At 34.4% G+C, this 57,671-nt stretch carries 59 protein-coding genes, 1 pseudogene and 3 riboswitches (1 of these 63 running past the window's edge); of the genes and pseudogenes, 23 read left to right on the top strand and 37 right to left on the bottom strand.

What is annotated here, in order from left to right; all coding sequences use genetic code 11:
• Positions 1-154: 154 nt before the first annotated feature.
• Positions 155-2,263 carry a polyphosphate kinase gene (locus M1D73_RS20575; protein ID WP_000421678.1) on the bottom strand — a complete coding sequence of 703 codons (2,109 nt, stop codon included), beginning with the start codon at positions 2,261-2,263 and terminating at the stop codon, positions 155-157.
• A gap of 109 nt (positions 2,264-2,372) precedes the next feature.
• On the bottom strand, positions 2,373-3,947 hold the full coding sequence (locus M1D73_RS20580; protein WP_002198132.1) for a Ppx/GppA family phosphatase: 1,575 nt from the start codon (positions 3,945-3,947) through the stop codon (positions 2,373-2,375).
• 141 nt (positions 3,948-4,088) lie between these two features.
• On the opposite strand from M1D73_RS20580, the gene M1D73_RS20585 reads away from it, so the two are divergent.
• Positions 4,089-4,547, top strand: a complete 459-nt coding sequence (locus tag M1D73_RS20585) for a YkyB family protein (RefSeq protein ID WP_000804864.1) — start codon at positions 4,089-4,091, stop codon at positions 4,545-4,547.
• A gap of 31 nt (positions 4,548-4,578) precedes the next feature.
• On the opposite strand, the gene M1D73_RS20590 is transcribed toward M1D73_RS20585, so the two are convergent.
• Entirely contained in the window at positions 4,579-5,241 is a 663-nt protein-coding gene (locus M1D73_RS20590) for a YkyA family protein (protein ID WP_000922498.1), read from the bottom strand.
• 614 nt (positions 5,242-5,855) lie between these two features.
• The gene (locus tag M1D73_RS20595) at positions 5,856-6,509 is read right to left on the bottom strand and encodes a diguanylate cyclase domain-containing protein (RefSeq protein WP_063220780.1); all 654 of its coding nucleotides are present in this window, start codon (positions 6,507-6,509) and stop codon (positions 5,856-5,858) included.
• A 163-nt stretch (positions 6,510-6,672) separates the two neighbouring features.
• Between M1D73_RS20595 and M1D73_RS20600 the strand changes: the two genes are divergently transcribed.
• Positions 6,673-6,906 (top strand): SPP1 phage holin family protein, encoded by a 234-nt coding sequence (locus tag M1D73_RS20600; RefSeq protein WP_000939448.1) that lies wholly within the window; start codon positions 6,673-6,675, stop codon positions 6,904-6,906.
• Positions 6,907-6,937: 31 nt separating this feature from the next.
• Here M1D73_RS20600 and M1D73_RS20605 read toward each other — a convergent pair whose 3' ends face one another.
• Entirely contained in the window at positions 6,938-7,438 is a 501-nt protein-coding gene (locus M1D73_RS20605; protein WP_000708120.1) for a hypothetical protein, read from the bottom strand.
• Positions 7,439-7,849: 411 nt separating this feature from the next.
• Here M1D73_RS20605 and M1D73_RS20610 point away from each other — a divergent pair, with 411 nt between their 5' ends.
• The 3 genes from M1D73_RS20610 (at position 7,850) to metE (ending at position 12,840) form a co-directional block, all read left to right on the top strand.
• Positions 7,850-9,391, top strand: coding sequence for an MDR family MFS transporter (locus tag M1D73_RS20610; protein WP_000449912.1), 1,542 nt, complete (start codon positions 7,850-7,852; stop codon positions 9,389-9,391).
• Between the two features lie 89 nt (positions 9,392-9,480).
• Positions 9,481-10,038 carry a PadR family transcriptional regulator gene (locus tag M1D73_RS20615; protein ID WP_000062067.1) on the top strand — a complete coding sequence of 186 codons (558 nt, stop codon included), beginning with the start codon at positions 9,481-9,483 and terminating at the stop codon, positions 10,036-10,038.
• A 197-nt stretch (positions 10,039-10,235) separates the two neighbouring features.
• Positions 10,236-10,423, top strand: a riboswitch (cobalamin riboswitch).
• Positions 10,424-10,551: 128 nt separating this feature from the next.
• Positions 10,552-12,840 (top strand): 5-methyltetrahydropteroyltriglutamate--homocysteine S-methyltransferase, encoded by a 2,289-nt coding sequence (gene metE / locus M1D73_RS20620; RefSeq protein ID WP_001007608.1) that lies wholly within the window; start codon positions 10,552-10,554, stop codon positions 12,838-12,840.
• 38 nt (positions 12,841-12,878) lie between these two features.
• Here metE and comJ read toward each other — a convergent pair whose 3' ends face one another.
• Both comJ and nucA read right to left on the bottom strand, forming a co-directional pair.
• Complete coding sequence (gene comJ, locus M1D73_RS20625; RefSeq protein ID WP_000424030.1) at positions 12,879-13,268, bottom strand: competence protein ComJ; 390 nt, start codon at positions 13,266-13,268, stop codon at positions 12,879-12,881.
• A 36-nt stretch (positions 13,269-13,304) separates the two neighbouring features.
• On the bottom strand, positions 13,305-13,739 hold the full coding sequence (nucA, locus tag M1D73_RS20630; RefSeq protein ID WP_000811494.1) for a DNA-entry nuclease: 435 nt from the start codon (positions 13,737-13,739) through the stop codon (positions 13,305-13,307).
• 226 nt (positions 13,740-13,965) lie between these two features.
• Here nucA and M1D73_RS20635 point away from each other — a divergent pair, with 226 nt between their 5' ends.
• Positions 13,966-14,715, top strand: coding sequence for a DUF3967 domain-containing protein (locus tag M1D73_RS20635; RefSeq protein WP_000388471.1), 750 nt, complete (start codon positions 13,966-13,968; stop codon positions 14,713-14,715).
• Between the two features lie 38 nt (positions 14,716-14,753).
• On the opposite strand, the gene kinB is transcribed toward M1D73_RS20635, so the two are convergent.
• A complete protein-coding gene (gene kinB, locus M1D73_RS20640; protein ID WP_000420370.1) occupies positions 14,754-16,028 on the bottom strand; it encodes a sporulation sensor histidine kinase KinB in 1,275 nt (424 codons plus the stop codon).
• A 310-nt stretch (positions 16,029-16,338) separates the two neighbouring features.
• Here kinB and M1D73_RS20645 point away from each other — a divergent pair, with 310 nt between their 5' ends.
• Complete coding sequence (locus M1D73_RS20645) at positions 16,339-16,539, top strand: hypothetical protein (RefSeq protein WP_000929280.1); 201 nt, start codon at positions 16,339-16,341, stop codon at positions 16,537-16,539.
• Between the two features lie 122 nt (positions 16,540-16,661).
• Entirely contained in the window at positions 16,662-17,825 is a 1,164-nt protein-coding gene (locus M1D73_RS20650) for an aminotransferase A (protein ID WP_000434578.1), read from the top strand.
• A gap of 13 nt (positions 17,826-17,838) precedes the next feature.
• Here M1D73_RS20650 and malR read toward each other — a convergent pair whose 3' ends face one another.
• From malR to M1D73_RS20670, 4 genes are all read right to left on the bottom strand, one after another.
• Entirely contained in the window at positions 17,839-18,861 is a 1,023-nt protein-coding gene (malR, locus tag M1D73_RS20655) for a maltose operon transcriptional repressor MalR (RefSeq protein WP_000219053.1), read from the bottom strand.
• A gap of 269 nt (positions 18,862-19,130) precedes the next feature.
• Positions 19,131-19,973 carry a maltosaccharide ABC transporter permease MalD gene (malD, locus tag M1D73_RS20660; protein WP_001022608.1) on the bottom strand — a complete coding sequence of 281 codons (843 nt, stop codon included), beginning with the start codon at positions 19,971-19,973 and terminating at the stop codon, positions 19,131-19,133.
• Entirely contained in the window at positions 19,974-21,275 is a 1,302-nt protein-coding gene (gene malC, locus M1D73_RS20665; RefSeq protein ID WP_001194993.1) for a maltosaccharide ABC transporter permease MalC, read from the bottom strand.
• Positions 21,276-21,351: 76 nt separating this feature from the next.
• Positions 21,352-22,611 carry an extracellular solute-binding protein gene (locus M1D73_RS20670; RefSeq protein ID WP_000709923.1) on the bottom strand — a complete coding sequence of 420 codons (1,260 nt, stop codon included), beginning with the start codon at positions 22,609-22,611 and terminating at the stop codon, positions 21,352-21,354.
• Positions 22,612-22,934: 323 nt separating this feature from the next.
• Between M1D73_RS20670 and M1D73_RS20675 the strand changes: the two genes are divergently transcribed.
• Positions 22,935-24,695, top strand: coding sequence for an alpha-glycosidase (locus M1D73_RS20675; RefSeq protein ID WP_078386113.1), 1,761 nt, complete (start codon positions 22,935-22,937; stop codon positions 24,693-24,695).
• Positions 24,696-24,735: 40 nt separating this feature from the next.
• Here M1D73_RS20675 and malL read toward each other — a convergent pair whose 3' ends face one another.
• A complete protein-coding gene (gene malL / locus M1D73_RS20680; protein ID WP_078386112.1) occupies positions 24,736-26,412 on the bottom strand; it encodes an oligo-1,6-glucosidase in 1,677 nt (558 codons plus the stop codon).
• 261 nt (positions 26,413-26,673) lie between these two features.
• On the opposite strand from malL, the gene M1D73_RS20685 reads away from it, so the two are divergent.
• On the top strand, positions 26,674-27,774 hold the full coding sequence (locus M1D73_RS20685) for an ABC transporter ATP-binding protein (protein WP_000818931.1): 1,101 nt from the start codon (positions 26,674-26,676) through the stop codon (positions 27,772-27,774).
• Between the two features lie 64 nt (positions 27,775-27,838).
• On the opposite strand, the gene M1D73_RS20690 is transcribed toward M1D73_RS20685, so the two are convergent.
• The 3 genes from M1D73_RS20690 to M1D73_RS20700 form a co-directional block, all read right to left on the bottom strand.
• Positions 27,839-28,348 carry an SDR family NAD(P)-dependent oxidoreductase gene (locus M1D73_RS20690; RefSeq protein WP_000218413.1) on the bottom strand — a complete coding sequence of 170 codons (510 nt, stop codon included), beginning with the start codon at positions 28,346-28,348 and terminating at the stop codon, positions 27,839-27,841.
• 71 nt (positions 28,349-28,419) lie between these two features.
• Complete coding sequence (locus M1D73_RS20695; RefSeq protein WP_000145638.1) at positions 28,420-28,509, bottom strand: hypothetical protein; 90 nt, start codon at positions 28,507-28,509, stop codon at positions 28,420-28,422.
• Positions 28,510-28,724: 215 nt separating this feature from the next.
• The gene (locus tag M1D73_RS20700; RefSeq protein ID WP_000769080.1) at positions 28,725-29,180 is read right to left on the bottom strand and encodes an RDD family protein; all 456 of its coding nucleotides are present in this window, start codon (positions 29,178-29,180) and stop codon (positions 28,725-28,727) included.
• A gap of 131 nt (positions 29,181-29,311) precedes the next feature.
• On the opposite strand from M1D73_RS20700, the gene M1D73_RS20705 reads away from it, so the two are divergent.
• Positions 29,312-29,743, top strand: a complete 432-nt coding sequence (locus tag M1D73_RS20705; protein ID WP_000758789.1) for a DUF3997 domain-containing protein — start codon at positions 29,312-29,314, stop codon at positions 29,741-29,743.
• Between the two features lie 29 nt (positions 29,744-29,772).
• Here the strand turns inward: M1D73_RS20705 and M1D73_RS20710 are convergent, their stop codons facing one another.
• Both M1D73_RS20710 and M1D73_RS20715 read right to left on the bottom strand, forming a co-directional pair.
• The gene (locus M1D73_RS20710; protein WP_000973899.1) at positions 29,773-30,534 is read right to left on the bottom strand and encodes a hypothetical protein; all 762 of its coding nucleotides are present in this window, start codon (positions 30,532-30,534) and stop codon (positions 29,773-29,775) included.
• Between the two features lie 37 nt (positions 30,535-30,571).
• Positions 30,572-31,300 (bottom strand): DUF4184 family protein, encoded by a 729-nt coding sequence (locus M1D73_RS20715; protein ID WP_001116851.1) that lies wholly within the window; start codon positions 31,298-31,300, stop codon positions 30,572-30,574.
• A 215-nt stretch (positions 31,301-31,515) separates the two neighbouring features.
• On the opposite strand from M1D73_RS20715, the gene M1D73_RS20720 reads away from it, so the two are divergent.
• A complete protein-coding gene (locus M1D73_RS20720; RefSeq protein WP_000568006.1) occupies positions 31,516-32,268 on the top strand; it encodes an AAA family ATPase in 753 nt (250 codons plus the stop codon).
• A gap of 29 nt (positions 32,269-32,297) precedes the next feature.
• Here M1D73_RS20720 and M1D73_RS20725 read toward each other — a convergent pair whose 3' ends face one another.
• The 3 genes from M1D73_RS20725 to M1D73_RS20735 form a co-directional block, all read right to left on the bottom strand.
• Entirely contained in the window at positions 32,298-33,473 is a 1,176-nt protein-coding gene (locus M1D73_RS20725; protein WP_000552078.1) for an acetyl-CoA C-acetyltransferase, read from the bottom strand.
• Positions 33,474-33,612: 139 nt separating this feature from the next.
• Positions 33,613-34,062, bottom strand: a complete 450-nt coding sequence (locus M1D73_RS20730; protein WP_121868063.1) for an NUDIX hydrolase — start codon at positions 34,060-34,062, stop codon at positions 33,613-33,615.
• Positions 34,063-34,169: 107 nt separating this feature from the next.
• Positions 34,170-34,463: a DUF3928 family protein gene (locus tag M1D73_RS20735; RefSeq protein WP_000288330.1), complete on the bottom strand. Its 294-nt coding sequence runs from the start codon at positions 34,461-34,463 to the stop codon at positions 34,170-34,172.
• A gap of 175 nt (positions 34,464-34,638) precedes the next feature.
• Here M1D73_RS20735 and M1D73_RS20740 point away from each other — a divergent pair, with 175 nt between their 5' ends.
• On the top strand, positions 34,639-35,256 hold the full coding sequence (locus M1D73_RS20740) for an ImmA/IrrE family metallo-endopeptidase (protein WP_000371608.1): 618 nt from the start codon (positions 34,639-34,641) through the stop codon (positions 35,254-35,256).
• Between the two features lie 15 nt (positions 35,257-35,271).
• On the opposite strand, the pseudogene M1D73_RS20745 reads toward M1D73_RS20740, so the two are convergent.
• From M1D73_RS20745 to M1D73_RS20760, 4 genes and pseudogenes are all read right to left on the bottom strand, one after another.
• Positions 35,272-35,415, bottom strand: a pseudogene (locus M1D73_RS20745) (DNA-binding protein); the annotation flags it as partial.
• A 12-nt stretch (positions 35,416-35,427) separates the two neighbouring features.
• A complete protein-coding gene (locus M1D73_RS20750; protein WP_048655576.1) occupies positions 35,428-36,189 on the bottom strand; it encodes a DUF1129 domain-containing protein in 762 nt (253 codons plus the stop codon).
• A gap of 13 nt (positions 36,190-36,202) precedes the next feature.
• Complete coding sequence (locus tag M1D73_RS20755) at positions 36,203-36,970, bottom strand: DUF1129 domain-containing protein (RefSeq protein WP_000952886.1); 768 nt, start codon at positions 36,968-36,970, stop codon at positions 36,203-36,205.
• Positions 36,970-37,302 (bottom strand): PadR family transcriptional regulator, encoded by a 333-nt coding sequence (locus tag M1D73_RS20760; protein ID WP_000107982.1) that lies wholly within the window; start codon positions 37,300-37,302, stop codon positions 36,970-36,972. Before M1D73_RS20760 ends, M1D73_RS20755 begins: the two co-directional genes overlap by 1 nt.
• A 164-nt stretch (positions 37,303-37,466) precedes the next feature.
• Between M1D73_RS20760 and M1D73_RS20765 the strand changes: the two genes are divergently transcribed.
• The gene (locus tag M1D73_RS20765; RefSeq protein WP_000258428.1) at positions 37,467-38,243 is read left to right on the top strand and encodes a 3-hydroxybutyrate dehydrogenase; all 777 of its coding nucleotides are present in this window, start codon (positions 37,467-37,469) and stop codon (positions 38,241-38,243) included.
• 29 nt (positions 38,244-38,272) lie between these two features.
• Here the strand turns inward: M1D73_RS20765 and M1D73_RS20770 are convergent, their stop codons facing one another.
• From M1D73_RS20770 to M1D73_RS20785, 4 genes are all read right to left on the bottom strand, one after another.
• Positions 38,273-38,434, bottom strand: coding sequence for a YvrJ family protein (locus M1D73_RS20770; protein WP_000393336.1), 162 nt, complete (start codon positions 38,432-38,434; stop codon positions 38,273-38,275).
• A 67-nt stretch (positions 38,435-38,501) separates the two neighbouring features.
• On the bottom strand, positions 38,502-39,563 hold the full coding sequence (gene mtnA, locus M1D73_RS20775; protein WP_000104604.1) for an S-methyl-5-thioribose-1-phosphate isomerase: 1,062 nt from the start codon (positions 39,561-39,563) through the stop codon (positions 38,502-38,504).
• Positions 39,560-40,741 carry an S-methyl-5-thioribose kinase gene (gene mtnK, locus M1D73_RS20780; RefSeq protein ID WP_000542684.1) on the bottom strand — a complete coding sequence of 394 codons (1,182 nt, stop codon included), beginning with the start codon at positions 40,739-40,741 and terminating at the stop codon, positions 39,560-39,562. Before mtnK ends, mtnA begins: the two co-directional genes overlap by 4 nt.
• 90 nt (positions 40,742-40,831) lie before the next feature.
• Positions 40,832-40,973: riboswitch (SAM riboswitch) on the bottom strand.
• Between the two features lie 71 nt (positions 40,974-41,044).
• On the bottom strand, positions 41,045-41,908 hold the full coding sequence (locus M1D73_RS20785; protein WP_002204714.1) for a carbon-nitrogen family hydrolase: 864 nt from the start codon (positions 41,906-41,908) through the stop codon (positions 41,045-41,047).
• 14 nt (positions 41,909-41,922) lie between these two features.
• Between M1D73_RS20785 and M1D73_RS20790 the strand changes: the two genes are divergently transcribed.
• The 6 genes from M1D73_RS20790 (at position 41,923) to M1D73_RS20815 (ending at position 46,923) form a co-directional block, all read left to right on the top strand.
• Complete coding sequence (locus tag M1D73_RS20790; RefSeq protein WP_000765518.1) at positions 41,923-43,101, top strand: pyridoxal phosphate-dependent aminotransferase; 1,179 nt, start codon at positions 41,923-41,925, stop codon at positions 43,099-43,101.
• A 64-nt stretch (positions 43,102-43,165) separates the two neighbouring features.
• A riboswitch (SAM riboswitch) is annotated at positions 43,166-43,271 on the top strand.
• Positions 43,272-43,335: 64 nt separating this feature from the next.
• Positions 43,336-44,580: a 2,3-diketo-5-methylthiopentyl-1-phosphate enolase gene (gene mtnW, locus M1D73_RS20795; RefSeq protein ID WP_000014181.1), complete on the top strand. Its 1,245-nt coding sequence runs from the start codon at positions 43,336-43,338 to the stop codon at positions 44,578-44,580.
• A complete protein-coding gene (locus M1D73_RS20800) occupies positions 44,577-45,236 on the top strand; it encodes a 2-hydroxy-3-keto-5-methylthiopentenyl-1-phosphate phosphatase (protein ID WP_000027461.1) in 660 nt (219 codons plus the stop codon). Before mtnW ends, M1D73_RS20800 begins: the two co-directional genes overlap by 4 nt.
• Complete coding sequence (locus M1D73_RS20805; protein WP_000811341.1) at positions 45,233-45,871, top strand: methylthioribulose 1-phosphate dehydratase; 639 nt, start codon at positions 45,233-45,235, stop codon at positions 45,869-45,871. Before M1D73_RS20800 ends, M1D73_RS20805 begins: the two co-directional genes overlap by 4 nt.
• Positions 45,849-46,361: a 1,2-dihydroxy-3-keto-5-methylthiopentene dioxygenase gene (locus M1D73_RS20810; RefSeq protein WP_000057314.1), complete on the top strand. Its 513-nt coding sequence runs from the start codon at positions 45,849-45,851 to the stop codon at positions 46,359-46,361. Before M1D73_RS20805 ends, M1D73_RS20810 begins: the two co-directional genes overlap by 23 nt.
• A gap of 286 nt (positions 46,362-46,647) precedes the next feature.
• The gene (locus M1D73_RS20815) at positions 46,648-46,923 is read left to right on the top strand and encodes a hypothetical protein (RefSeq protein ID WP_000054659.1); all 276 of its coding nucleotides are present in this window, start codon (positions 46,648-46,650) and stop codon (positions 46,921-46,923) included.
• Positions 46,924-46,974: 51 nt separating this feature from the next.
• Here M1D73_RS20815 and M1D73_RS20820 read toward each other — a convergent pair whose 3' ends face one another.
• The 4 genes from M1D73_RS20820 to M1D73_RS20835 form a co-directional block, all read right to left on the bottom strand.
• Positions 46,975-47,307, bottom strand: coding sequence for a DUF3909 family protein (locus M1D73_RS20820; RefSeq protein WP_000365619.1), 333 nt, complete (start codon positions 47,305-47,307; stop codon positions 46,975-46,977).
• Between the two features lie 5 nt (positions 47,308-47,312).
• Positions 47,313-48,191, bottom strand: a complete 879-nt coding sequence (locus tag M1D73_RS20825; protein WP_025687569.1) for an NAD(P)-dependent oxidoreductase — start codon at positions 48,189-48,191, stop codon at positions 47,313-47,315.
• A gap of 4 nt (positions 48,192-48,195) precedes the next feature.
• Positions 48,196-49,332, bottom strand: a complete 1,137-nt coding sequence (locus M1D73_RS20830; RefSeq protein ID WP_000592910.1) for a serine hydrolase — start codon at positions 49,330-49,332, stop codon at positions 48,196-48,198.
• A 90-nt stretch (positions 49,333-49,422) separates the two neighbouring features.
• On the bottom strand, positions 49,423-50,715 hold the full coding sequence (locus M1D73_RS20835) for a GGDEF domain-containing protein (RefSeq protein WP_001023185.1): 1,293 nt from the start codon (positions 50,713-50,715) through the stop codon (positions 49,423-49,425).
• Positions 50,716-51,042: 327 nt separating this feature from the next.
• On the opposite strand from M1D73_RS20835, the gene M1D73_RS20840 reads away from it, so the two are divergent.
• The 3 genes from M1D73_RS20840 (at position 51,043) to M1D73_RS20850 (ending at position 52,672) form a co-directional block, all read left to right on the top strand.
• Entirely contained in the window at positions 51,043-51,660 is a 618-nt protein-coding gene (locus M1D73_RS20840) for a nitroreductase family protein (RefSeq protein WP_000180387.1), read from the top strand.
• Positions 51,661-51,894: 234 nt separating this feature from the next.
• Positions 51,895-52,113, top strand: a complete 219-nt coding sequence (locus M1D73_RS20845) for a hypothetical protein (protein ID WP_000100485.1) — start codon at positions 51,895-51,897, stop codon at positions 52,111-52,113.
• Between the two features lie 196 nt (positions 52,114-52,309).
• Positions 52,310-52,672 carry a DUF3915 domain-containing protein gene (locus M1D73_RS20850; protein ID WP_000468041.1) on the top strand — a complete coding sequence of 121 codons (363 nt, stop codon included), beginning with the start codon at positions 52,310-52,312 and terminating at the stop codon, positions 52,670-52,672.
• 97 nt (positions 52,673-52,769) lie between these two features.
• Here M1D73_RS20850 and ptsP read toward each other — a convergent pair whose 3' ends face one another.
• The 4 genes from ptsP to glcT form a co-directional block, all read right to left on the bottom strand.
• Entirely contained in the window at positions 52,770-54,482 is a 1,713-nt protein-coding gene (gene ptsP, locus M1D73_RS20855; protein WP_000174207.1) for a phosphoenolpyruvate--protein phosphotransferase, read from the bottom strand.
• Positions 54,482-54,745, bottom strand: a complete 264-nt coding sequence (gene ptsH / locus M1D73_RS20860; RefSeq protein WP_000411080.1) for a phosphocarrier protein HPr — start codon at positions 54,743-54,745, stop codon at positions 54,482-54,484. Before ptsH ends, ptsP begins: the two co-directional genes overlap by 1 nt.
• Positions 54,746-54,880: 135 nt before the next feature.
• Positions 54,881-56,944: a PTS glucose transporter subunit IIABC gene (ptsG, locus tag M1D73_RS20865; protein ID WP_000473178.1), complete on the bottom strand. Its 2,064-nt coding sequence runs from the start codon at positions 56,942-56,944 to the stop codon at positions 54,881-54,883.
• 339 nt (positions 56,945-57,283) lie between these two features.
• Positions 57,284-57,671, bottom strand: the 3' portion of a protein-coding gene (gene glcT, locus M1D73_RS20870) for a glucose PTS transporter transcription antiterminator GlcT (RefSeq protein WP_000073860.1). It continues 461 nt past the right edge of the window; 388 of the gene's 849 nt are visible here — the last part of the coding sequence; the start codon falls outside the window, past its right edge; it ends in the stop codon at positions 57,284-57,286.

The raw sequence follows: 57,671 nt of genomic DNA on the forward strand, positions 1-57,671 counted from the left end.
TAACGATTCTTTCAAATATTATTCTCTCAACGAGCCATCTCATTACACGCTTATAATAAAACTATTGTTTCTACTCATCCTTCTATTTTTGGAGCATATGAGTAGAAAAAAGTAAAAACCTCTTATGGACATAAGAGGTTTTTACTTTTTTTCATTATTCAGCGTCTGTATTTTGATACGCCATCTTAAACAACTTCACTTGGCTATCAATTTCTTCTGTACTACCATTAATAACATAATAGTAATCACCATCTTTATTTTGTTCACGTGTTTTCACATTATCAGCTAATATAAGCTGTAAAATCGCCTTAATTCGTGCCTTCATTTCAATATCTAATATCGGGAAAGATATTTCCACTCGCTTCTCCATATTTCGCGTCATCAAATCAGCTGAAGATAAATATATTTTCTCCTCCCCATTATGATGGAAATAATAAATACGGCTATGTTCTAAATATCTTCCAACAACACTAACTACACGAATATTTTCACTTACATTTGGAATACCAGGTCGTAGGCAACATGTTCCTCGAACAATGAGCTCTACCTTTACTCCAGCTTGTGATGCTTCGTACATTTTTTTTATTAACGGTTTATCTGTTAATGAATTCATCTTAGCGATAATATATCCATTTCCATATTGCCTATGATAACGGATTTCTTCATCTATTAAATCCATAAATTGCTCTCTTATATCAAATGGAGCAACCGATAAATGATGAAAATGTGGCTTTGTTGTATAACCACTTAAATAATTAAAGAAATTGGTTGCATCGACCCCAAAATCTTTTCTTGATGTAATATATCCAAAATCAGTATATAACTTCGCTGTTGCATCATTATAGTTCCCAGTTCCGAGATGTACGAACCTTTCGATTTTTCCGTTTTTTCTCCTTACAACTAGCGTAATTTTACTATGTGTTTTCAAGTGACTGACACCGTAAATAACATGACAGCCTGCCTGTTCCAATTCTTTAGCCCAGTGAACATTGTTTTCTTCATCAAACCTTGCCTTTAATTCAACTAATACCGTCACTTGTTTTCCCTTTTCAGCCGCTATCTTTAACGCCTGAATAATCGGTGAATCACCACTTACACGATATAACGTTTGTTTAATCGCAAGTACATTCGGATCGTCTGCCGCATCACGGACAAAATCAACTACCGGCTGAAATGATTCAAAAGGATGATGTAATAAAATATCATGCTCAATTGCTTTTTCAAATACATCTTCTTCATCACCTAAATCTTGAGGCGGTTGCGGAATAAGAGCTGGATATACAAGATGTTCATATAAAGGAGCTAGTTTTTTATATAAAGAAAACAAACATGTTAAATCTAATGGGCCATCCATTATATATACATCTTCATCTTTTACTTCCAGAACCTCATATAATAACGCTAATACTCTTTCATCAATGTGTTCTTTCCCAACTTCTAAACGTACAGCAGCCCCCCACTTACGCTTTTTTAATTCTTTTTCAATTACCTTTAATAAATCTCTCGCACCTTCTTCATGAATCGTTAAATCTGCATTGCGTGTAATACGGAAACGAGTAACAGATGATACTGTATATCCCGTAAATAATTTATGAGTAAAGCTACTAATTACGTCTTCTAATAAAATAAATTTATGCTTTTGCCCTTCACTCGGTAAAATTATGAAGCGCTCAAGTAATGAAGGAACTTGCACAATCCCTAACTTCGTCCTGTTTTCTTCTTCTGCTTGCTTCTCATCATATAAAAGAGTAGCCAAATTCAAACTTTTGTTTAATAACATTGGAAATGGGCGATATGCATCAATAGCTACAGGAGTTAACACCGGAAAAATTTGCTCGTCAAAATACTCTTCTATAAATTCTCGCTGCTCTTTCGTCAAATCATTGAATGTTAAACGTTCAATTCCCTCTAACTCAAGCGCTGGTAATACATAATTTTTAAATGTATCATATTGTACTGTCATTAGTGCATGGGCTTTTATCGCAATTTTATTTAATTGCTTTTTCGGTGTTAAGCCAGCTTTATTTTCTGGTTGATTAAATCCAGCACTCACTTGATCCTTTAATCCCGCTACACGTACCATAAAAAATTCATCTAAATTCGAACTAAAAATACTAATAAATTTCAATCTTTCCAAAAGTGGATTATTTGCATCTTGCGCTTCTTGTAAGACACGTTCATTAAATGCTAACCAACTTAACTCTCGATTATTGTAATAAGCTGTATCATTTAAATTTACTGCATTCCCCTTCAATAATTCCATTCTCTTCACACTTCCCCTTGAAACTTTTTTACTATAATTTAGTTAATTTCATTTTATCAAATTACAATATTACAAAGTGTAAATTTTTCGTAAAGACATCCGTACAACCCTAATGTTTTAGTTCAAATAATAAATTAATATTCGTTTTTAATACTCTTTCTAACTGTTTTTTTTGTTTTTCAGCTTGTACTTTTTCTGCTAATGCCGATTGTTCACATAAAACTTTAAACGTTAATCCCTCTTCGCTTTCTGTTATAGATATGGTATCAATAAGCGATCGTTGCCTTACATTTAAAGTAGCTGAAAATTGTAAAACAGCTCCTAACAGGCGGATTTTTTTTTGTTCGCTTTTATCAAACCAACCTTCAAATGGAGATAAATGTTGTTTAAATAACATTTTTGATTTATACGATGCAATAAGCGCTAGCCTTACTCGATCTTTATGCATCATGCCATCAATTGTCTTATTCGCTAATAAATAAAACGTATGTAAACGGCTTGCTTCTTCGTCTATATATTTGCCTATATTAAATACTTTCGCAGCTTGATGGAACACTTCCCAGTCTTTTACTGACATAGAAATAAGCCCTATTTCCTCAAGTTGTTTGCAAATTAGTCTTCCATGTTTAATAAGTTGAATAACAAATTCCATGTCCATTTCGTATTCATGTGATAGTAAATGCAAACTTTCTTCAACTACGTTCGGATAATATGAAATCCCCAAATCTTTTGTCAACTCTTCATAGAAAACACCTTCTCTTAACCCTTTTCTACTTAATACAAATGCCGGTGCCTCTATAACATGAACAAGTGTATGAAATACTTCAACCGCTGGAATAATCGTATCTGCTCGATCTTTTGCTAATCCTTCCAATTTCTGAAGTTCTATGAACGACAATTTTTCCAATTCCTCTTTTACACTTTCAACATCTTCTTCTTTCATCTTGTATAAATGTAATCCTGCTATAGGATAACATATTAAATTTTGATGGATTTTTACTAAGTTCCTAGCACTACCACCAATTGCAATAAGAGGCAATTTCTTATTGATTAACCATGGTAACGTTCGAAATTGAAACTCTAAATACTGTTGCATTCCCTCTAACTCATCTTTAGTAGGAATATCACCTTTAATAAATTGTTGCTTTAAAGAAAGTGCCCCAAAAGGAAAACTATGGTACTCTAAAATCTCTCTATTTCTAAAGTATGTAACTTCCGTACTTCCCCCACCAATATCTACCGTTATTCCTTCTGAAAACGATGTAGAATTCATAACCGCCAGGTATCCGTAACGCGCTTCCTCATACTCTGATAATACTCTAAGAGTAAAGTCCGTTTGTCCTTCAACAAGCTTTTTAATTTCCTCTTGATTCTCCGACTGTCTAATTGTTGCTGTTGCAACACAAAGTACATGATGCAACTGATGGAATCTTGTACTTTCTTGAAATTGAAATAATGTCTGTAATAATACTTCTATTCCCTCTTCATTCAATACACCATCAATTAAGTAATTCCTTAACCTAGCAACAACTTTCGTATTTTCAATCTCTTTATAAAAACCTCCATTTTGCTTTTCATAAATAACTAAACGCATTGTATTAGATCCAATATCTATAATGGCATACTGTTGTTTTAATATTTCTTTCAAACTTCTCACTCTTTCATTATCAAATTTCAAAAACATATTCTATTACTATTATACAAAATAGTTGTTTTTTGTAACAATATTGCTTTAATATTGAAAATATATACAATCACTTTTTGCGTATAATAAATACCTATTTTATTTATGGTATAATAATGAAAAATTGAAAGGAGATTCAATATGAAACCTTCACAACCACAATCTCAATTACAAAACCAACATTCTATTAATCGACTAGCTCAATCTATTTTCGTTGTGAATCGTCATGCTAAAGCAGCTACTAATCCTAAATATTTATACTGGTTAAAAAAGACAGCTTTAGAACGTTTGATTGCTGAAAAAAAAGCAATTAAAGAAGGATTGCATTTTTCTAGAAACCCACGTTTTAGCCAACAACAATCTGATGTCCTTATACGTTTAGGCGATTATTTTTTCCACATCCCTCCTACGAAAGAAGATTTTCGAATTCTACCGCATCTTGGTCATCTTGAATCCTCCTATCGAAATCCGAAAACAACCTTATCTTTAACAGTAGCAAAAAAAACACTTCAAGATTATATTGGTCCTGAAGCATTAAAACAAGAAAAAAAATTAAGTGAGCCTGTTCCATGGTATAGTCGTACTTATACAAAAAAATAAAACAGTTTGGCCAAGTGTAGGCCAAACTGTTTTATTTTTTCTCTTCTTTAATTTTAATATTTGCTTGTTTATAAAAAGCTACTTTTTCTGTATTATAAGACTTTGTAAATTCATTAAATTTATCTTTTTCTGACTCAATATCCTTATAAGATTGATTTACTACTTTTACTTTTTCACTAATATCTTTTAATTTAGTACCTTTATCTTGTAACATTGTATATAACTCTTTTTCTTGTTTTAAAGATTTGTTATAGCTGTCATACATTTTATTAAATGAATCGTGGCGTTTCTCATACGTGCTTTTCACTTTATCAGCTTGATCTTTCAATTTCTTATCTTCAATTTTCTTCACATACTTATCAGCTGACTTCACTTCTTCTTGCGCTTTATTTAAAACTTCTTTTTCTTTTGTAAGCACTTTTTCTCGTTCAGTTGTATTTTTCACTGCTTGATTCAGTTTTTCTTTAACAGTTTGATTATTATCTTTTCCTTCTTGAACAATCTGGTTATATAATTCTTGTCCTTCTTTCTCTAAAGTCTCAAGTTTTTTTGCATCTTCAAACATTGTTTTTTCTTGTTTAGCAGCGTTTTCAAACGCTACATATAATTCTTCTTCTGGTTTCGGACCGAAACAACCGGCTAATAAAATCATTGATAATGTAGTTACAATTGCTAATTTACTATATTTCAACATCTCTTCCTCCTACTTATAAACGACCATCGTGTAATATAAAAAAGTTATAAAATATGTAATTGTTCTATACACTCGCATCTTTTTTACGAAGATCATTAATATTGTTTGTACAAATTATTACTTGATATTACATTATTCTTTTTGAATTATTTAGCAATTCCATATCCATTTTTAAGTATACTACTTCGTGTTTTTTAAGGCCTGTTCACACTATGTATTACTTTAATATCCACGGAATTTCACCTCAGTCTTAATAAGACTATAATAGTTCACCTGATAAAAGGTGATCGCTCCGCTCTCACGTCTATCATTCCCTTTCCAGCTTTCTATCAATTAATCTCTTTGTTCATTTTACACAGTACAATCGATATCTCGCAACAACTTACAAATATTCTTTTCATTTCCTAAAAAGGAAAAGTGTAGAGCTTGCTTTCCTCTACACTTTTAAAATAAAACACACTGTGCAAATTGCATTGGCACTACCATCATAATTATATGCTTATTTCATATATTTTTAAAGACTTTTATTACAAATGTGGCGTTTTTTTGTAATAAAAGTCAAAAAAATGTTACAAATAAAACATCTTCCTATCATATATCTTCAAATCAAAGCTTCACTCATTTTCTTGCAAATTTCTATACTGGTACAATTGATTTTGCGACTTTCTCAACAGTTCTTCAAACGTTTTTCCTTCTACTGGATAGCTAGCTGCTCCAAATAAAAGAGTGATACTGAGTAAATCACCTTCTATTTCACTTTCAATATTTTTCATTAATCGTTTTGTTATTGTTGATGTTTCATGACCATTATCAATTGCTACAATAACGTACTTATTTTCATCCCACTTTGTAACAACATCGCCCTTCCGAATTGTCTTTACAATGGTACTCTCTAATTTTTGTACTAACACTCCCAACTTTTTTTCTTGCAACGTGTCTTTTAACCCTTCCCATTCTTTTACAGAAAGAATGTACACTGTAATATTACGAGAATCTCTTTCAGATAAAGCAGCTACTTTCCCAAAAAAATCAACAACAAAATCATTGCTTGCCATTCCTCCTACTTCCATACCCATACGCTCGTTTGTTCTTTTATCGTACCAATGTCCAAAATAATAACTTAGTATCATTTGCAATATATAAATAATAAAGACGGTATAAAATGATCGTGAATCCAGTTTTGCAATTACATCCTGAAGTGCAATCCATTCTGTAACTGCCACAGTATTGCCAAGCAATAATCCACTAATTTTCCCTTTATGTTTCATACTTTTCCCCCTTTTATACCAATATATGTTTCTATATCAATAATGTTTTTCTACAAAATAAAAAATGTACATATGCAATGTACATTTCTGCTTAAGCTTGTATACCTTTTCTACTCTATTTCATATATATAATATATAACTTTTATAGAAAGGAGTAATCTATATGCTACAAAAAGAGAATCTATCAGATGCTATGCGTTTGCTAGCTGGTTTTCTATTATCATTAAAATTATTATTTACCTCTTTCGGGATACACTTTATTACAAACGATCAAATCGACGCTATTGTTAATGTTGTTTCATTTTTATTTATTCTATACTTTGGCTACAAAAATAACTATGTAGGAAAAAAAGGAATGGAGCAAAAGAAAATACTCAAAAAACACAACCTTCACTAAAAAAGGAACCTTTTGTACAGGTTCCTTTTTATCATTGACGCACAACAACTTCATTTGTTTGCAGTGGGCCATATGATATCTCTTTATCTTGAAATGTATATGTAGCCTGAAAGAATGTTTGTTTAAGAGCTTTATCTTTATTAGCTTTTATTTTACAACGTAGTTCCACCTTCTCATTCGGTAACAAATCATCAATTCGCCATCTAACAAGCTGGAATAAAAACTCACTTATCCCCTTATCAACTTTTAAAGAATTAGGAATATAAGCAAAGTAATCTCGAATCATATGACTTACAACAACTCTCGAAATCATTTCTACCCCTTTATTTTCCACTTCAATTCTCATAATAAGTATGTCGTTTACATCGTAGGTCAATTCATACGAAAATTGTTCTGTATACATACTACCAATTTGTAATGTAACGGCTACTTGAGGAAATTCGTTTTCCTTTTTCGATCCGTCAATCCACAATACTGGTTGTAGCGGTATTGAATACTTTCCTGTATCCGAAATTCGTCCCCATATTTTCATAATATATATTCACCTCATTTCAGATGTAACATACACACAATGAATTCCCCAAATTCCTAAAGCTTGCTACAAGCAATGTTTAATATTTCTCTTCCTTTTATCCTATTCGACAATATGAAGAAAAAACCATTTTTCATCTATTAACAGAAGGTGTTCTTTATGGAATTTTTTTACAATTTACTTCATTCCCTTCATAGCAATATTCGTATGGCTCACTCGTTCTCTACTCATACGAAAGAATATTTTGACGGAAGAAAAAATTTGCCTTATAGTCAAATTTGACTATAATATTCTTTATGGCATATAAGTGCACTTATGGAAAAGAAATTAACATCAACTATACATTTAAATTTTTTATCCACTGCACTCAAAATTTAATATAGTTTACTTATTTCTAAAGGAGGGTTATATTTGGAAACTCAACCATTAAAAAAAGAAGCCAACAAGACAAAATTTGTTGTTGCTGGTTTACTGCTTGGTATATTAATGGCCGCAATGGATAATACAATCGTTGCAACCGCAATGGCAACAATCGTTGGAGACCTGGGAGGATTTGATAAGTTTGTTTGGGTCACATCAGCTTATATGGTAGCAACAATGGCAGGGATGCCTATCTTCGGGAAACTTTCTGATATGTACGGGCGGAAACGTTTTTATATTGGTGGCCTCATTCTTTTCTTATTCGGTTCTGCGCTCTGCGGAACAGCTTCAAGCATTGAGCAATTAAGTATTTATAGAGCTATTCAAGGGATCGGTGGTGGTGCCCTTATGCCTATCGCCTTCACAATTATGTACGATATCTTCCCACCAGAAAAACGCGGGAAGATGACAGGACTATTCGGTGCCGTTTTCGGGACATCTAGTGTATTCGGTCCTTTATTAGGTGCTTATATTACAGACTATATAAGTTGGCATTGGGTCTTCTATATCAATATTCCATTAGGACTTATCTCCTTTTTCTTCATTACTAAATACTACAGTGAGTCTCTAGAATTTAGAAAACAAAAAATTGATTGGGCTGGTGCTATTACACTTGTCATAAGTATCGTTTGCTTAATGTTCGCATTAGAACTTGGTGGTAAGGAATATGCCTGGAATTCTACTGTAATTATTGGCTTATTTACAACAGTAGTTATTACGCTTATTATTTTCTTCTTTGTAGAACGAAAAGCAACCGAGCCTATTATTTCATTCCATCTATTTAAAAAACCTTTATTCGCAGCTAGTCAAGGAGTTGCCTTTTTCTATGGTGCCGCTTTCATTATCTGTACAGTTTATATTCCAATCTTCATTCAAGGCGTCCTTGGAGGTTCCGCCTCTAATGCTGGATTAATTTTAACACCAATGATGGTTGGTTCTGTAATTGGAAGTCAAACGGGAGGACAATTAGCTTCTCGAACAAGCTATCGTAACATTATGATGGTATCTGGTGTCTTCTTCGTTCTTGGTATTTATTTATTAAGTACTTTAACAATGGACACACCTCGTTTACTCGTAACACTATTTATGATTCTCGCTGGGCTTGGTGTTGGTTTCTCATTCTCAGTATTAAGTATGTCTTCTATTCACAAGTTGGAAATGCGGGACCGTGGTTCGGCGACATCAACAAACTCATTCTTCCGATCACTCGGTATGACTCTTGGTGTAACGATTTTTGGTACAATTCAAAATCATATTTTTACAGATAAACTAAACTCTGTATTCCCCCCTGAACTAGCAAAATTAGCTCCAAAAGGCGGAGACACAAGTTTCTTATTATCACCAGGCGCTACCGCAAAAATTCCTGCTGAAATATTAGCGGGTATTAAGGAAGCTCTCGCTACATCTATTGCGAACACATTCTTCTGGGCACTCATCCCGGCTGTACTAAGTATTATTTGTATTTTACTTATGGGAAATGAACGCCTCTTTACAGGCCCTAAAAAGAAAGAAAAACAAAAGCAAGTTAGTTAATATAAAAAAGAAGCGGCATATCCCTTTATGAAAAAGGATATGCCGTTTATAATATGGATAAAGTTTTTATATACAGGAGTTGAGACAGCATGAGCATGAAATTAGTCATTCTCGGCTTGCTACTCGAAGGAGATAAACATCCATATGAAGTGCAGCATATTATGAAAGAACGACAAATGGATTGTTACATTAAATATGCTAAAGGATCACTTTATTACGCCTTCGAGCAATTAGAAAAGCAAGGGGCAATTCATATTACAAGTGTAATTAGAGACACAAATCGACCTGACAAAACGATTTTTCATATAACAGAAGAAGGCAAAAAACTATTCCACACTTTACTATTAAAACAATTCGAAGCCAAAAACCAAATATATAAACCTATTTATTCAGCCTTATCTTTCGCTCACTTTAGCAATGATCACGAATTAGTTCCTATTTTAGAAAAAAAGAAAAACGATACTCTTCAATATTTACATACTATGCAAACGATATATGATTGTAATAAAGGAAAGGTTCCACGTGCACAACTATATATTTTGCAAAGTGTAATTGAGCATATTACAGTTGAATTACAATGGCTAAACACCCTCCTTAAAGATGCTATAGCAGGCCGACTTTCAGAAGTTGCTATAGATGAAGATTGAGCTATGAAAGAAGACATCCCTACTTCTTTCATAGCTCAATTTCTCTTTTCATACTGTAATATTATTCGTTACTCCAGAATACAAAAAGTCAGAATACTAAGAAATAAAAACTTTAGAATTTTCTTATTTTAAAACAGTAGACAAAATTCCAAAAATTATGTTAAAATTTGTTTCAATATCATATCGCTTGTTAAATTCCTTTCAAAAGGAAAATAGGTACACGAAAGTTTTGTTTCGTGTTTAAAAGGGAAGCTTGGTGAAACTCCAACACGGTCCCGCCACTGTAAATGCTGAGATTTCTTTTTGGTGCCACTGTGAAAACGGGAAGGTAAAAGAAATTATATGAAGCATAAGTCAGGAGACCTGCCTGTTTTAACAACACTGATAGATTCACGGATGATGATGAGGTGTTAAAACAAAAAGGAAGGCTTATTTTCTATGTCTTTGTACTTTTTGTTATAGGTATTTCCTAGTAAACGGAAATGCTTACTTTCAATTAGGGAGGAATTTAAAATGGCAATTCAAACAAGTAACTTAGGTTATCCACGTATCGGACTACAACGAGAGTGGAAAAAAACATTGGAAGCTTTTTGGTCCAATAAAATCGATGAAGAACAATTTTTAACAACAATGAAAGAAATTCGCCTTCAACACGTAAAAGTACAGCAAGAAAAAGGGATTGAACTCATTCCAATTGGCGACTTTACATATTATGATCACGTTTTGGATACTGCCTATATGCTAGGATTTATTCCATCACGTTTTTCTGAGTTTACATCTTACCTTGATGTATATTTCGCAATGGCGCGTGGCTCTAAAGATCACGTAGCTTCCGAAATGACAAAATGGTTTAACACAAACTATCACTATATCGTTCCTGAATATGAAGAGGGATTACAAATCTCTTTAAAAGATAATCGTCCACTTCGCTTATACGAAGAGGCAAAACAAGAATTAGGAGTAGATGGAAAGCCTGTTATTTTAGGACCATATACTTTCTTAAAATTAGCTAAAGGCTATACACAAGAACAATTTCCTACCATTTTAAAACAGTTAGTTGCACCTTACGTACAACTGCTTTCAGAACTACATGCAGCTGGTGCACCAGCCATTCAAGTTGATGAACCGATTTTCGCTTCTTTAACTAAAAAAGAAGTTCAACAAGCAAAAGAAATTTATGAAGCTATTCGTAAAGAGGTTCCAAATGCGACTCTTCTTTTACAAACATATTTTGATAGCGTAGAAGAAAACTATGAAGAAATTATTACATTCCCGGTATCCGGTATTGGATTAGATTTCATTCATGGTAAAGAAGGTAATCTAAATGCTATTTCAAAATATGGATTCCCAGCTGATAAAACTTTAGCTGTCGGTTGTATAGATGGCCGTAACATTTGGAGAGCTGACCTTGATGAAGTTCTTGAGTTATTTACAACGTTACAAAAACAAGTCCAAACGAAAGATATCATCGTTCAGCCTTCTTGTAGCTTATTGCATACACCAATCGATAAAACAGAAGAAACTCACTTATCGACTGAGCTGTTTGATGCGTTAGCATTTGCAAATCAAAAATTAGAAGAATTAGTTCTTATTCATTCCGCTCTCACTCAAGGTACAGAAAGCATTAGTAATGAGCTGGAAACATATCGAAACGTACATCATACAATTCGTTCATCTGCTGCACGTAACCGAGAAGATGTCAAAGCAGCACGAACAGCACTAAAAGAAGAAGATTTTTCACGTCCTCTTCCATTTGAAAAACGATACGAATTACAACAAGTTGCTCTAGAGTTACCGCTATTACCAACAACGACTATTGGTAGCTTCCCGCAAACAACTGAAGTTCGTCAAACGCGAAAAGAATGGCGTAACGGTGTTATTTCAAATGAACAATATGAACAATTTATTGAAAAAGAGACAGAAAAATGGATTCGTTACCAAGAAGAAATTGGGCTTGATGTCCTTGTACATGGTGAATTTGAAAGAACTGACATGGTCGAATATTTTGGTGAGCGCCTTGCTGGTTTCTCATTCACTAAAAACGGTTGGGTACAATCATACGGTTCCCGCTGCGTAAAACCACCTGTTATTTATGGTGATGTAGCCTTTATTAACGGCATGACTATTAAGGAAACAGTTTATGCGCAAAGCTTAACAGAGAAAGTTGTAAAAGGAATGTTAACCGGACCTGTTACAATTTTAAATTGGTCCTTCGTTCGAAATGATATTCCAAGAAAAGAAGTTTCGTATCAAATTGCACTAGCTCTTCGTCACGAAATTGAACTACTTGAATCTTCCGGAATTAGAGTAATCCAAGTCGATGAGCCCGCACTTCGTGAAGGAATGCCACTAAAAGAAAAAGATTGGGATGCTTATATTACATGGGCAGTACAATCCTTCCTTTTAGCAACTTCTTCTGTAGCAAATGAAACACAAATTCATACTCATATGTGTTACAGTAACTTCGAAGATATTGTTGACGCGATTCGCGCATTAGATGCAGATGTAATTTCTATCGAAACATCAAGAAGTCACGGAGAATTTATTGATACATTAAAACATACAACATATGAAAAAGGCATCGGCCTAGGTGTATATGATATTCATAGCCCACGTGTACCGAGTAAAGATGAAATGTATAAAATCGTAGAACAATCTTTAGAAGTATGTGATCCTAAATATTTCTGGATTAATCCTGATTGTGGTTTAAAAACGAGAAGAACAGAAGAAGTTATTCCAGCTTTAGAACATATGGTGCAAGCAGCGAAAGATGCTCGTTCCCTTTTAAAAACAAACGCATAACAAAAATGGGTTATCCTTTTCTCAGGATAACCCATTTTTTATTCTTTACTTTCAAAAAAGAATTCATATTGTATTTTATATAATTCATCATCCGTTGGCTCTTCAAGAGGAATTGCTTGTAATACAACTGTATACTCACCATTTGGAATAGGTATTTGAAATTTATTAGAAAGAATACTCGTTATAACGATACTTTCATTTTCAACTGTAAAAGGAACCGTAATCGTTCTAACTACTTCTTCTTTTTCAATATGTTTCCCTGGGGTCACTTTCACTTCACAAGTATAATCAGAAAGTGCTTCAAAAATAACAGTTCCATCTGCCTTAGCATAACCTCTTTCAAAATCTTCATCAGTCCAATCTACATAAGGCTGCTCACCGTCATAGTTCATCAACATTAATTGCGAATAAGAAATCGTTAACTCCATAGTTCCCCTTCTCCTTCATTATGAAATATACAACTACTACTTCACTTCAAATTTTACTCGCGTACCATCTGGGTATTTATCTAACTTATTCCCTACCCAAGAACCTGCTCCGCGGTTATCCGCCGGACTTATATATTCAATATGTGCTCCTTTTCCGCCTTCCTTGCACATCGCCATTGGCCATTCATCACGATCATACCCTTTTTTTGATGGATATGGTGCTAACGACAATTTCCTTCTATCTGCAGCACCACCACGATCGATTGTACAAACTTCTGAATGCCCTTCTTTTATAGCATCCGTAATATGTTTTCCTGTCTCTGGATAACGTTCTTTCGGAAATTCTAACACTTGATCATACGTATTCGTTTTCTTTACACTTGTTTCCTCTGGCACAAGTACTTCATAAACTGCTACTAAAATAGACAGAATTGCGATAATTGAAATGATAATACCTTTTAATTGCTTCATGTATACCTCCATGTTTCTACCAGTTTCTTTTCCTCCGTTATTATAACAAACTTCTCCTGTATATGTTTTCAGACATTATTTTAGTTATTCCTTGCCATTCCGCCAAAAATTTTCATTTTTTCACTAATGCTGTAGAAAACTAATAGCCTTCCGACATTCTTTTTCAAAGGAAGTCCTCATAAAAGATTGAAATGATATATACGATACTTTTTGGGGAGGAAATATGATGGAAGCTACCTATAAAACAAAAGATGTCACGAATAAAACAGGCATCCCAAAACATATAGTTCGCAAATATAGTCAACTGTTAGAAGAACATGGTTATATGATTTCCAAAACAGCTGATGCTCGTATTTATAAACTTGATGATTTAAAATTATTGAAATCTATACACGAAAGAGCTGCTACATTACAAGAAGATATTTCAGAAACGATACCGATTATTTTAAAAGAAAAAGAGGCCCCACCTGTACCAGTTATACAAGATAAGCAAGAGATACAAACGAAAGAAAAAGAAGATGGGCGTAACTTTGAGGAGTTCATGTTAAAACTTGAAATGCTAGCTCAATTAAATGAGGCAATTATTCATCAAAATTCTACTTTAATTACACAAAATCGTTTAAAGGATGAGAAACTAGACGAATTGATGCAACAAGTTTATGTAAAAGAAGGCTCTCAAGAAAAAATGCTTCAAGAGTTAGTCGATCACGCCGCTCAAACAGATGCACTGCAAAAAGAAAAGATGGACTTATTAATGAATCATATGTATAAACGAGAATCCAAACAGGAAGAAAAAATGAATAAACTTGTTAGTCAAATTTATAATAAAGACAGTAACCGTGATGCACAGCTTATGCAAGTTATTCGAGAAATTCAAGAAACAAAAAGAATGGTTGCTGCCTCAAAAGAGCAAAGCTTCTTTCAATCATTTAAAAGTTTATTTAGCCGAGCAAAACAAGAAAAAACAAATGAATAAACAATATAAAATAAAAAGTTACCTTTCATCGGTAACTTTTATTCCTTATTTTGTACAGCTGGTAATATAATAATTGCTTCAGTGCCTTTTCCACTTTCACTCTTATATTCCAATGTACCATTATGCGCTTGTAAAATACTAAATGTTACCATAAGTCCTAATCCTGTCCCTTTTTCTTTTAAAGAATAATATGGTTGCCCAAGCCTTGCTAACTGTTCATTCGTCATACCAACACCACTATCTTTAACTCTTATTATGATTGTTTCGTCTTTTTGAATAGCTGTTACTTTTAAATATCCTTTATTTCCTTGAATTGCTTCAATACCATTTTTAACAACATTCATAATAGCTTGCTTCAATTTTGTCTTATCACCAATCGTATAAAGACTTTCTGAAATTTCAACTTGTAAATATACACCTTGCATCGCTGCAAATGACGACATGAGAGTGGTCATTTCTATTAATTGGGCTGATAAACAAATGTGTTCTTTTTTCTCAATTTGCGGCCTTGCTAAATTTAAGTAATCTGAAATAATTTGTTCCGCCCGATCCAATTCAGCTAATACGAGACGCATATAATCCTTATTCTTCACATCTTCCGTACTTTCTAGCAATTGGATAAATCCACGAACAACAGTTAGTGGATTTCGAACTTCATGTGCCACACTTGCTGCTAACTCACTTACAATATTAAGCTTTTCTGATTTTTGCATCTCTGTACGTAGCAATGCATTTTCATTTAAATATTCAGTTAAATACACCTGAAATACCATTGTCATGACCATGATAAGCGAGGCAAATATAAATCCGCTATATATTTGCGAAATATACGGTGTAAATCCTGTTTCCAAAAGAACATTAATCATGCCTAATACTAAAGAAACAAGCACATAAAATGATGAAATCATAAATGCTAAAATTAATTTCTTATCCCTTGAAAAAAGAGACCATTTCTTTGATAAAAATAGCGGAACTATCAATAAAAATATTACTTCTAAAACTGGAAGAAAGCTCATTCCCTTTAGTAACCATTCATATGCAACAAAAATAACCGCTGGGATTAAACCAACAATCCCACCATATAAAAAACCACTGACAATTGGAATGGGGTGAAAGTTATACCCACACACATTGCCAAAACAAATAGAGTATGTCATGGAGAGAACGAGCGTAACGCTAGATAAAAACATAATAAAGTAACGATTTGGCTTCGGAGGCATTTCTTGATAGCGATTTAAACGAATCGCTTCATATAAAAATAGTGGCAAAATTATGATGGCAATTTGAATCAATAAATCACGGATAAGCTCCATAACCTCTCATCCCCTATATGTATTTTGATATGATTATATCATTTTATAGGTGTATTTGTTTTAAAATTTTGATTTTTCTTAACATATTTGTTAATTCTTTGTTAACAACTCATAATAATTGTTACAGATTTTCGAAATGATTGTAAACCCTGTACCAAATTTCCTTCGTGCAGTATACAATGAATACGGATTACAAAGAAAATATAAAAATACTTTTTTAGACGGACAACTATAGCAAAATACAGCATATAATCCATACTATCTATGTTTACAAATAAGTGATCATTACTTTAGTAGGAGGAAGATAAATATGGCGGGTACTACGCTTGTTTTAAAAGAAGAAAATTTGGTTGTTCTAGAAAATGTTGAAAAATCAGTATATGAAGAGTTACAGCATAAAGCGGGAGAAGAAAACTGCACATGTGCTGTGAACGAATCAGTTGTTCACCTTGGCAAGGTATCCTCTGTACTCTGGAATGAAGATGAAATAGATTGGGAATACGGATATTAAAAAGTCGCTTATAGCGGCTTTTTTTCTCTTTTCTCTCTCTTTCTAAATAACATATACAAAGCGTAATCATAGAAAATATGATAAAATGAACTTAATTTTCAAACGGAAGAAAGGGAGATACAATGGAACAATTCATTAACCCTAGAGTGAAGGATATCCAAATTTCTGGAATCCGTCAATTCTCTAACATGATTCAAAACTATGATAATTTGATTTCTTTAACAATTGGACAACCCGATTTCCCTACACCTTCTCTCGTGAAAGAAGCGGCAAAACGGGCTATTACAGAAAACTATACAAGCTATACACATAACGCTGGTTTACTAGAATTACGTAAGGCAGCTTGTAACTTCGTAAAAGATAACTACGATTTACATTACTCACCTGAAAACGAAACCATCGTTACAATCGGTGCTAGCGAAGCAATTGATGTTGCATTCCGAACGATTTTAGAGCCAGGAACAGAAGTAATTTTACCTGCTCCTATTTATCCAGGTTACGAACCCATTATTCGATTATGCGGTGCAACGCCTATTTTTGTAGATGTTCGTGAAACTGGATTTCGTTTAACAGCTGAAGCGCTTAAAAATGCTATTACAGAAAAAACAAGATGTATCGTACTACCGTATCCTTCTAATCCAACTGGTGTAACTTTATCAACAGAAGAGCTAAAAGATATTGTAGATGTTTTAAAAGATAAAAATATTTTCGTCCTTTCAGATGAAATTTATAGCGAGCTTGTATATGAACAAAAGCATACATCTATCGCTCATTTCCCAGAAATGCGTGAAAAGACAATTGTCATTAACGGTTTATCTAAATCACATTCTATGACTGGCTGGCGTGTTGGACTTTTATTTGCACCAAGCTATTTAGCAGGACACATATTAAAAGTTCATCAATACAATGTAACGTGTGCTACTTCAATCGCTCAATACGCTGCAATTGAAGCATTAACAGCAGCTAAAGACGCACCAAAAATGATGCGCCACCAATATAAAAAACGCCGTGATTACGTATATAATAGACTCACTCAAATGGGATTAACAGTTGAAAAGCCAACAGGTGCATTTTACTTATTCCCATATGTTGGTCATTTGACATCTTCATCATTTGATTTTGCACTTGATCTTGTCAAAGAAGCGGGACTAGCTGTAGTTCCTGGAACAGCATTCTCTGAATACGGTGAAGGCTACCTTCGCTTGTCCTATGCGTATAGTATCGAAACTTTAAAAGAAGGCTGCGACCGATTAGAAGCCTTTCTAATGAAAAAAGCTAAGAGTTAAACTCTTAGCTTTTTTATGCATAATGATCACAAGTTTGACGTTTTAGTAATTTATGAGGAATAATGATACACTTTGCAGTGGATTCTGCATTCTCTACTTTATCAACTAAAGCTTTTGCCGCCTCATATCCTAGCTGATAAATATTCACATCAACTGTCGAAAGTGGAGGGCTCGCAATTTCCGATAATAAAGCATTATTAAAGCTTACAATAGAAACATCTTTCGGTACAACAAATCCTTTTTTAGAAAGAGCACTTAACACACCAAGTCCAATTAAGTCATCCGTTGCCATAATTGCCGTTGGCGGTTGCTGCAGTCCCATTAATTCCTCAACAGCTTGTTGACCACTTTCCCTCGAAAAATCAAAATGTAAAATATATTCTTTTGGTAATACAATGTCTGCTAATTTCAAGGCATCACTCATACCAGCTAAACGATCTCTCGTTACAAGTAAATCTGATCCACCACCAATGAACGCGATTTGTTTATGCCCTAATGAAATTAAATATTCTGCCACTTCTCTTGCAGCTGTATAATTGTCATTATCTACATATGTAATTTCATCTTTTCGATCATATGGTTTTCCTATTAAAACAAACGGGAAATTTTGTTCATGTAAATATTGAATAATCCGATCATTCTCCCTTGAATATAAAAGAATAATGCCACCAATTTGGCGTCCTTGTACCATCTTTACGACACCATTAAAAATTTCTTCTTCCGTTTCACCTGTCGACATGTAAAGCGCATAACCTTCTACGTGTGCAAATGAACTAATCCCTCTTATAACTTCTGGGAAAAATGGATTTTGAAAAGCTTTACTTGCAGAACTTGGCATAACAAGACCAAGTGTTTTCGTCGTTTGGTTCGCAAGATTTCTCGCATTTAAATTGGGATGATACCCTAATTCACTCATCACTTTCCTAACACGGCGCTTTGTCTTTTCACTTATACTTGGATTATCAGCAATTACACGAGAAACTGTTGATGGTGCAACATTCGCTTGCTTCGCCACATCTTTAATTGTAACTGTCATAAAAATCCCCCTCCTCTCATTTCTCTGCCATTTTTCATATATTTTATCTCGCACTCATTGCAAGTCATAAACTTTCATTTCTTATATCTTGCAAAACTAATCCTATTCTCCCTCTTCATGTATTGTAAGGGATATAGCTATTTTTTCCTATACTATAATATACTATTTATTTCACTTCTTTTCACATGTGATGTCAAATCTCTTTTCATCTCCCTATAAACTTATTTATAGGGAGATGAAAAGAAAAATGGGACGTAATGTCCCATTTTTCATCCTTTTGTACCTCCAGCTGTTAAACCAGAAATAAAGTATTTTTGTAGTGATAGGAATAAAATTGAAATTGGGATCGCAATTAACACAGAACCCGCTGCAAACGTTGTAAATTCATTACCGAATTTCTTCGCAACCATTTCATATAATCCAACTGCTAAAGTATAATTTTCTGGTGTTCGCAAAATAATACTCGCTAAAATGAAATCTGTAAATGGACCAATGAAAGTAAATAACGCTACAACCGCTACGATTGGCTTTGCAAGTGGCATAATGATTTGCCAAAAAATACGAAAATGCCCTGCTCCATCCATTCGAGCTGATTCATCTAGTTCTTTCGGAATCGTATCAAAATACCCTTTCATAAGCCATGTATTCATCGGAATAGCCCCGCCTACATAAATTAAAATTAATGCAAGGTGTGTATCAATTAATCCTGTTAATTGGGCTAATACGTATAAAGCAATTAACGCTGCAAAGTTTGGAATCATTTGCAGAATTAAAAATGTTAATAAACCATTTTTTCTTCCAACAAAACGATATCTCGAAAATGCATAAGCAGTAAAGCTAATTGCTAACACTGAGAAAATCATCGTTAAAACACTTACTTTTAATGTGTTTTTATACCATAGTAAGTAATTACTATTCTCTAGATCTAATAACTTACGATAATGATCTAACGTTGCATTTTGTGGAATAATACTTGATCCAGATAAACTATCACCCGGATTAAACGATGAGCCAATAATCCATAATAACGGATAGAAAATGATGGCACACATTACGAAAATAACTAAATAACTTAATGAGAGACGTAACATCTTCTGTCTTTTAATATTCATTTACATCATATCCTCTTCTTGGAATGATTTTGTTCTCTTAAATTGCCATAACGCAACTGTAATAACGATTAACGATAATATCATTGTAAGAGCTGCTGCTTTTCCGTACTGCGCTGAAGTCATCGTTAACTTATAAATCCATGAAATTAAAATATCCGTTCCACCTGCGTCTTGTCCAGCTACAGCAGGACCTCCACCGTTAAATAGATAGATGATACTAAAGTTATTAAAGTTAAACGTATATTGCGTAATTAATATTGGTGCTGTTGCATATAACACAAGTGGCAATGTAATTTTACGAAACTGTTGCCAAGCTGTCGCTCCATCTACTGTAGCCGCTTCATATAATTCTCCCGGAATCGATTGCAGTATACCCGTTGTCATCGCAAAGATAAACGGGAACCCAAGCCACGTTTGAATCATAATTAAAGCAATCTTCGCCCAAAATGGATCTGTCATCCAAGCAATTTTTTCAATTCCGAATAAAGCTAATACTTGATTGTTAATCGCTCCGAATGTTTCATTAAACATACCAGAGAAAACAAGAATAGATACGAATGCTGGAACCGCCCACGGTAAAATGAAGATTGTTCGAATAATTGCCTTTCCTTTAATACCGGGCTGATTTACGATAATCGCTAAGAAAATACCAAGCGCAACTTGTAATGTTGTTGCAACGAATGTCCAAATGACAGTCCAAGAGAATACACTTACAAATGTCTCTCTCCACATCGGTAAAGTGAAAATATCAATAAAGTTTTTAAAGCCCACCCAATCTACTAATTTTGCTGGAGGAGAATGATATAAATCATAGTTTGTAAATCCAATTAAAATTACGAAGATGATTGGAAATACGACAACAAAGATAAGTAGTAGAAAACCTGGTGAAACCATTAAATAAGGAAAACCTTGATCTAACAAATTACGGTATTGCTCTTTTACAGAATTTAACGGTGTTCCGATATCACGTTTCTTTCCATTTTGGTATGCATCGTATAAGTTAAATGCATATATGCCGAGCCCAAAAGCGATAACGATAAGGGCCAAGATTCCTTCTACTAATAGAAAGACAGAATGGTCACGTGGAACTTCTGTACCAAGCGTTACAATACCCCATAATCCCATATTTAATAAATCAGCAAAGGCTACAATAAATGAACCTGTTAATACTAGAAAAATAAGACCTTTTACAAATTGTTTATTATACATTTGGCCCACGCCTGGAATGATTGATAACATGGTTGCCATTTTTCTATGCTTTGAATGGTTTAACCCATTTGCTGGTTCCATAGATGTTTGCATGTTCCTTCCCCCTTTTTTCTTCCTACATGGAAGGGAGAGAATTCGTGCCTCTCATATTCGAGGCACGAATTTCACCTTATTTTTTCTTGTTATGATTTGCCTCAATATTACCTTTAATTTGTTTCACTGCACTATCAAGCGCCGCTTTTGGTGCCTCTTTATCTGTAACAACTAATTGAAGCGCATCTCCAGCTGGTTTCCAAACTTCTTGCATTTCTGGAATGTTTGGCATTGGAATTCCATTTTCAGATTGCGTTGCAACTGCTTTTGCAGCTTCGTTATCTTTAATAATTGGATCTTCCATTACTGATTTTACTGGAGGAATTTCTTTTGTTTTCTCAAATCGAATTTTTGCGTTTTCTTCATTTGTTACCCACTCAGTGAATTTTGTAGCTAAATCATTTTGTTTAGAGAAACTTGTTACATGCCATCCTTTAACCCCAACAAACGTTTTCATTGGTTGACCATTTGGTAATTTCGGCATTGGAGCAACGCCATAATCAATCCCGTTCTTTTCCATTGCTTGGAACGCCCATGGGCCATTCATGATAGAAGCTGCTTTTCCTTCATTGAATAGTCCATCAGCAGCAGGCCCACCTGATTCACCGATAATACCTTTTGGGAATAATTTTTCCTTGTACCATTTTTGAAGATATTCAGCACCTTGTACTGCTCCGCTATTATTTAATCCAACATCACTTGCATTTGGCTTTCCATCTTTTTCACCAAATACATAACCGCCCATACCTGCCATGAATGCATTAGCAAAGTAGAAGTTATCTCCTAATGCTAAAAATCCGTACTTGCCATCTTTCGTAAATTCTTTTGAGAAGTTAAACAGCTCGTCCATCGTTTCTGGCGCTTTTGGCATTAGTTTTTTATTGTAAATAAAGACTGGTGTCTCAATTGCTTTTGGTAAACCATATAATTTTCCATTATATGTCTGTGCTTCTATTGATGAATTAGTAAATTTACTCTTTACAGCATCATCTGCTTTCACTTCAGAAAGTAAACCTTCTGTTACTGCATTTCCGATTTGATCGTGTGGCAATGTTACAACATCTGGTCCAGTCCCCGCTGGTCCATCAAGGCGTAACTTCTTCACTTGATCTGTCATTTGCATTTCAACAACTTTTACTTTTACTTTATATTTTTCCTCAAAGCTTTTCACTGCTGGTTCTAAACCAACACCTTTTTTATCATCTTCCCAAACAAGAAGATCATAGTCTTTTTTCGCTTTACTTTCCTCTTTTTTCCCTGAATCTTTCGGTCCACATGCAGATAACATACCAATAGATAATGCTGAAACCGTTAATAATGATAATGCTTTCTTCATCCCAAAAACCTCCCTAAATTGTCTATGTACCTCAGTAACTGAAAACGTTTGCATTTAATAGTTTAATTGAAGCGCAAACAATATCTCAATCTATGAAAACGTTTGCGCTATTTGTCTATCATTATACATTCTTTTATTCATTTTGCAAATATTAATTTAAAAATTATGTCATTATACTCTTTATACATTGACTTTATATGAAATGAATACTACTCTTATAAGCAATATTAAAGCTACGAGAAAGGCAATCGTTTGCAATATAGGCTTTATTATTACACTTAAGGGAATACTATGTATAGAGATATTGAAGGGGGATTTTCTATATGTTTAAAGAAGCTATTTATCATAGGCCGAAAGATAATTATGCATACGCTTATGATGAACAAACAATTCACATCCGAGTACGTACTAAGAGAGATGATATTCAAAGCGCCAATCTTATTTACGGTGATCCTTACGAATGGAAAGACGGGAAATGGATATCAGCAAGTACACCCATGAAAAAAACAGGTTCTACTGCATTATTTGATTATTGGTCCATTTCAATCGAACCAAAATTTAAGCGCTTACGTTATGGGTTTGAATTAAAATCTGAAACAGACACTCTTATTTATGCAGAGCGAGGATTCTTTTCTAGCATTCCAAATGATGATGTTGGTAACTTTTTCTGTTTTCCATTTATTCATGCAGATGATGTATTCAAAGCACCATCTTGGATTAAAGACACCATTTGGTATCAGATTTTCCCTGAGCGATTCGCTAATGGCGATAGTACGCTGAATCCAGAAAACACCCTTCCTTGGGGAAGTGCGAATCCAACTCCAACTAATTTTTTCGGCGGAGATTTTTCTGGTGTTATTCAAAACCTTGATTACCTTGTTAAGCTTGGCATTTCCGGAATATATTTCACACCTATTTTCAAAGCTCATTCAAACCATAAATATGACACAATTGACTATATGGAAATTGACCCACAATTTGGGACGAAAGAAACTTTTAAAGAGCTCGTTGAAGAATGTCATAAGCACGGTATAAAAGTAATGCTCGATGCTGTGTTTAATCATAGTGGATACTTTTTCGAGAAATTTCAAGACGTACTAGAGAATGGTGAGAAGTCCGCATATAAAGAGTGGTTCCACATTCATGAATTTCCGATTATAACCGAACCACTTCCAAATTATGATACTTTCGCCTTTACACCGTATATGCCTAAATTAAATACAGCTCATCCAGATGTAAAAGAATACTTACTTGAAGTAGGACGTTATTGGGTACGAGAATTCAATATAGATGGCTGGCGCCTTGATGTCGCCAATGAAGTCGATCACAACTTTTGGAGAGAATTCCGAACTGAAATAAAGACACTAAATCCTGAAGTATATATTTTGGGAGAAATTTGGCACGATGCCCTTCCGTGGCTACAAGGCGATCAATTTGATGCTGTCATGAGCTATCCTGTTACAAACGCTCTACTTTCTTACTTTGCTAACGATTCCATTAAAGCAAGTGAATTCATGAAGCAAATTACAGAATCTCTACATTCCTACTCTATGAATGTAAATGAAGCAGCATTTCATTTATTAGATAGCCATGATACTCCAAGAATTTTAACAACATGCAACGGAGATAAAAATAAGTTGAAATTGCTCTATGTATTCCATCTTTCTTTCATCGGCTCTCCTTGTATTTATTACGGAGATGAAATTGGTATGGATGGCGGCATGGACCCTGATTGCCGTAAATGTATGATTTGGGATACTAAAGAACAAGATCATGCATTATTTACCCATATACAAACATTGATTTTATTACGGAAACAACATAAAGCATTTGGAGGACATGGTACTTTTCAATTCATCGAAGCAAATGATGAACATAATTATATTTCTTATACGAAAACATATGAGGATGAAACTATCTTTTTCGTTTTAAACCCTACTAATAGTGAAGTTACAGTTTCACTCCCTCTTCATGTTACTGGTAAGAAAATAATTAACATTTATACAAACGAAGAATTTTCAGCAGAAGCAAGTGTATTACAAGTTACACTTCCTCCATATGGATTCTCCATATTAAAATGGTAACCCAAAAAATCCTTATGCCAAGGTGGCATAAGGATTTTTCTTATTTCAATTTGAATACCATCGCTTCATACGGACGTAATGTAATGTTATCTATCGATCCAATTTCTACATCGTAATTGTGTATAAATAACTCTGATTCACTATAACTAATATCCTTAGGCATTTCAAATACACTTTCATCCGCAGTAAAGTTTGCAATGACAAGTAGTTTTTCATCTCCATATGTTCTTACATAAGCAAAAATAGAAGGGTCATTATTTAATATTAAATCATATGATCCATACACAACTATTTCATTATTTTTGCGTAGTTCAATTAATTTCTTATAGTAATAAAAAATTGAACCTTCATCTTGGATTGCTTGTTTCACATTAATCTCTTTATAGTTAGGATTTACAGTAATCCAAGGTTCACCTTTTGTAAATCCAGCGTGATCCTGATCATTCCACTGCATCGGAGTTCTAGCATTATCACGACCCTTTATATAAATAGATTCCATTACTTTTTCTATATCTTCACCATGGTCTATCACTTTTTCTTTATACATATTTAACGTTTCAATATCTCGATATTCATCAATTGACTCAAATCGGACGTTCGTCATTCCGATTTCCTCTCCTTGATAAATATATGGCGTTCCTTTCATCATATGAAGAACTGTCGCTAACATTTTTGCTGATTCAATGCGATACATTCCATCATTACCAAAACGAGATACAACGCGAGGCTGATCATGATTATTCCAATAAAGGCTATTCCATCCGGTATGCTCTAATGCTTTTTGCCACTTTGTTAAATTCTCTTTTAAAGTAAGAAGTGAGCATGGTTTTACATCCCACTTTCCACCTTCTCCTGAATCTAAATCCATATGTTCAAATTGGAATACCATTTGCAATTCTTTTCGTTCTTCTCCAGTATACAATTTCGCTTCTTCTGTCGTTACACCAGGCATTTCACCAACCGTCATAATATCATAATGCGATAATACTTCCTCATTCATTTCATGTAAATATTTATGAATGTTTGGACCGTTCATAAAATGCTTATGACCTGAAACATACCCCTCTTCTTCTGTTTCAACAGCTGGTAATCCCTCTTCTTTAGAAATAAAATTAATAACATCCATACGGAAACCATCAATTCCTTTTTCTAACCAAAACTTCATCATTTCATAAACATCTTGTCTTACCTTTTCATTATCCCAATTTAAATCTGGCTGTTTTTTAGAAAACAGATGTAAATAATATTCATCTGTCATTTCATCATACTGCCATGCTGATCCACTAAACGCTGCTCCCCAGTTGTTCGGTTCTTTTCCTTCTTTTCCAGGGCGCCATATATAGTAATCTCTATATTTATTATCTTTTGATTTACGTGATTCAATAAACCAATTATGTTCATCAGATGTATGATTAACAACTAAATCCATCATCAATTTCATATTACGTTCATGCATTTCATGTAATAGCTCATCCCAATCTTCCATTGTTCCGAACTCGTTCATAATTTTACAATAATCGCTTATATCATAACCATTATCATCATTTGGAGATTCATAGACTGGTGATAACCAAATCACATCAATCCCTAACTCTTTTAAGTAATCTAGCTTTGAAATAATCCCTTGAAGATCTCCTATACCATCATCATTACTATCCATAAAGCTACGAGGATAAATTTGATATACTACACTTTCTTTCCACCATTGTTTTTCCATTATGCTACCCCATTTCATTCATCATTCATTTTTCTCTTTTTTAAGGCGCAAACGTTTTCATTAATGAATGATAACAGATTCTATCTCAATTTAAAATAGCGCTTACAATTTTTATTGTCTTTTTCTAAGAAAACATATGAAAACCACTAATAAATCTCCAATAAATGAAAACGTTTTATTTTTTTATTTATTTTTTGAATCTATTCGTTTATAATGAACTCAAAGAAAACGTTTGCATAATTATTTCTAGGGGGAAATACCATGGCAGAACTTAAATTAGAAAACATTTATAAAATATATGATAATAACGTAACAGCTGTAACTGATTTTAATTTACACATTCAAGATAAAGAATTTATTGTATTTGTCGGTCCTTCTGGATGCGGAAAATCTACAACATTACGAATGGTAGCTGGACTTGAAGATATTTCAAAAGGCGAGTTTTCAATTGATGGTAAACTAATGAATGATGTTCCTCCAAAAGATCGAGATATCGCTATGGTATTCCAAAACTACGCTCTTTATCCACATATGAGTGTATATGATAATATGGCATTTGGATTAAAACTTCGAAAAATACCAAAAGATGAAATCGATCGTCGCGTGAAAGATGCAGCAAAAATTTTAGGACTTGAACAATATTTAGATAGAAAACCGAAAGCATTATCAGGTGGACAGCGCCAACGTGTTGCGTTAGGTAGAGCAATCGTTCGAGATGCAAAAGTTTTCTTAATGGATGAACCATTATCAAACTTAGATGCTAAACTCCGTGTTGCAATGCGCTCAGAAATTTCTAAGCTACATCATCGTCTTGGAACAACAACAATTTATGTAACACATGATCAAACAGAAGCAATGACTATGGCTTCGCGTCTTGTCGTTATGAAGGATGGAAAAATCCAACAAATTGGAACTCCAAAAGAAGTATATGAAACACCAGAAAACATCTTCGTGGGTGGATTTATCGGCTCACCAGCTATGAACTTCTTCCGTGGTAAATTGACTGAAACCGATTTCGTTATAGACAATACTATAAAAATTAAAGTATCTGAAGGAAAAATGAAGATGCTACGTGAACAAGGCTATGTAAATAAGGAAATTGTTTTAGGTATTCGTCCAGAGGACATTCATGATGAACTACTATTTTTAGAAGCTTCACAATCTACTGCCTTCACAACAAAAATTGAAGTCGCTGAGTTATTAGGTGCTGAATCCATTTTATATATGAAACTTGGGAATCAAGATTTTGCGGCACGTGTAGATGCAAGACATACGTTTTCACCTGGTGACCAAATTAAATTAGCATTTGATATGAATAAAGCGCATTTCTTTGATAACCAAACTGAACAACGTATTCGCTAAAAAATTTATCTTTACTATACACATATAAAAAACCGTCCACATATATTGAGGGCGGTTTTCATTATTATACTAGGGCTTCTACTGTATGAAATGATTGTCCTTTCGTGCCAATAATACCGAAAATCGGTAAATCACTAAGCACCACTTCTTCTTGCTGTTTCATAAAAGATGACGTTAATTGTTTTATCTCTATCCAAACGTCATTAATACAAAGTACATTGGAATCGTTCTCTTGTTGGCGAGAAAAAATAGAATCTATTTTATATAAACCAGCATTTTGAAAAAGCATGTCAATGCGACTGAATGCATTCAAAGTAATGCTAATAACGCGTTGCCAATCTCCTTGCTTTTCCATATCATAGAATACAAAAAGGGCTTCTCCGCCTAGATTCGTAATTTCCTCCACTGTTGCTTGTCCACTCTCTTGATCAATGTCCGTCACAATAACTTTTGCGCCTTGTTTAGCCAACAAAAGAGCTGTATTACGTCCAATACCGATGCCACCGCCAGTTACGATAGCAACTTTTCCTGCAAGCTTCATTTTCATTACCCCTTCTATAAGTCTTACCGTCATTCAGTATACTCCTTTATGAGATTATTCTGCAAGCAAGAAAAATTGCCATTCAATTTGTAAACGTTTACTTTTTATCCTTCTTTTTTCTTACTCTTACGCTGATCAAGAACTAGACCGATAAAAATGAGAATGCCCCAAAAAATTATGCTACCTCCTGTCATCTCAACTTCCCCCTTATTATATAAAGTAAAACTTTAATCAGCCCCAAATGGTGAGATAAAGATATTATTTTTAATCATTATACCATTATCTTAATTTTCAATCTATTATAAATAGAAATGACACATTTTAGTTTTTCCTTACTGTAAATATTCACAATATACTTATAAAATAAAAAAAGACCCTTTTATATATAAAAGGGTCTTTTTTTATTTTATTATACAAGACTTATTATTTTCGTCTTTGTAATTAAGTCCTGAAAACCGCAATTGTCTTTGCGGAACAACATCATATATACGTTACATATTAATGGAATTCCTAATAGCAATACGTTCGGTAATAACACTACAAAAAATCTTATAATTAATGTTTGCAACGTTAGCTTTTCACTCTTCAATGAAATTAATTTTATTCTCGTTACCTTTTTGCCAAGTGTAACACCGTTCCAAATAAAGGGTAATACAATAAAATATATCGCCATTAATATGAAAACTACTGCGAAATCATATCTAAAATCACCTAAGCTTATATTAAAGCGCTTAAACATAGCACTATAGTTTCCGGTCATAATAGCTACTACTGCACCATACATAACCGAGATTAAAAACATGTCAATTAGGGAAGCACCTATGCGATTCATTACAAGCGCTGGACGATGCATCTTTAACTTCATTTTATGTCGACTCCTTCATATCCTTCTTTACCCGTCTCATCGTACCACTTCTAAAAAACATTGTAAACTAGCGTTTCTCTTACTTTTCTTGTACAATTTGTTACAATAGCATTATAAAGGAGGTTCCCATATTGAAAAAATGGATAATCCTATTCGTCGCCTTCCTATTAACTGGTTGTGCAGGAAACACAAGTCACTTAACTTATACGGTTAACGATGAATACGAACTCATACGTACTTCTGGAAATGCATTTGAACTTTTCCCCTCGCAAGATGCTGTATATGCCACACAATACATCCCTGCAAAAATTACAGACATTGCTTGGGATGATAAATACATTATTGCAAAACAAACTGAGGAAAAATCAGATCCAAATAACCCTGACGCAGCAATTGCGAATAAAAAAAGTGAACATTATTGGATTATTGATGTAAAGCACAATAAACGTTTCGGTCCCTACAATGAAAAGCAATTTAATGAACAAAAAGATGCGTTTAAAATTAAGGTGCCTTTTCAAAATGTAGATTCATACATAAAAGAAATAAAAAAACAGTCAGCATAATATTTGTATGCTGACTGTTTTGTCTTACATTATTTTAGTGAGATGTTAAACGTTTGTGGCTCTTTTACAACATCTTGTGTTTCTGAATCTCCTGCAAGTAAATCATCAGTTGTAAACTGAATATCCTTTACCTTGTCTTTTCCATCGTCAAGTATTAAACCAATAATACCATCTCTTATTTCACCAGGCTTATAGTCTTCTCTTGATACATTTTTTGTACCAACTAACGTATCTTCGTCATATAAAAAGTTTTGAGTGGCTACTTTAAAATGTTGCTTACCATTAATCATAACATCATTCATAGAGAAAAATTGCATATTTTTATTTCCGCTATTCTCCACTTTATATGTAATCTCAACGTAACGAATTGTATTACTAATCTCTGTTCCACTTAGCGATGCATATAATTCTGCATCTTCTTGGCTTACTTTATCCCCTAATCTACGTTTTACTTCTTCAGGAGTTAGTGCCGTGTATACTTTCAATGTATTTTTTGCCTTTTCACTCATTTGTGATAAAGAGATTACTTTCACATCTTGTACGTGAATTTTCATTGGCGCTACTTCAAATGTTTGATTCACAGAATGCATCTGCTCTAACTTGAAAGTACCCCATCCTGTTTCTTTCACTTTTTGTCCTACTTTTTTCAGCTCACGCCCACCATATTCTTTCGTTTCAGGAATAGATTCTTTCTTCTTCGGTTCAGCTTTCTTTTCTTCTTGATGGAAGCAACCACTTAACATAAGAAGAAAACTACATAAAACAAAAATACTTTTCCATGCTTTCATCATTTCATTTCTCCTAACGCTATCATTCATGAATATACAATTAGTCCCTTGCTTTGTAAACTATAGAAACAATGACAATTCCACAAAATGAACTTGTCAGTCCAGATACTATTATACCTCCAATTTGGAAAATATGAAAATAGGGGTCTAGGAACGCATGCACGATAAATATAAAAGCTGTCACAATGATTATCGAAACCCAATACTTTCTTTTTTCTAAAGCTACAATCATATCTTTCCCTGTTTCATCTTTATACTTCCATAGTACGTATAATAGCAATAATAAGCCAACACATGTACTCCCATGTTGCATATATTTATACAATGGAATACTGTGTAATTCAATTTGTAACAATGCTATTTTCATAACGAAATAGCCTGTATTATGAGTAAATGCATCCAAAACGACATGCGTGAGCATACCGAATAATGCAGAATAGCAAAATACAAAGAATTCTTTCCAGGTATGTAGCCCCCACCTCTCATCTATTGCATATGAATAATAACCAGCAAACGGTTTAGGCAAATGCGTTATAAACGGCTTTTTTAAAATGTAATGATATATGTATGCGATTAGAAATACAAGCGGTAAATTTAAATATAAGAACCCAAGCCATGTATGGCCAATAACACCATAGGGTCTAAAGTGCAAAAAATATTCAAAGTCAGGCGCCATACTACCTAATATAAGAGCCGTTACTGAAATATGTTTAGAGTGCTTTTTCGCAAAAGGAAGAACTGCTGCTGGATGTGCAAATGTAAACGGCATACTTTAACTCCTTCTCACATTTTCAATAGAATACCATATATCATAACGAGAGAATGAATCTTCATGCAATATTTATTTTCACATTGGAATATGATAGTTTAAATGATATAATCCACATAAAATATTCAGAAAACAAGAAGGGATTCAGGTGTCATTAACACTTGTATTTGCTGCCTTTTTAAATTCAAAATCCGTTATGAATTGAGGTTTATATATTGATTGACGTACCCTTTTTACAAAATGTCACATTAAAAAAAGAAAATATCCCTAGTTTTTCCGCATATCCTTACTGCTTACCCGCTATTCGAACATTACAATCACTAGATTTCCATCCAAATGTAACATTCATTATTGGAGAAAACGGAACAGGTAAATCAACATTACTTGAAGGAATTGCAATTGCGTTAGGTTTTAATGCAGAAGGTGGAACGAAGAACTTCCGCTTTAGCACAAACGATTCCCATTCATCTTTACATGAATACCTTCGAATTTCAAAAAGTTTCAATACACCAAACGACGGTTTCTTTCTTCGCGCTGAATCATTTTATAACGTTGCTTCTTATATTGATGAAATAGATGCTGATAGAGAAGCACGTGGGAATCCGGTTATCAACTCTTATGGTGGTATCTCACTACACAAACAATCACACGGTGAATCATTCTTCTCATTATTTATGAACCGTTTTTCAGGACAAGGTTTATACATTTTAGATGAGCCTGAGGCAGCTTTATCACCAATGAGACAACTTTCCATGCTCATTCGAATGCACGAACTAGCTGAACAAGGTTCACAATTTGTTATCGCGACGCATTCTCCTATTTTAATGGCTTATCCTGAATCCACTATATATTCTTTAACACAAGAGGGAATTCACGAATCCACATTAGAAGAAACTGAGCATTACCAAACGACGAAACTTTTCTTTGAAAATCGCGATCGATTATTCCATCATCTATTTGAGTCGTAAAAAAAGAAGCAGCAATAGCTGCTTCTTTTTTATAGTGCTTCTATAAATAAGGCAACCCCGATACCGCCACCGACGCATAAAGAGGCAATTCCTTTTTCTAACCCACGTCTTTTTAATTCGTGAATTAAACTTACTGTAATACGAGCCCCTGTACAACCAATTGGATGCCCAAGTCCTACGCCACTACCGTTTACGTTCACTTTTTCACGGTCTAAGCCTAACTCTTTCTCTACAGCTAAATATTGAGCCGCGAAAGCTTCATTAATTTCAAGTAAATCTGCATCTTCCAATGACCAATCTACTTTTTCTAAACCTTTACGAATTGCTGGTGCTGGTCCAATACCCATAATTTTTGGATCTACTCCAGCTACTGAATATCCAACAATTCTAGCTAACGGTTGTAAACCTTTTTCTTTCGCTTTTTCTTCGCTCATTAATACTAGAACTGCACTCCCGTCATTAAGGCCAGATGCATTTCCAGCAGTCACTGATCCATCTTTACGGAACGCCGGCTTCAATCCAGCTAATTTTTCAGCTGTAATATCTGCACGTGGATGTTCATCCTTCGAAAATACAACTTCTTTTCTACGCTCTTTTATTGTAATAGGAACAATTTGATCGTCAAAGTATCCAGACTCGATTGCCTTCAGTGCCAATGTATGACTGCGAAGAGCAACCTCATCTTGTTCCTCTCTTGTAATTTCATATTGTTCAACTAAATTTTCCGCTGTTTCACCCATCATAATATGGTGAATCGGATCTTCTAACACTTCCCACACCGTATCACGAATTTCTCCGTGCTGTAGACGTTGTCCCCAGCGGTGCTGTTTCAATGCATAAGGGCTCGAACTCATCGCTTCTACCCCACCTGCAACAACAACATCACTTACACCTAATTGGATTTGCATTGCAGCTGACATAATTGCTTGCATACCTGAAGAACATTGACGTTGGATTGTATATCCCGTAACTGTGTCAGGAAATCCTGCCGCTAATGCAGCTGTTCTCGCCGTATTTGCTTCATCAGTTCTTTGAATACAATGACCTAAAATTACTTCATCAACTTCATGTGGTTCTACCCCGCCTCGTTTTACAGCTTCCTGAAGTACAGGAACAGCTAATTCTACTGGCGTTACATTTTTTAGCGCTCCTCCAAAAGTTCCAATTGGCGAACGAACTGCAGCTGTAATAACAACATTATGCATTTTGCACTTGCCCCTCTCTTATGTACCCTAGTCAGTTTTTAGGTGAAATTCCATAAGATGTATATCTATAACTATCATACTATAAACATACTAAAAAATCAAAATATTTAATATAATAAAAATAGAAGGAATTAACCTTCTATTCTGTCAGCGCATATAAAAACTTTTGTAAAATTTTCTCTGTCGTTTCATTCAATTTTGGCAACTTATCTACTGGAAAATATTGAAGTTTTAACCCTTCATGATCGAGCTTTAATTCCCCGCTCACATAATGTGCCTGATACAGATGAATAACATTGAAAATTTCATCGCCATTCGGATAACGGAAATATACTTCTTTTCCTGATAGAACACCAAGAAATTGCATTATTTTTGCAGTTAACCCCGTTTCCTCAAATAACTCTCTACGTGCAGTTTCTTCTGTCGTTTCGCCCAGTTCCATCGCCCCACCAGGTACACCCCAATCATATGTATCTGAACGATATTGAAGCAATACTTCTTGATTATCGTTTAATATAATAATTGCTGATCCTACGAGAATAAGCGGCCTTGTACCAACGACTTTTCGTAACTCTTCAATATACCCCATATGTAAATTCCCCTTTCCCTAACCTCCCTTATCATAACAAAATTTTGCTCTTTTTGTTCATGTAATTTTAAAGAAAAAAAGAAGCTTTCGCCTCCTTTTTTTCACCTTTATTTCTTAAAACTTTCATATTTTACAGCTTCAAAAGCTTCCTCAATTTCATCATTACGATAATGGACATATGTAAAACGCCCCAATTCTACTAATCTTGCTATTTCCTGTAACGCTTTATGCTGCTCATATGTTTCTTTCAGCTTAATATGTACATAAAACTTCATTAACGGATGTTCATATAAAGGTTCTCCCACCTCTACATATACATCTTCCACCCCTTGTACAACTCTTACATAACTTGCAAATTGATAAAGAGCTTCTCTGTCTGAAACGATTTTTAATGTATACATATATTCTCCCCCTTTTCTTTACTATATCAAAAAGATGATCACACTACGTTATAGAACTATGAAATTTTTTCGACTTGTCATCTATATATTCAATAAAGAAGGCGTTTATCCATACATGACATCTTTTCCCCACATATATTATAGGAAGAACTTTTTTTCAGTTGAGGTGTTCCTTATGGATCCATACGTCAATATATGTATTTGTATTACTCCCGGCGCCGATATTTCTGATGACCGAATCGCAAAAGATTTAGCTGTTGCAGAATCAATTTGGCACCCCATTACATTTCAAATTCAAGAAGTAATTGTATTAAATGAACTTTTCCGTTTTTTTGACCGTGAAATCAGTTATAAAAATTCCATTCAAAGTCAAGAAAAGCTGGCATCCTTTTTCCAAACATGTGTAAATGAAGCTCCTGAATGCGACCTTTATATTTGTTATATTGGCAGTGATTATTTCAAAGAAACAGCAGTAATTGCCTGCGCTTACTCTTTAGCAAAACAGCAACAACTTACCGGATATATCGTTTTAACAAACTCGGCTGCTCCTATGAAAAATATATATACGCTCGCTCACGAAATCGGTCATATTTTATTTACAAGACGTGTTCACGGAAAACTTACTCACGCAGATCCTCATTCCCCAACTGGCTCGGAGCACCATCCTTCTCCAACCAATCTTATGTATCCGATAGTCCCGCGCCCTGAAAATGTTCCTATTCAGTCTCTATTGACGAACGAACAAAAAACACTCTCTTTACAAAGCTCTTTATTGCAAAGAAAAAAACAGTAACCCTCATGTTACTGTTTAAAACAACTTATTCCAATCAACAAAACAAATCCCGGCTGCTAGAAATAAAAATAGACAACTAAAGGTAAATGTAATCCCTCTAAAAATCCCTATATAATATTTCTTTGGAAATAATTTTTGGTATATCCAGAGCAGCCGCTTTTTATTGAATTTCTAGTTCACACTTTTTCTTTCTTCAATTTTTAAAGACCATCTCATTAATCCATATATACTTCCATACATAAGTAATATCTTTGCAATTCCCCAAAATACATTTCTTTCTTCTAAGTCTTTAAATAAGAACATAATCGCAAGAGGAACAATTAGTACCAAAACACCCATCCAACCAAGAACATATACTTCACCAATAAGAAGTAATAAAAATATACTTACTGCTAATATATATGTCTGCATTGTCGACAATTGTAAAATTGGCGTCCCATACCATTTATTCATAAACATTAATAACACTAATAATAAAATAGGTATCATTACTATTACATAAATAATTCCAAACTCTACTAATTTACTTTTAAAAGAAGACATTCTAAACGCAAAAACCGTTCCAATAATTGTAATAATTAAAACGATAGGATAACCAATTACCTGTACATTTGTTAACGTAAATTGTTGATTCGGATTTCCAAATAAAATATTGGTTAGTAACCAATACCCACCTATCCCAATAATCATTCCTAAAACACTCTTTATACTTCCGCCTTTATCCTTCTCCATCTCTTTCGCTAATTCTTCCGCATACTCTTTTGGCGAATCACCAAATATATTACTTACCGTTTTTCCTTCTTTCTCACCTTCAATTAAATGAAGTTCTGCATCTTCTAAAAAAGCGTCAACATCTTCCTCTTTAATTCCTTTTGTTATTAAATATACTTTCGTATCGATTAAGAACTTTTCTCCTTCTTTAGAAATCTGCATTATAGCCCCTCCCTTATTTAACCATTTCTCTTCTATTCGCCTTCATCATAATTTCAACAAAAATTAAAATAAATAAACTTCCGTATAAACATATAATTTGAAATAACATTGGAACAAGGTCTTCCGTTGTAAATGTTTTAAACACTAACATAATTGAAAGTGGAATGATTAAATATAAGTTTTTAAACCATCCTTCAAAATATATATTTATAGCTACTGTGATGATAAAAATCCCACCAGCCACTATATAACTTTGCACTTCGGTGAATGTGAGCATTTTTGTCGGATATATCACGTCTAATATCGTAACAGCTCCTAATAAAAACATTGGAGCGATCATAACTAAAGACCACATAGAAAACCATGTTTTTGTAAAACTTGTGACGAAGGCCATTTTGCGAAGTAGAAAATTAGGACCTATAACAACTAAAATCAATGAAAAACTATAACCGATACACTGAATAAGTGAAATCTGTAACATTCCATGATTCACTATTAAGATAGAAGCAATAATCCAAAACGATACGATATTCATTACTGTAAAACCAATTTGCTTCCACGTTTCCTGTCTATCTCTTTCCATTACTTTGACAAGTTCATTTGCATATTCTTTCGGTGAGCTTCCGAAAATATCTTCTACACTTTTCCCATCACTCTCACCCTCAATTAAATGGAGTTCCGCATCTTCTATAAAATTTTCAATATCGCTTTCTTTCACACTCTTTGCCGTCAAAAATAATCTCATATCTAACAAAAACTTTCGCGCTTCACTTGATAGCATTATTTTCTCCTTCCCTTCCCTTCAAGTAGACGTTCTACACTACTTTGCATCGTTTCCCAGCGATCCATAAATTCATCAAGTGCTTCCTCGCCTTTTTCTGTTAATGTATAATATTTTCTCTTTGGACCAGATGGAGATTCCTTCATTACGCTTGTTATTAGTCCTTCTTTTTGCATTCGTATTAATAACGGATAAATACTTCCCTCACTCGCCATTGTAAAACCATACTTCGCTAGCTTTTCACTCATTTCATAACCGTATATTTCGCCTTCAGAAATAATAGCAAGTAAGCATCCTTCTAAAATCCCTTTCAGCATTTGACTTGTCGACATAATTCAAATCCTCCTACTACCTTGCTTTACAAAATAGTATAGCAAAGACTATTTTGCAAAACAAGATAGCTAACGATATTTTTCTAAATGTTTGCAGGAATTTCATTATAGCTTCTCTAAATAGAGCACTATGAAAACTTTATTATGAAGGGATGTTTTTCATCATGGTTACAAATCGAGTTGTCTTTTTAACAGGTGCTGCAAGTGGCATTGGTTATGAAATGGGAAAGGCTTTTGCAAAAGAAGGTGCAAAAGTTGTGATTACCGATCGGCTTGAAGAACGTGCAAAAGAAGCTGCTGAACAATTACAAAATGAAGGTTTTCAAGCTATCGGTTTAAAATGTGACGTTACATCTGAAGAGGAAATTACAGCAGCAATTTCTCAAACAGTTGATCATTTCGGTTCATTACATATATTAATTAACAACGCAGGAATGCAACACGTTTCACCCATTGAAGACTTTCCAACTGAAAAGTTCGAGCTACTAATTCAAATTATGCAAATTGCTCCGTTTATTGCAATTAAGCATGCCTTTCCGATTATGAAACAACAAAAATATGGTCGTATTATTAATGTCGCTTCTATTAACGGCCTTGTCGGGTTTGCTGGAAAAGCTGCCTACAATAGTGCAAAACATGGCGTAATTGGATTAACAAAAGTTGCCGCTTTAGAAGGTGCTACGCATGGTATTACTGTTAATGCCCTTTGCCCTGGTTATGTTGATACCCCCCTTGTACGTAATCAACTACAAGACTTAGCTACTACACGAAATGTACCACTTGAAAATGTTTTAGAAGATGTTATTTATCCACTCGTTCCACAAAAGCGCTTATTACAAGTACAAGAAATTGCAGATTATGCGATGTTTTTAGCGAGTGAAAAAGCTAAAGGTATAACTGGTCAAGCTGTCGTTATCGATGGTGGTTATACCGCTCAATAAAAATAAAGTTTGCTCAAGAAGAGCAAACTTTATTTTTTATCCCGAGGATCTTCGTACTTTAGTAATTGCCGCGGGAGCTTCTCAATTGCAACAATTACCCCCTCTAATTTACTTTCAATACGGTGGAGTAAATATAATGTTACAACAATCGGAAACCCTACATTACCTATCATCTTGATCCACTCTTCCACCCTCTTCCCCTCCTTTCATTATATAAGTAAGAGAAAACACTGCATTTAGGCATAAAAAAACAAGCTATTATGTATTAGCTTGTTTTTCAAATAATGATGCAATTTCTCGTTTATAATCCCCGCGTATAATACCTTTCTCAGTAATAATTCCTGTAATTAATTCATTCGGCGTTATGTCAAATGCTGGATTATAAACATCCGTTCCAATTGGTGCTACTTGTTTTCCAAAGATTTTCGTAACTTCTGTTTCATCTCTTTCTTCAATAATAATTTCGGCTCCAGTTTCTTTCGTAACATCAAATGTTGACAGTGGCGCAGCAACGTAAAATGGGATATTAAAGTACTTTGCTAAAATAGCTAAATTCATTGTCCCTATTTTATTGGCTGTATCTCCATTTGCGACAATTCGATCCGCCCCCACAATAATTGCGTTTATTTCTTTCGTTTGAATAGCATGAGCTGCAGTATTATCTGTTATAAGGGTCACATCAATATTTGCTTGCTTCAATTCCCACGTCGTTAAGCGACCACCTTGTAAAACTGGTCTCGTTTCACACGCATATGCATGTAAACGCACACCTTTCTCTTTTCCAATATAAAAGGGAGCTAATGCAGTTCCATATCTGGCAGTTGCGATACTTCCAGCGTTACAGATTGTTAAAATATTATCGCCATCTTTAAAACATGTTAACGCATATTCCCCAATATTTCGACACACCTCTTCATCTTCCTGTTGAATGCGAAGCGCTTCTTCTTCTAATATTTTTTGTGCTTCTTTTATTGTAGTAATCTCTCGAATAGATTCTCTCATACGATCAATTGCCCAAAATAAATTTACTGCCGTTGGGCGTGATGTCCCTAAATAGTTACAGTCTCTATTAAACTTCTTTTGAAATTCTTCGATATGTAAAGTATTATATTTTTTCGCTGCAAGCGCCAAGCCAAATGCAGCTACAATTCCAATTGCAGGCGCTCCGCGTACTTCTAACATTATGATACTTTTCCAAACCTCTTCAATAGTCGTTAATGTTTTGTATTCTGTGCTATGTGGCAATTTCGTTTGATTTAATACCGCAATTGCATCCCCTTTCCAACTTACAGATCTCGGAACAGTAACGATTGTACTCATGCTTTTACACCCCTTGAAACTGTCTGTTGAAATAATGTTCGAAACAGTTGAATATCAGCACTTTTAGATTCATATTTTATTAGTTCTTTTCCTAAGGATAGCGCTTGTTTCTTAGCTTGAATTCTTGTTTCTTTATTTTCTATTTCATCTAAATCTGCTACATGAGCTAAACCAATTGTTCTACGAATTAGTTCACATCCGGCAAATCCAACAGCATCAGTAAAGATATTTTGCAAAATAATTGGTAACCATTGTTTTTCTTTCGTATATGCTTCTACACCTTCTCCAATCCATAACTTTGTAAAAGTCTCTACAAAATAACTCCACGTCTTTTCTATATGGAAAAATAGTACACTTCTCTTTTCTTCTTCTCTAGATAACGCATTTAATAATAGATTTGCAATAAATTGACCTATGTCAAACCCAAATGGGCCATATGCCGCAAATTCTGGATCAATCACTTTCGTTTCAGAAGGTGACGAAAAAATACTACCAGTATGTAAATCACCATGAATAAGAGTTTCTTTTCTTGTTAAGAACTTATATTTATATTGTGCTACTTTTAGTTTTAAAGTTTTATCACTCCAAAGTTCATCAACCACGAGCTGTAAATCTCGCTCATAATCATTTGTATCATAATGCCCAAAAGGATCTGTAAACACTAAATCCTCTGTAATTTTACAAAGGTCCGGATTTACAAAGGTACCTTCTAGTACCCTTTTCTCTTTTGACTGTAAACCAAAATCTGAAGTGTAAAATAAAACATGTGCTAGAAAACGACCAATATGCTGGGATAAAAGCGGATATTCTTCTCCGTCTATTAATCCTTTTCTTGTAATTGTTAGTCTTGATAAGTCTTCTATTACCGTTATCGCTAACTCTTCGTCATGACTGTACACTACTGGAACATAATCCGGTACATACTGCGCAAAAATTTGTAATGCCTTGCTTTCAATCGTTGCTCTTTTTATAGACAATGGCCAGCTTTCACCAACTACTTTCGCATAAGGCAGTGCTTGTTTTATTATAATGGATTTCTCTCCATCATCTAATTTAAACACGTAATTTAAGTTTCCATCTCCAATTTCATGACAAATGACATTTGCCTTCTCTTCAAAATAGCCATGATCTTTCGCATATTGTACAGCTGTTATTTCTGTTAATGAATAATATCCCATCTTCTTCTCCCCCTTTTTAAATTCAGAGGTTTTTCTAACATAGAAAAACCTCTTTCCACTAAGAAAGAGGTTTGAAGTTTATCTTCTCCCCTCTTATCTGCCAGAAAGTTTTACTTTCTGCTGGAATTAGCACCGTGCCTTTTGGCGTAATAAACGCCCCATTTCACAATGGTATTACGGTCGGTTGCTGGGCTTCATCGGGCCAAATCCCTCCACCTGCTCTTGATAAGAGTTGTATAATTTTTTGAATTTTTAACTTTATGTTGAAGACTATACCAAGAATAAAAATCACTTGTCAACATTTTATTTGTATAATTCTGGACGGCGATCCGCAAAAACTGGAATTCCTTTACGTACTTCTTTAATTTTCTCGAATTCAAGCTCTCCAAATAAAATTGATTCCTCTTCATTCGCCTCTACTACAACTTCACCCCAAGGATCCACAATTAAAGAATGACCTGCAAACACATTATTCGGATCCTTCCCTGCTCTATTACACGCAACAACATAACACTGATTTTCAACTGCTCTTGCTTGCAATAGCAAACGCCAATGTGCTAAACGAACTAATGGCCATTCAGCTACAACAAATAATACTTTTGCCCCTTTAGCAGTATGAACACGCATCCACTCTGGAAAACGAATATCATAACAAATTGTTCCAGCGCATTCAACATCATCTAGCTTAAATTCGCCCGTACCATTACCAGCTATTAAATATTTATGTTCATCCATAAGCTGAAATAAATGTACTTTACTATATTCGTTGACTAACTGTCCTTCATTATTTACAACATACATCGTATTTGTAACGCCTTGCTCTGTTTGCTTTGCGATGGACCCACCAACAATATGTACATCATATCGCTTCGCCCATTCTATTAACTTTTCTTTCGTTTCCACTCCATCCCTATCTGCAATTTCAGAAAGTCTCGTTAAATCATATCCTGTTGTCCATAGTTCTGGTAAGACGATAACATCTGGCCTTTCCTTCATAGCTTCACTTATTTTATTTTTAGCATTCTCAATATTTTTTTCTACATCTCCAAAAACAATATCCATTTGAATACATGCGACTTTCATTTTTTCAGCCCCATTCTTATTTTTCTCTTTACAAAATACTGGAAAGATTATATCATTTGTCACTAGAATTGTAACAACTTTCAAAAGAGGTGGAAAGTATGAAATTATTTCAACCTTCTGAGATAGTAACATCATTGCCAACACAATTTTTCGCTTCACTTGTTGCAAAAGTTAACAAAGTCGTTGCAGCTGGTCACGATGTTATTAATCTAGGTCAAGGTAATCCAGATCAACCAACACCGCAGCATATCGTAAAAGCTTTACAAGATGCTGCCGAAAAGACCATTCATCATAAATATCCGCCATTTCGCGGACATGAAAGCTTAAAGGAAGCCGTGGCTACATTCTATAAACGTGAATATGGCGTCGAATTAAACCCAAAAACTGAAGTTGCTATTTTGTTTGGTGGGAAGGCTGGACTAGTAGAATTACCGATTTGTTTTACAAATCCTGGTGATACGATTCTCGTTCCGGATCCAGGTTATCCAGATTATTTATCCGGGGTTGCTTTAGCAAAAGCACAATTTGAAAGAATGCCACTTATTGCAGAAAATAACTTTTTACCAGATTATACGAACATTGATGACTCTATTGCAGAGCGTGCAAAATTAATGTTTTTAAACTATCCAAATAATCCTACCGGTGCTACTGCATCAAAAGATTTTTTTGATGCAACCATTCACTTTGCTAATAAACATAATATATTAGTTGTTCACGATTTTGCTTATGGCGCTATCGGATTTGATGGTCAAAAACCTGTTAGTTTCTTGCAAGCAGATGGTGCGAAAAATATAGGAATTGAAATTTACACATTATCAAAAACTTTCAATATGGCTGGCTGGCGCATCGCTTTTGCTGTAGGGAATGAAAGTGTGATTGAAACAATTAACCTATTACAAGATCATATGTATGTTAGTATATTCGGTGCAGTTCAAGATGCTGCTCGAGAAGCGCTATTAAGTTCACAGTCTTGTGTAATAGACCTTGTAAATAGTTACGAATCTCGAAGAAACGCTCTTATTTCAGCCTGTCACTCAATTGGTTGGAATGTAGACATTCCAACAGGATCATTCTTTGCATGGCTTCCCGTTCCAAAAGGATATACCTCTGAGCAATTTTCTAATATTTTACTAGAAAAAGCACATGTCGCAGTTGCTCCTGGTGTTGGATTTGGTGAGCATGGCGAAGGGTATGTCCGTGTTGGTCTCTTACATACAGAAGATAGATTACGAGAAGCCATTAATCGAATTGATAAATTAAATTTTTTCAAAAAGTAATTGACAACACGAAAAATATCTGACAAAATTCAGTTATCTTAAAAATTTAAACATTTCTAAATACTTCTTATCAAGAGCAGGTGGAGGGACGAGCCCGACGAAACCCGGCAACCGATCTACAATTGTAGACACGGTGCTAATTCTCGCAGCATTACGCTGACAGATAAGGAGCTGGTTGTAAAAAAACCTCTCCTTAGCTGAGAGGTTTTTTTATTTAACTAGGAGGTTATAACAATGAGCGGAATTATAGCGACGTATTTAATCCATGATGATTCACATAACTTAGAAAAAAAAGCTGAGCAAATTGCACTCGGTTTAACAATTGGCTCTTGGACTCATTTGCCACACTTATTGCAAGAACAATTAAAGCAGCATAAAGGCAACGTCATTCATGTTGAGGAATTAGCTGAACATGAACATACCAATTCGTATTTACGTAAAAAAGTAAAACGCGGAATTATTAAAATCGAATATCCGCTATTAAACTTCAGTCCAGATTTACCAGCGATTTTAACGACTACATTTGGAAAGCTATCACTTGATGGCGAAGTAAAATTAATTGACTTAACTTTTTCAGACGAGTTAAAAAAACATTTTCCTGGTCCAAAATTCGGGATAGATGGTATTCGAAATCTTTTACAAGTGCATGATCGTCCCCTTTTAATGAGTATTTTTAAAGGAATGATTGGACGAAACATTGGGTATTTAAAAACGCAATTACGCGATCAAGCAATTGGTGGTGTAGATATAGTAAAAGATGATGAAATATTATTTGAAAATGCATTAACACCACTTACGAAACGCATTGTATCTGGAAAAGAAGTTTTACAATCTGTATATGAAACATACGGACATAAAACGTTATATGCCGTAAATTTAACAGGACGAACTTTTGATTTAAAAGAAAATGCTAAACGTGCAGTGCAAGCTGGAGCTGATATTCTATTATTTAACGTATTTGCTTACGGACTAGATGTACTACAATCACTTGCAGAAGATGATGAAATCCCAGTTCCTATTATGGCACATCCTGCTGTAAGTGGTGCTTATTCAGCATCCAAGTTATATGGAGTTTCATCTCCATTATTACTTGGAAAGCTACTACGTTATGCTGGGGCTGACTTTTCATTATTCCCATCTCCATACGGAAGTGTTGCGCTAGAAAAAGAGGAGGCTCTTGCTATCTCAAAATATTTAACTGAAGACGATGCATCTTTCAAGAAGAGCTTTTCTGTTCCGTCTGCTGGTATTCATCCTGGTTTCGTTCCCTTTATTGTACGAGATTTCGGTAAAGATGTTGTTATTAATGCTGGCGGCGGGATACACGGACATCCAAATGGAGCGCAAGGCGGCGGTAAAGCTTTCCGTACTGCAATTGATGCTACTTTGCAAAATAAACCACTCCATGAAGTAGACGACATAAATTTGCATAGTGCACTACAAATATGGGGAAATCCCTCTTATGAGGTGAAATTATGAGTATTCAAGTATTTTGTGATTTCGATGGCACGATTACAAATAATGATAACATTATGTCCATTATGGAAAAATTCGCACCACCAGAAGCCGAAGAAGTAAAGAATAAAATTTTATCACAAGAACTATCCATTCAAGAAGGTGTTTCTCAATTATTTCAATTAATACCTACTAATCTGCACGATGATATTATTCAATTTTTAATAGAAACTGCTGAAATCCGTAGTGGTTTTCATGAGTTTATACAATTCGTAAAGGAAAATAACATTTCTTTTTACGTGATATCAGGTGGAATGGATTTCTTCGTCTATCCACTCTTACAAGGAATCATTCCAAAAGAGCAAATTTATTGTAATGAAACAGACTTTTCAGCAGAGTTTATTACAGTTAAATGGCCCCATTCTTGTGATGATCATTGTCAAAATCATTGCGGATTATGTAAATCATCATTAATCCGTAAATTAAGTGATACAGATGACTTTCATATTGTAATTGGAGATTCTATTACTGATTTACAAGCCGCGAAACAAGCTGATAAAGTATTCGCTCGCGATTTTCTTATTACAAAGTGTGAAGAAAATCATATTGCTTATACACCGTTTGAAACATTTCAAGATGTGCAAGCTGAATTAAAACTTTTGTTGGAGGTGAAGGCATGAAACAACTTTTTCGTCAATGGTATGACTTAAGCGAGATAAAAAAAGAGTTAACAACACGAAATTGGTTCCCAGCAACAAGTGGTAATATTTCTATAAAGGTTAGTCATGAACCACTTACTTTTCTTATTACGGCAAGCGGTAAAGATAAAACAAAAACCACTCCAGATGATTTTCTATTAGTAGATCATGTAGGAGTTCCCGTTTTAGAGACTGAATTACGCCCTTCAGCAGAAACAATATTGCATACACACATTTATAACAATACGAATGCCGGTTGCGTACTTCATGTTCATACAACCGATAATAATGTCATCACAAATTTATATAGTGATGCAGTCACCCTTCAAAATCAAGAAATTATTAAAGCTCTCGATATTTGGGAAGAAGGTGCAACCATTCACATTCCTATTATCGAAAACCATGCCCATATCCCAACACTTGGAGAAAACTTCCGAAAGCATATACAAGGAGATTCGGGTGCAGTATTAATCCGTAACCACGGTATTACCGTATGGGGCCGAGATAGCTTTGATGCAAAGAAGAGATTAGAAGCTTATGAGTTTTTATTCCAATTTCATATAAAACTATTATCAATTCAAGGAGGCGTTTCTAATGGCGCAAATTCGTATTCATGAAGTAAATACTCGTATTGAAAATGAAGTGGAAGTATCTAAATTTCTACAAGAGGAAGGCGTTTTATATGAGAAATGGAATATTTCTAAACTTCCTACTCATTTAAATGAAAATTATTCGTTAACAGATGAAAACAAAGCTGAAATATTAGCTATTTTTTCAAAAGAAATCGCTGATGTTTCAGCACGTCGAGGTTATAAAGCACATGATGTAATCTCACTTTCAAGTAGCACACCTAACCTTGACGAATTATTAATTAATTTCCAAAAGGAACACCATCATACAGATGACGAAGTTCGCTTTATCGTCAGTGGTCACGGCATTTTCGCTATTGAAGGTAAAGATGGGAAATTCTTTGATGTTGAACTTGAGCCAGGCGATTTAATATCTGTTCCTGAAAATGCAAGACATTATTTTACCTTGCAAGATGATCGCCAAGTTGTAGCTATTCGTATTTTTGTGACAACTGAAGGCTGGGTTCCAATCTATTAAGGTAGTTAGTTGAATAAAAGGACTTGGACCCCCTTTTCCAAACTTTTATTCACTCTACATATATACATCCTCCTATGGAAAAGGCTTATTTCATTTTGAAATAAGTCTGATTTTTTATTTACTTGAAAGTACCATTTCATCACAAATTTACACCTTAATTTTTCAAGTGCATTTTTCGAACATTTTTTGAACATTTATTTAATTTTTTCTGAAAATTCTGTTTTATATGTGATATACTACAATTAACTTAGAAGGAAAATAATATCGCAAACAGAGGGGGATAATCATGAGCTTACTTATCGCACTTATACTTGGAGTTACATGTGGAGCATTTCCTGTTATTTTAGGAGCTATTATGGAAGAGTTAGAAATTGGTGTTTTAGGATTTGTCGCATCTTGTGTAAGCGCTTTATTATTTGGTTTATTCGGCGCTATTCCTGTTTCAATTCTGTGTGCTTTTTATATAATACGCCATGCTCGTACAAAACAATTTGGTCCTAATCACATCGCACAAATTATCCCGTTCCCGGTTGAACGATGCCGACGCGCTTCTAACTTATAATTATAAAAATTAAAGATGACTAAATAAATAAAAGTCCTCAAATGAGGACTTTTATTTATTTTCTTCTAGAAATTGAAACAATTCTTGTAGATGTAGGGCATCTTCACCATAGCTAACAGATACATGAAATATACCATCAATCTCAGCTTGCATATAAAGATCCACTCCATCACGATCATATTTCAATGCCAAATAAAACTCCATTTCTTCTAACATCTTTTTTGAGGTTCGAATTACATAATGTCCCTTCTCATCTCTTCCATATTCAAATTCTGGTTCAAAATCATATTTTTGTTTAAAAGCTTCTTTTTGTTTTTCATTAATTTGCATACAAGTAGCTCGCTGTACAGTATCAATCATCTCATCAAACTTTTGAAGGTCCACCTCGTTTACCCCCTTATATATTTTTTATATAGTACTTGTGTTCCACTATTTTCTTCGCCATCCTTAATTAACTCTTCATACAATTCTTTCGCCAAACTTAAGCCTGGGACTGGTAATTGTAATTTTTCTGCTTCCTCTAAAGCAATTTTCATATCTTTCATAAAATGCTTTACATAAAATCCTGGCTCAAAGTCTCCTTTTAACATTCGAGGAGCTAAATTACTTAATGACCAGCTACCTGCTGCCCCTGTTGAAATACTCTCTAACACTTTATCTGGATTCAGTCCAGCCTTCTTCGCGTAAGCAACAGCTTCACATACTCCAATCATATTGGAAGCAATCGCAATTTGATTGCACATTTTTGTATGTTGTCCACTCCCAGCTGGTCCTTGTAATTGAATGTTTGTTCCTAACTTTTCAAGTAAAGGTAAGCATCTATCATATATTTCTTTCTCCCCACCTACCATAATTGCGAGTTTTGCTTCTTTCGCACCAACATCTCCTCCTGAGACAGGTGCATCTAACGTATATATATTTTTGCTTTTTGCAACTTCATTAATCCGTTTTGCTAAAGTAGGTGTAGATGTCGTAAAGTCAATTGCTATCATACCTTCTTTGGCATGTTCTATAATTCCTTCTATACCAAAATACACTTCTTCTACATCATGTGGATATCCAACCATTGTCATTACAATATCAACTTGCTTTACTAACTCTTTTGGCGTATTACACCAATTTGCACCATCTTGCACTAAAGAATCTGTTTTTGCTTTCGTTCTATTATATACATATACTTTATGACCATCTTGCATTAAGTGATAAACCATACTTTTTCCCATTACGCCAATACCAATGAAACCTATTGATAAAGTTTTATGTTCCATTTTCTCATCCCCTTTGTTCTAATAAATCATTTACCATCTTTCGGAACTCTTTATTAAAGTCATCATCCATACTATTTTTCACATTTGAAAATAAAATAACAAAAGTTCCTTTTTCTTTATTAAAATTATTGAAAGTGTTCCAACCAGATAATACACCATGATTATGAAAATAATCTGGATATATATAAAAACTAAATGCATATTTCCGTTCTGCTGAAGGTGAAAACATTGCTTGTATACTTTGTTCAGAAAGAAGTTTTCCATTTATAATTGCTTCGTCTAATTTCTTCATATCTCCAACTGTCGTATACATCTCACCACAACCATATAGCCAATCCATGCCTAACTTCTGCGCTGGTACAAGCTCTTGATCTTTTTTCACATAACCCTTTGTAAAATTTTTATCTCCAGGTACCATATTTCCCATACCGGATTCATGCATATCTGCTTTTACAAATATGTTTTCTTTTATGTAATCTCCTAAAGGTTTTTTCGATATATGTTCTATTATATAAGCAAGCACCATATAATTATAATCTGTATATCTCCAACCTGTTCCTGCAGGAAATTCTAAATTTTGACGTCCAATCCAATTAATTAATTGTAAGCGGGAAGCCGCATTAATATTGCCTTTTGCGTGTTCAGGTAAACCAGAGGTATGCGTTAATAAATGATATAGCGTAATATTTTTATTCTCCGGAAATGAAGGAATATATTTATTTACATTATCTTGAATATTCAATTTCCCTTGTTCTTGCAGCTGTAAAATAGATGTGGCAACGACTGTTTTCGTAATAGAACCGATACGATATTTTGTTTGAGGCGTATTTTCTATTTTATTTTGAACATCAGCATACCCATATCCTTTATTCAATATAACATGCTCTTTATCTGTTACCAAAACTGTTCCATTGAATTGCTTTCCGACTAAATATTGATCTAATTTTTGAGATATGCTAGCATAATCAATTTGTTGCTCTTCTTTTTCTTCTATATTCCCTTGTACTTCCGATTCAATAGTAGGATTCACTTTAGTTGTTAATACAGTGTTTTCCTTTATATTGGGGCTAACAAGAAAATAGTATACTCCGCCGCCAACTATAGCAGACAGTGAAGCCACCACCATTACTTTTTTTATCATATTGATCCTCCATAATTCCTTCGCTAAAAATTGTCCCCCTATTCTATTATCAAACAATAAAAAAAAATCGCAACAATTTGTTGCGAAAAATCACATTTTTTCTTTTCTATACACACATACTTGATTCTTTCCATTTTTTTTCGCTTCATATAATGCAATATCCGCTCGTTGCATTAATTCTTCTCTTGTAGTTCCTTGTTCATATAACGCAACCCCAAAGCTAGCTGTTAACTTCGAAATTCCAGTGAATTGCTTTGTTTCAATGAAGAATCGTAATGATTCCGCAACTTGAAATGCTTCCTTTTCTACTGTATTTGTCACTAATATAATGAATTCTTCCCCTCCCCATCTTGCAAATACATGTTGCTGCTCCACTTTAGATTTCATAAGCTCTGCAAGTTGTATTAATGCCAAATCGCCAAAATCATGACCATATGTGTCATTAACTGTTTTAAAATTATCTATATCAAATAAAATAATTGCTATTTTCTCATCATTACGTATTACCTTTTCCCATTCTACCTCTAGTATTTGTTGAAACTTTAAACGATTATAAATCTCTGTCAATGAATCTATCATAGCAAGTCTTTCTTGTTCTTGATAGATTTCATCTAATTCTGTAATTTCCGTGCACTTTACAATAAATCTTGATAAATCTTCTGGCAATGGTGTCGCACGTAATAGAAAAGTAGATACTGCCCCTTCATAATTTGACATCTTAATTCTTCTACCGCTTGATAAAGTATCGTCTAGCCATGTTATATCATGCGTCGTCGAGTAGTATCCATTTTCTCTAATAAAATGTTCAGCAAATACTAAATGTTGCTCGCGATAGGCAAACAAATTTTCATATCCGAAAAACGTTAAAAAATTTGTATTACAATCAACAATTTCATCATCTTCTACTATAAATAATAAATCATTTTGAAAATCAAACATCGTTTGAAGCAGTTCCTGTTGTAAACTAACTTGCCTTACTAAAGAAAGTTGATACAAACTCTTATTCACTTCTTCTAACACTGCTTGCGGAGTTACAGGGGCTATTACAATATTACGTATTCCTAATGCAAGTACATCTGTAAATTCCTTTGTTATTTGTTGATCCCAAATGACAATGAATGTACTTTGCGAGGTATACATATTCTTTATATATTTTATTTGAGAATAATCTGTTACATACATAATTATAATGTGCGGTTTCGTTCTTTGAAATAATAGTTCGCCCTCTTCAAAACTATTTGCTATAAACATACATTTTGGATGGATATTTTCTATCGTTTGTTGATGTTTACATCCATTTTCTATATAAAGGACATTTAACTGCAGATCTTGTAACACATTTTGGAAAACCGTATTCTCTAATAAAAAATGTAGTATGTTCATCACTAGTCTTCACTCACTTCATATATCTTGTTCTACTGAATTCCTCACAAACATTTTTAAAAGACTGTTCTCCAATAAACTTTAATTTGTGAGAAATACATATTAACAAGCTAATTGAGAATGTTATCTTCCCTTTTCACTCTATAAATTCCTTTTTTAGTGTATGATTATAGGAATTATATCGTTTGTATGAATGCCCTAGCTTATTCCTTAAAACTTGACAATTAAAATAAAGATATTATATTCTTAAATTCGATAACTTACAAAATGTAAGTAATATACATTGCGTTTTCCCGATAATTTTATATACAATTTGGAGGATATATTATGACAAACGACAACTTTTTTAACGTTCTATATGAACGCACATCTACACGTGCATTCAACCCAAATAAAGAAATCTCATCTACAGAATTACATGAGATTTTAAAAGCAGCAGCACAAGCACCTTCCGCTTGGAACTTACAACACTGGAAATTCCTTGTTTTTCAAGGTGAAGATGTACAAAAACGATTACACCCAATAGCTTATAACCAACAACAAATTCTTGATGCTTCTGCAGTAGTCGCTATTTTAGGTGATTTAGAAGCTTATAAAAATGTTGAGCCAGTATATGGTCCAATTGTAGAACAAGGATTTATGAAAGAAGAAGCAAAAGAACGCTTAGCTAAAAATATTGAATCTGCATATGCTCGTGAACAATTCCCAAGAGATGCTGCCTTTTCAAATGCATCTTTAGCAGCAATGCAACTTATGCTTGCAGCTAAAGCAACTGGTTGGGATACTTGTGCTATTGGTGGCTTCAATCCACAAGCACTGACAGACGAATTTAACGTTTCATCTCGTTACGTTCCAATTATGCTTATTACAATTGGTGAATCAACTTTAAAAGGCCACCCTGCACCTCGCATGAGCGTAGAGCAAGTAAGCGAGTGGGCAAAATAATAAAAAACGAAGGCAACTACATTGCCTTCGTTTTTTTATTCCCTGTCATACTTTTGTAATATTACTACAAATCATTCGACATTTATACTTATGGAAAAGTATATTCTATTCCCTTCTCATAAATAAACGTGACGTTTCATGTCGAATTTTGTTAAGGCGTTGAAATATACCCGTGTATTTTTGTTACAATTGTGATACAATGATAACAAATAGATAACAAGAGAGGGATTTTCATTGAGTTCATACGGAAGCTTTATCGCACTTTTATGTTACATAGTAACTGTACTGCTTCTATATTTTATTGGTGATGCCGCAAACATCTCCATTTTACAATTTCCAAAAGAAGAAGCATTCCAATTAGAATCAGAAAAACATACTGCACGATCCATTGTACCACTACTCCTAGCTCTTCCTGTATATATCATCGTTTTATATAAAAGTAAAAAAGTGTAAAGGCTACCCATTTCATTTATTTCGGTGGTTTTTACATTTTTTTGTTATATTCCACCTATTTTAAACATCATTCCATACTAAACACCCAGCTAGTCATTTAAAATGAGAAAATCCCCTAGAAAAAATTCCACTCTCTGTCCAGTCACTAACTACCGAACTTACATAGATTATAAGTGTGAAGGGGGTGATGAGGATTATGTTTGGATCATTTGGATGCTGTGATAACTTTAGAGAATGTCATCATCATGAAAGAGAGCGCGACCATCGCGAGAAAGAGAGAGAGAGAGAGGTTAGACCACAACAACCAGCTGTATGTAACGTACTTGCTAGCATTTCAGTTGGAACAGAACTTTCTCTTTTAAGCATTAGAGGTAATGGTACTTTCAACAATGTAATTTTTGAAGGTTTCGCTAACGGTGTTGCTCTTTTCTCTGCTTTAGCTCGTAATGACAAAGACAACAAAGATAACAATAAAGACGATAAGAACAATCAAAATCGAAATACTTTTACTGGTATTTTACGTGTATGCCCAACTGATATCGTTGCAATCGCTATCTAATTCTGTCTCTTATCCTCGATAGTAAGCAAATAAGATTTACTTTTCTCATAGAAAAAACCTGAGACCGATTTCAAATCGACTCAGGTTTTTTTATTAATTAGATGCTTTTAACTAGTTCAACAACTTCTTCAGCAGTTGACATCATTAATGCTTTTTCTGCTAATGTTTCCATTTCTGCTTTTGACAACTTGCTTAGCTGTGTTCTTGCAGGAAGAATAGATGTTGCACTCATACTGAACTCATCTAACCCTAATCCTAATAGTAATGGGATAGCAAGTGAATCGCCCGCCATCTCACCACACATACCAGCCCATTTTCCTTCTTTATGAGCAGCATCGATAACCATTTTTACAAGACGTAAAATAGATGGGTTATATGGTTGGTATAAGTATGATACTTGTTCGTTCATACGGTCTGCAGCCATTGTGTATTGGATTAAATCATTTGTTCCGATAGAGAAGAAGTCAACTTCTTTCGCGAATTGATCTGCTAATACTGCTGAAGCTGGGATTTCAACCATCATACCAACTTCAATAGAATCAGAAACAGTTGTACCCGCTTCTACAAGTTTCGCTTTCTCTTCTAATAAAATTGCTTTCGCTTGACGGAACTCATCAAGAGTTGCAATCATTGGGAACATAATTTTTAAGTTACCGTATACGCTAGCACGAAGTAATGCACGAAGTTGTGTACGGAACACATCTTGCTCATCAAGACATAAGCGAATTGCACGATATCCTAAGAATGGATTCATTTCTTTTGGTAAATGTAAGTATGGAAGCTCTTTATCTCCACCGATATCAAGTGTACGAACAACGACTGGTTGACCTTCTTTTACACCTTCAAGAACTGCTTTATACGCTTCGAACTGCTCTTCTTCTGTTGGAAGATTGTCACGGCCCATGTATAAGAATTCTGTACGGTATAAGCCAACGCCTTCTCCGCCATTATCGATAATACCTTGTACATCATTTGGTGTTCCGATATTTGCAACAAGCTCAACGTGATGTCCGTCACTTGTTACAGTAGCTTGGTCTTTTAATTTAGCCCATTCAGCTTTTTGCTCTTCAAATTTCGCTTTCTTTTCTTCAAACGAACGAAGAGTTTCTTCTGATGGGTTTACAATTACTTCTCCATCTAAACCGTCAATGATAACGATATCGCCATTTTGGATTTTCTCCATAACAACTTTTGTACCAACAACAGCTGGAATTTCCATAGAACGAGCCATAATTGCTGAGTGAGATGTACGTCCACCGATATCAGTAGTGAAACCTTTTGCATACTTACGGTTTAACTGAGCTGTATCAGATGGTGTTAAATCTTCAGCAATGATGATTACCTCTTCAGAAATTGTACCAGGATTTGAGAAGTTAATTCCTAGTAAATGTGCAAGAACGCGTTTTGTTACGTCACGAATGTCCGCAGCACGTTCTTTCATATATTCGTTATCCATGTTTTCAAACATAGAAATAAACATTGATGCAACTTCATCCATTGCAAATTCAGCATTTACTTTTTCGCTATTTACTTTATCTTTTACTGGGTTTACTAGTTCTGGATCATTTAACACTAATAAATGTGCTTCAAAGATTGCAGCTTTGTCAGCACCTAGCTCAGCAAATGCGTGGTCCTTAATAGCTTCTAATTCAGTTTTTGCTTTCTCAAGCGCAGCGTCTAAGCGTGCAATTTCTGCAGCTTCGTTTGTAATTGATTTCTTTTCGATGTTAAATTCAGGATTTTCAAGTCTGAAAGCCTTTGCAATAGCAATCCCACTTGATGCAGCGATCCCTTGAATGTTAAGAGTCATTATTCTCCTAATCCTTCGTTTTTCATAGTTTCTTCGATAGCTGCTAGTGCTTGAGCTGCATCATCACCATTTGCAGTGATTTTAATTTCTGCGTTTTGTTGAATGCCTAAAGACATAACGCCCATGATTGATTTTAAGTTAACGTTCTTTCCGTTATACTCTAAGTTAATATCAGAACCGAATTTGCTTGCAGTGTTTACAAGTAGAGTTGCTGGACGAGCATGAATTCCTGAGTCGCTAGTTACTTTAAAGATTTTTTCCATGATAATTTATCTCCTTTAAATTACAGTATTTTTTAGTTGTATAGACGTGAGTACTACATCATCTATTGTATATAATAGGCGATGTTCGGTCAACCACATCGCCTATTATAATTATAAACATTTTGCGTCAAATTCCTACTGAATGTCAATAATAGCGGTTTCGCCCTTCTTAACATTTCCATCTTTTTTCAATTCGACTTGTTGCCCTTGTTGTAAGTTTGTAAAGACAATTGGTGTAATGATAGATGGTGCATTTTCTTTTACAAATGCAAGATCTACTTTTAATAATGGTTGGCCTTGTTTCACCTTGTCGCCTTGTGCTACAAGCGCTTCAAAACCTTCACCATTTAATTTTACAGTATCAATACCGAAGTGAATTAAAATTTCTTTTCCGCCTTCAGATTGAATACCAATCGCATGTTTTGTAGGGAATACATTGACAATCTCACCGTTCACTGGAGAAACTACTGTTCCTTCAGTTGGCTCAATTGCAAATCCGTCTCCCATCATTTTTCCTGAGAATACTTGGTCAGGTACTTCTGTAATTGGTAAGATTTTTCCTTCGATTGGTGATACAATTGTTTCATTTTCATCAACTTTTTGAGGAGTTTCTTCCACTTTTACAGGTTCTTCTTTTTCAACATGAGGTGTACGACCTGACATAATATCATGAATTTGTGATTTTAATGTGTCAGATTTCGGTCCGAAAATAGCTTGAATGTTATTTCCAACTTCAAGTACACCAGCTGCTCCAAGTTCTTTTAAGCGGTCTTTGTTTACATTCTTTTGTTCGTTAACTTGAACACGTAAACGAGTAATACAAGCATCTAAAGAAGCAATGTTTTCTTTACCACCAAGTGCTACTAATACTTCACGAGGGAGTTCGCCTGCTTCTGCTTTTCCTGCGCCGTCATTTGCATTTGCCACTTCACGACCAGGTGTTTTTAGATTCCATTTACGAATTGCAAAGCGGAATCCGAAGTAGTAAATAACTGCTAGTACAAGACCAACAATAATTACCCACCACCATGCTGTACGGCCTGGTAGTACACCGAATAATAGGAAGTCAATTAAACCACCAGAGAATGTCATACCAATTTTAACACCTAAAATTTGCATTGTCATAAATGATAGACCAGCAAATACAGCGTGAATTCCGAATAATACTGGCGCTACGAATAAGAATGAAAATTCAAGTGGCTCTGTAATACCTGTTAAGAAAGATGTTAATGCTGCAGAACCTAAAATACCTGCTGCTAATTTTTTATTTTCTGGACGTGCTTCATGGTACATTGCTAAAGCTGCTGCTGGAAGACCGAACATCATGAACGGATACTTACCAGTTGTAAATGTCCCTGCTGTTAATTCTACACCGTCTTTTAACTGTGCCATAAAGATTTTTTGGTCACCACGGATTAATTCGCCAGCTGCATTTGTATACTGACCGAATTCGAACCAGAACGGTGAATAGAAAATGTGATGTAATCCAAATGGAATTAATGAACGTTCAATTAAACCGAATATAAATGCTGCAATTGTTCTATTTGCATCAATCATTTGATGTGAGAACGTGTTTAAGCCACCTTGAATGTATGGCCAAACGAAGCACATGATAATACCTACTATTAAAGAGAATGTTGCAGTTGCAATCGGTACGAAACGCTTACCTGCAAAGAAACCTAAGTATGATGGTAATTCAATATTGAAGTATTTATTATAGCAATATGCCGCTACTATACCGACGATAATACCACCAAATACCCCTGTTTGTAGCGTTGGAATACCTAATACGTTTGCATACGCTGGATCTGCAAATCCAATTTTTACTGGGTCTGCTCCAGAACTTGTTACTTTCACTAGCTTATCTACTTCTAAGAACACACTCATCGTTTTGTTCATAATTAAGTAGCCGACGAATGCTGCTAAACCAGCTACTCCGTCTCCACCAGCTAAACCAATTGCTACCCCAACTGCGAATAATAATGCAAGGTTAGCGAAAATAATATCACCAGATTGTTCCATAATTTTTGCAACCATTACGAACCAATCTGCTTTTAAAGCAGGAATAACATTTGTTAACTGTGGATTTTGAAATGCATTACCAAATCCAAGTAAAATACCTGCCGCCGGTAAAATCGCTACTGGAAGCATTAACGCTTTTCCGACTTTTTGAAGAACACCAAAGATCTTCTTAAACATGGAAACCCTTCCTCTCTTATCTATATTGATACCTTCCGACAAACGCCAAAAAGACATGAGGAAAAAAAGATAGAACGATAGCTATACAAAGGGTAGTATATCCCTTTCTCTAGCTTACATTCCTTACTTTTCTCCACTCATGCCTGATCGAATCAGTAACACGTGTCAAAAATAGGTTTACGTATAAGTTCACTATAATTAAGGCAAACGTTTTCGTTACTCACCTTAATGTGTTTGTCGAAATTTGTATAACTTTGCAATAGTTATTATACATAACTATTGTAAGCGATTCAATCATTTTTTTTAACGTTTTCATTTTAGACAAAAATATATGGCTTTTTACACATGCTCTGCCTTTACTAAGCGTTGCAAGTGCATCGTTAAATAAATACTTTCAGCTTCATATACAGGTAGTTGCAACTCTTTTTGCATGACCTTAACTAGCTTCCAAGCCAAGTTATAGCAAGCTGGATACTCCGCCTTTAATAAATCAGCAAAACTTTGCGATTCCTCTACTTTTTCTCCTTTTTTCACCCTCTCAATAGCATATTGAAGATGACGAATAAGACGTAAATAATGAATGCTCTCTTGATCTAATGTAATTTGTAAGTTTGTCTCAATTAAAGATACAAGTTGTGCAATGAGACGGGAGTTTTGATTAACTGAAGATAAATCAGAATTTGTAAGCGAACTGTAAATGTGAAGTGCAATAAAACCAATTTCTCCT

The organism is Bacillus sp. PK3-067, assembly GCF_056738645.1.

Excerpts from the sequence above, each read along its gene's own strand:
- metE (WP_001007608.1), top strand. The coding sequence starts at position 10,552 with ATGGCAATTCAAACAAGTAACTTAGGTTATCCACGTATCGGACTACAA.
- M1D73_RS20590 (WP_000922498.1), bottom strand. The coding sequence starts at position 5,241 with ATGTTGAAATATAGTAAATTAGCAATTGTAACTACATTATCAATGATT.
- M1D73_RS20695 (WP_000145638.1), bottom strand. The coding sequence starts at position 28,509 with ATGACAGGAGGTAGCATAATTTTTTGGGGCATTCTCATTTTTATCGGT.
- mtnW (WP_000014181.1), top strand. The coding sequence starts at position 43,336 with ATGAGCGGAATTATAGCGACGTATTTAATCCATGATGATTCACATAAC.
- M1D73_RS20690 (WP_000218413.1), bottom strand. The coding sequence starts at position 28,348 with ATGACGGTAAGACTTATAGAAGGGGTAATGAAAATGAAGCTTGCAGGA.
- mtnA (WP_000104604.1), bottom strand. The coding sequence starts at position 39,563 with ATGAGTACAATCGTTACTGTTCCGAGATCTGTAAGTTGGAAAGGGGAT.
- M1D73_RS20735 (WP_000288330.1), bottom strand. The coding sequence starts at position 34,463 with ATGTATACATTAAAAATCGTTTCAGACAGAGAAGCTCTTTATCAATTT.
- nucA (WP_000811494.1), bottom strand. The coding sequence starts at position 13,739 with ATGAAGCAATTAAAAGGTATTATCATTTCAATTATCGCAATTCTGTCT.
- M1D73_RS20650 (WP_000434578.1), top strand. The coding sequence starts at position 16,662 with ATGGAACAATTCATTAACCCTAGAGTGAAGGATATCCAAATTTCTGGA.
- M1D73_RS20700 (WP_000769080.1), bottom strand. The coding sequence starts at position 29,180 with ATGAAGTTAAAGATGCATCGTCCAGCGCTTGTAATGAATCGCATAGGT.
- ptsH (WP_000411080.1), bottom strand. The coding sequence starts at position 54,745 with ATGGAAAAAATCTTTAAAGTAACTAGCGACTCAGGAATTCATGCTCGT.
- M1D73_RS20585 (WP_000804864.1), top strand. The coding sequence starts at position 4,089 with ATGAAACCTTCACAACCACAATCTCAATTACAAAACCAACATTCTATT.
- M1D73_RS20825 (WP_025687569.1), bottom strand. The coding sequence starts at position 48,191 with ATGGAACATAAAACTTTATCAATAGGTTTCATTGGTATTGGCGTAATG.
- comJ (WP_000424030.1), bottom strand. The coding sequence starts at position 13,268 with ATGGAGTTAACGATTTCTTATTCGCAATTAATGTTGATGAACTATGAC.
- ptsG (WP_000473178.1), bottom strand. The coding sequence starts at position 56,944 with ATGTTTAAGAAGATCTTTGGTGTTCTTCAAAAAGTCGGAAAAGCGTTA.
- malC (WP_001194993.1), bottom strand. The coding sequence starts at position 21,275 with ATGCAAACATCTATGGAACCAGCAAATGGGTTAAACCATTCAAAGCAT.
- M1D73_RS20715 (WP_001116851.1), bottom strand. The coding sequence starts at position 31,300 with ATGCCGTTTACATTTGCACATCCAGCAGCAGTTCTTCCTTTTGCGAAA.
- M1D73_RS20725 (WP_000552078.1), bottom strand. The coding sequence starts at position 33,473 with ATGCATAATGTTGTTATTACAGCTGCAGTTCGTTCGCCAATTGGAACT.
- M1D73_RS20755 (WP_000952886.1), bottom strand. The coding sequence starts at position 36,970 with ATGCTATCAAGTGAAGCGCGAAAGTTTTTGTTAGATATGAGATTATTT.
- M1D73_RS20815 (WP_000054659.1), top strand. The coding sequence starts at position 46,648 with ATGAGCTTACTTATCGCACTTATACTTGGAGTTACATGTGGAGCATTT.
- M1D73_RS20600 (WP_000939448.1), top strand. The coding sequence starts at position 6,673 with ATGCTACAAAAAGAGAATCTATCAGATGCTATGCGTTTGCTAGCTGGT.
- M1D73_RS20645 (WP_000929280.1), top strand. The coding sequence starts at position 16,339 with ATGGCGGGTACTACGCTTGTTTTAAAAGAAGAAAATTTGGTTGTTCTA.
- M1D73_RS20615 (WP_000062067.1), top strand. The coding sequence starts at position 9,481 with ATGAGCATGAAATTAGTCATTCTCGGCTTGCTACTCGAAGGAGATAAA.
- malR (WP_000219053.1), bottom strand. The coding sequence starts at position 18,861 with ATGACAGTTACAATTAAAGATGTGGCGAAGCAAGCGAATGTTGCACCA.
- malL (WP_078386112.1), bottom strand. The coding sequence starts at position 26,412 with ATGGAAAAACAATGGTGGAAAGAAAGTGTAGTATATCAAATTTATCCT.
- M1D73_RS20790 (WP_000765518.1), top strand. The coding sequence starts at position 41,923 with ATGAAATTATTTCAACCTTCTGAGATAGTAACATCATTGCCAACACAA.
- M1D73_RS20740 (WP_000371608.1), top strand. The coding sequence starts at position 34,639 with ATGGATCCATACGTCAATATATGTATTTGTATTACTCCCGGCGCCGAT.
- M1D73_RS20840 (WP_000180387.1), top strand. The coding sequence starts at position 51,043 with ATGACAAACGACAACTTTTTTAACGTTCTATATGAACGCACATCTACA.
- M1D73_RS20760 (WP_000107982.1), bottom strand. The coding sequence starts at position 37,302 with ATGTCGACAAGTCAAATGCTGAAAGGGATTTTAGAAGGATGCTTACTT.
- ptsP (WP_000174207.1), bottom strand. The coding sequence starts at position 54,482 with ATGACTCTTAACATTCAAGGGATCGCTGCATCAAGTGGGATTGCTATT.
- kinB (WP_000420370.1), bottom strand. The coding sequence starts at position 16,028 with ATGGAGCTTATCCGTGATTTATTGATTCAAATTGCCATCATAATTTTG.
- M1D73_RS20730 (WP_121868063.1), bottom strand. The coding sequence starts at position 34,062 with ATGGGGTATATTGAAGAGTTACGAAAAGTCGTTGGTACAAGGCCGCTT.
- mtnK (WP_000542684.1), bottom strand. The coding sequence starts at position 40,741 with ATGGGATATTATTCATTAACAGAAATAACAGCTGTACAATATGCGAAA.
- M1D73_RS20810 (WP_000057314.1), top strand. The coding sequence starts at position 45,849 with ATGGCGCAAATTCGTATTCATGAAGTAAATACTCGTATTGAAAATGAA.
- malD (WP_001022608.1), bottom strand. The coding sequence starts at position 19,973 with ATGAATATTAAAAGACAGAAGATGTTACGTCTCTCATTAAGTTATTTA.
- M1D73_RS20595 (WP_063220780.1), bottom strand. The coding sequence starts at position 6,509 with ATGAAACATAAAGGGAAAATTAGTGGATTATTGCTTGGCAATACTGTG.
- M1D73_RS20575 (WP_000421678.1), bottom strand. The coding sequence starts at position 2,263 with ATGGAATTATTGAAGGGGAATGCAGTAAATTTAAATGATACAGCTTAT.
- M1D73_RS20710 (WP_000973899.1), bottom strand. The coding sequence starts at position 30,534 with ATGATGAAAGCATGGAAAAGTATTTTTGTTTTATGTAGTTTTCTTCTT.
- M1D73_RS20605 (WP_000708120.1), bottom strand. The coding sequence starts at position 7,438 with ATGAAAATATGGGGACGAATTTCGGATACAGGAAAGTATTCAATACCG.
- M1D73_RS20635 (WP_000388471.1), top strand. The coding sequence starts at position 13,966 with ATGGAAGCTACCTATAAAACAAAAGATGTCACGAATAAAACAGGCATC.
- M1D73_RS20835 (WP_001023185.1), bottom strand. The coding sequence starts at position 50,715 with ATGAACATACTACATTTTTTATTAGAGAATACGGTTTTCCAAAATGTG.
- M1D73_RS20685 (WP_000818931.1), top strand. The coding sequence starts at position 26,674 with ATGGCAGAACTTAAATTAGAAAACATTTATAAAATATATGATAATAAC.
- M1D73_RS20765 (WP_000258428.1), top strand. The coding sequence starts at position 37,467 with ATGGTTACAAATCGAGTTGTCTTTTTAACAGGTGCTGCAAGTGGCATT.
- M1D73_RS20670 (WP_000709923.1), bottom strand. The coding sequence starts at position 22,611 with ATGAAGAAAGCATTATCATTATTAACGGTTTCAGCATTATCTATTGGT.
- M1D73_RS20830 (WP_000592910.1), bottom strand. The coding sequence starts at position 49,332 with ATGATAAAAAAAGTAATGGTGGTGGCTTCACTGTCTGCTATAGTTGGC.
- M1D73_RS20750 (WP_048655576.1), bottom strand. The coding sequence starts at position 36,189 with ATGCAGATTTCTAAAGAAGGAGAAAAGTTCTTAATCGATACGAAAGTA.
- M1D73_RS20580 (WP_002198132.1), bottom strand. The coding sequence starts at position 3,947 with ATGTTTTTGAAATTTGATAATGAAAGAGTGAGAAGTTTGAAAGAAATA.
- M1D73_RS20850 (WP_000468041.1), top strand. The coding sequence starts at position 52,310 with ATGTTTGGATCATTTGGATGCTGTGATAACTTTAGAGAATGTCATCAT.
- M1D73_RS20805 (WP_000811341.1), top strand. The coding sequence starts at position 45,233 with ATGAAACAACTTTTTCGTCAATGGTATGACTTAAGCGAGATAAAAAAA.
- M1D73_RS20675 (WP_078386113.1), top strand. The coding sequence starts at position 22,935 with ATGTTTAAAGAAGCTATTTATCATAGGCCGAAAGATAATTATGCATAC.
- M1D73_RS20800 (WP_000027461.1), top strand. The coding sequence starts at position 44,577 with ATGAGTATTCAAGTATTTTGTGATTTCGATGGCACGATTACAAATAAT.